Annotated in this window: 58 protein-coding genes and 3 pseudogenes (2 of these 61 only partly in view); 27 read left to right on the forward strand and 34 right to left on the reverse strand. The window is 42.1% G+C overall.

Features of this window, described 5'->3' with window-relative positions; all coding sequences use genetic code 11:
* The 3 genes from RUMAL_RS04000 to tnpA form a co-directional block, all read right to left on the reverse strand.
* Positions 1-589: the 5' portion of an IS256 family transposase gene (locus RUMAL_RS04000; protein ID WP_013497499.1), read on the reverse strand. The gene continues 656 nt to the left of window position 1, outside the view; only the first 589 of its 1,245 coding nucleotides appear in the window; it begins with the start codon at positions 587-589; its stop codon lies beyond the left edge, outside the window.
* 164 nt (positions 590-753) lie between these two features.
* On the reverse strand, positions 754-1,629 hold the full coding sequence (locus RUMAL_RS04005) for an IS1595 family transposase (RefSeq protein WP_013497500.1): 876 nt from the start codon (positions 1,627-1,629) through the stop codon (positions 754-756).
* Positions 1,630-2,035: 406 nt separating this feature from the next.
* Positions 2,036-2,512, reverse strand: a complete 477-nt coding sequence (gene tnpA / locus RUMAL_RS04010; RefSeq protein ID WP_013483574.1) for an IS200/IS605 family transposase — start codon at positions 2,510-2,512, stop codon at positions 2,036-2,038.
* A gap of 528 nt (positions 2,513-3,040) precedes the next feature.
* Between tnpA and RUMAL_RS20560 the strand changes: the two genes are divergently transcribed.
* Positions 3,041-6,976: a vWA domain-containing protein gene (locus RUMAL_RS20560; protein WP_013497501.1), complete on the forward strand. Its 3,936-nt coding sequence runs from the start codon at positions 3,041-3,043 to the stop codon at positions 6,974-6,976.
* A 14-nt stretch (positions 6,977-6,990) separates the two neighbouring features.
* Complete coding sequence (locus tag RUMAL_RS04025; RefSeq protein ID WP_013497502.1) at positions 6,991-8,025, forward strand: hypothetical protein; 1,035 nt, start codon at positions 6,991-6,993, stop codon at positions 8,023-8,025.
* A gap of 366 nt (positions 8,026-8,391) precedes the next feature.
* On the opposite strand, the pseudogene RUMAL_RS22915 reads toward RUMAL_RS04025, so the two are convergent.
* From RUMAL_RS22915 to RUMAL_RS04125, 19 genes and pseudogenes are all read right to left on the reverse strand, one after another.
* A pseudogene (locus RUMAL_RS22915) lies at positions 8,392-9,269 on the reverse strand (IS1595 family transposase).
* A 359-nt stretch (positions 9,270-9,628) separates the two neighbouring features.
* Positions 9,629-10,582: a hypothetical protein gene (locus tag RUMAL_RS04040; RefSeq protein ID WP_013497503.1), complete on the reverse strand. Its 954-nt coding sequence runs from the start codon at positions 10,580-10,582 to the stop codon at positions 9,629-9,631.
* Positions 10,583-10,610: 28 nt separating this feature from the next.
* The gene (locus RUMAL_RS04045) at positions 10,611-11,555 is read right to left on the reverse strand and encodes a DUF4405 domain-containing protein (protein WP_013497504.1); all 945 of its coding nucleotides are present in this window, start codon (positions 11,553-11,555) and stop codon (positions 10,611-10,613) included.
* 16 nt (positions 11,556-11,571) lie between these two features.
* Positions 11,572-12,261, reverse strand: coding sequence for a flavodoxin (locus RUMAL_RS04050; RefSeq protein ID WP_013497505.1), 690 nt, complete (start codon positions 12,259-12,261; stop codon positions 11,572-11,574).
* Between the two features lie 16 nt (positions 12,262-12,277).
* Positions 12,278-13,360 (reverse strand): MBL fold metallo-hydrolase, encoded by a 1,083-nt coding sequence (locus tag RUMAL_RS04055; RefSeq protein WP_013497506.1) that lies wholly within the window; start codon positions 13,358-13,360, stop codon positions 12,278-12,280.
* A gap of 40 nt (positions 13,361-13,400) precedes the next feature.
* Entirely contained in the window at positions 13,401-14,336 is a 936-nt protein-coding gene (locus RUMAL_RS04060; protein ID WP_013497507.1) for an aldo/keto reductase, read from the reverse strand.
* A gap of 13 nt (positions 14,337-14,349) precedes the next feature.
* Positions 14,350-15,387: an aldo/keto reductase gene (locus RUMAL_RS04065; protein ID WP_013497508.1), complete on the reverse strand. Its 1,038-nt coding sequence runs from the start codon at positions 15,385-15,387 to the stop codon at positions 14,350-14,352.
* Positions 15,384-16,004 (reverse strand): TetR/AcrR family transcriptional regulator, encoded by a 621-nt coding sequence (locus RUMAL_RS04070; protein ID WP_013497509.1) that lies wholly within the window; start codon positions 16,002-16,004, stop codon positions 15,384-15,386. The genes RUMAL_RS04065 and RUMAL_RS04070 overlap by 4 nt, the downstream gene beginning before the upstream one ends.
* Positions 16,004-16,555, reverse strand: a complete 552-nt coding sequence (locus tag RUMAL_RS04075) for a flavin reductase family protein (RefSeq protein ID WP_013497510.1) — start codon at positions 16,553-16,555, stop codon at positions 16,004-16,006. Before RUMAL_RS04075 ends, RUMAL_RS04070 begins: the two co-directional genes overlap by 1 nt.
* 411 nt (positions 16,556-16,966) lie before the next feature.
* Complete coding sequence (locus RUMAL_RS04080) at positions 16,967-17,551, reverse strand: hypothetical protein (protein ID WP_013497511.1); 585 nt, start codon at positions 17,549-17,551, stop codon at positions 16,967-16,969.
* A 1-nt stretch (position 17,552) separates the two neighbouring features.
* Positions 17,553-18,413, reverse strand: a complete 861-nt coding sequence (locus RUMAL_RS04085) for a hypothetical protein (RefSeq protein ID WP_013497512.1) — start codon at positions 18,411-18,413, stop codon at positions 17,553-17,555.
* A complete protein-coding gene (locus tag RUMAL_RS04090) occupies positions 18,406-19,263 on the reverse strand; it encodes an ATP-binding cassette domain-containing protein (RefSeq protein ID WP_013497513.1) in 858 nt (285 codons plus the stop codon). Before RUMAL_RS04090 ends, RUMAL_RS04085 begins: the two co-directional genes overlap by 8 nt.
* Entirely contained in the window at positions 19,263-19,637 is a 375-nt protein-coding gene (locus RUMAL_RS04095; protein ID WP_013497514.1) for a GntR family transcriptional regulator, read from the reverse strand. The genes RUMAL_RS04090 and RUMAL_RS04095 overlap by 1 nt, the downstream gene beginning before the upstream one ends.
* A gap of 666 nt (positions 19,638-20,303) precedes the next feature.
* Positions 20,304-21,032 (reverse strand): flavodoxin, encoded by a 729-nt coding sequence (locus RUMAL_RS04100; protein ID WP_013497515.1) that lies wholly within the window; start codon positions 21,030-21,032, stop codon positions 20,304-20,306.
* 12 nt (positions 21,033-21,044) lie between these two features.
* Positions 21,045-21,629: a DapH/DapD/GlmU-related protein gene (locus RUMAL_RS04105; protein ID WP_013497516.1), complete on the reverse strand. Its 585-nt coding sequence runs from the start codon at positions 21,627-21,629 to the stop codon at positions 21,045-21,047.
* 11 nt (positions 21,630-21,640) lie between these two features.
* Positions 21,641-22,216: a TetR/AcrR family transcriptional regulator gene (locus tag RUMAL_RS04110; protein WP_013497517.1), complete on the reverse strand. Its 576-nt coding sequence runs from the start codon at positions 22,214-22,216 to the stop codon at positions 21,641-21,643.
* 74 nt (positions 22,217-22,290) lie between these two features.
* Positions 22,291-23,142 carry an aldo/keto reductase gene (locus tag RUMAL_RS04115; protein WP_013497518.1) on the reverse strand — a complete coding sequence of 284 codons (852 nt, stop codon included), beginning with the start codon at positions 23,140-23,142 and terminating at the stop codon, positions 22,291-22,293.
* Between the two features lie 12 nt (positions 23,143-23,154).
* Complete coding sequence (locus RUMAL_RS04120) at positions 23,155-23,661, reverse strand: flavodoxin (RefSeq protein ID WP_013497519.1); 507 nt, start codon at positions 23,659-23,661, stop codon at positions 23,155-23,157.
* 216 nt (positions 23,662-23,877) lie between these two features.
* A complete protein-coding gene (locus RUMAL_RS04125) occupies positions 23,878-24,753 on the reverse strand; it encodes a DMT family transporter (RefSeq protein ID WP_013497520.1) in 876 nt (291 codons plus the stop codon).
* A 167-nt stretch (positions 24,754-24,920) separates the two neighbouring features.
* Here RUMAL_RS04125 and RUMAL_RS04130 point away from each other — a divergent pair, with 167 nt between their 5' ends.
* A complete protein-coding gene (locus RUMAL_RS04130; RefSeq protein WP_013497521.1) occupies positions 24,921-25,463 on the forward strand; it encodes a TetR/AcrR family transcriptional regulator in 543 nt (180 codons plus the stop codon).
* 207 nt (positions 25,464-25,670) lie between these two features.
* On the opposite strand, the gene RUMAL_RS04135 is transcribed toward RUMAL_RS04130, so the two are convergent.
* Both RUMAL_RS04135 and RUMAL_RS04140 read right to left on the reverse strand, forming a co-directional pair.
* Positions 25,671-26,300, reverse strand: a complete 630-nt coding sequence (locus tag RUMAL_RS04135; protein WP_013497522.1) for a response regulator transcription factor — start codon at positions 26,298-26,300, stop codon at positions 25,671-25,673.
* A gap of 2 nt (positions 26,301-26,302) precedes the next feature.
* Positions 26,303-27,379 (reverse strand): sensor histidine kinase, encoded by a 1,077-nt coding sequence (locus RUMAL_RS04140; protein ID WP_013497523.1) that lies wholly within the window; start codon positions 27,377-27,379, stop codon positions 26,303-26,305.
* 181 nt (positions 27,380-27,560) lie between these two features.
* Here RUMAL_RS04140 and RUMAL_RS04145 point away from each other — a divergent pair, with 181 nt between their 5' ends.
* Genes RUMAL_RS04145 through RUMAL_RS04155 form a run of 3 tightly spaced genes read left to right on the forward strand, consistent with a single transcriptional unit; the run spans position 27,561 to position 30,838 of the window.
* On the forward strand, positions 27,561-28,511 hold the full coding sequence (locus RUMAL_RS04145) for an ABC transporter ATP-binding protein (RefSeq protein WP_013497524.1): 951 nt from the start codon (positions 27,561-27,563) through the stop codon (positions 28,509-28,511).
* A gap of 1 nt (position 28,512) precedes the next feature.
* Positions 28,513-29,643, forward strand: coding sequence for an ABC transporter permease (locus tag RUMAL_RS04150; protein WP_013497525.1), 1,131 nt, complete (start codon positions 28,513-28,515; stop codon positions 29,641-29,643).
* Positions 29,630-30,838: an ABC transporter permease gene (locus tag RUMAL_RS04155; protein ID WP_013497526.1), complete on the forward strand. Its 1,209-nt coding sequence runs from the start codon at positions 29,630-29,632 to the stop codon at positions 30,836-30,838. The genes RUMAL_RS04150 and RUMAL_RS04155 overlap by 14 nt, the downstream gene beginning before the upstream one ends.
* A 134-nt stretch (positions 30,839-30,972) precedes the next feature.
* On the opposite strand, the pseudogene RUMAL_RS04160 reads toward RUMAL_RS04155, so the two are convergent.
* From RUMAL_RS04160 to RUMAL_RS04165, 3 genes and pseudogenes are all read right to left on the reverse strand, one after another.
* Positions 30,973-31,467: pseudogene (locus RUMAL_RS04160) on the reverse strand (IS3 family transposase); the annotation flags it as partial.
* Positions 31,460-31,588 (reverse strand): helix-turn-helix domain-containing protein, encoded by a 129-nt coding sequence (locus RUMAL_RS21215; protein ID WP_080557250.1) that lies wholly within the window; start codon positions 31,586-31,588, stop codon positions 31,460-31,462. The gene RUMAL_RS21215 and the pseudogene RUMAL_RS04160, both read right to left, overlap by 8 nt.
* Positions 31,589-31,722: 134 nt before the next feature.
* Complete coding sequence (locus RUMAL_RS04165) at positions 31,723-33,540, reverse strand: leucine-rich repeat protein (protein ID WP_013497527.1); 1,818 nt, start codon at positions 33,538-33,540, stop codon at positions 31,723-31,725.
* A 422-nt stretch (positions 33,541-33,962) separates the two neighbouring features.
* On the opposite strand from RUMAL_RS04165, the gene RUMAL_RS04170 reads away from it, so the two are divergent.
* The 6 genes from RUMAL_RS04170 to RUMAL_RS04195 all read left to right on the forward strand — a co-directional run bounded on the left by RUMAL_RS04170 (position 33,963) and on the right by RUMAL_RS04195 (position 38,035).
* Entirely contained in the window at positions 33,963-34,592 is a 630-nt protein-coding gene (locus tag RUMAL_RS04170) for a GNAT family N-acetyltransferase (RefSeq protein WP_013497528.1), read from the forward strand.
* Between the two features lie 85 nt (positions 34,593-34,677).
* Positions 34,678-35,175 (forward strand): hypothetical protein, encoded by a 498-nt coding sequence (locus RUMAL_RS04175; RefSeq protein WP_013497529.1) that lies wholly within the window; start codon positions 34,678-34,680, stop codon positions 35,173-35,175.
* Between the two features lie 37 nt (positions 35,176-35,212).
* Entirely contained in the window at positions 35,213-35,905 is a 693-nt protein-coding gene (locus RUMAL_RS04180) for a DUF6796 family protein (protein ID WP_013497530.1), read from the forward strand.
* Between the two features lie 20 nt (positions 35,906-35,925).
* Positions 35,926-36,711: a class I SAM-dependent methyltransferase gene (locus tag RUMAL_RS04185; RefSeq protein WP_013497531.1), complete on the forward strand. Its 786-nt coding sequence runs from the start codon at positions 35,926-35,928 to the stop codon at positions 36,709-36,711.
* A gap of 421 nt (positions 36,712-37,132) precedes the next feature.
* The gene (locus tag RUMAL_RS04190; RefSeq protein ID WP_013497532.1) at positions 37,133-37,639 is read left to right on the forward strand and encodes a hypothetical protein; all 507 of its coding nucleotides are present in this window, start codon (positions 37,133-37,135) and stop codon (positions 37,637-37,639) included.
* Between the two features lie 9 nt (positions 37,640-37,648).
* A complete protein-coding gene (locus tag RUMAL_RS04195) occupies positions 37,649-38,035 on the forward strand; it encodes a hypothetical protein (RefSeq protein WP_013497533.1) in 387 nt (128 codons plus the stop codon).
* Positions 38,036-38,441: 406 nt separating this feature from the next.
* Here RUMAL_RS04195 and RUMAL_RS04200 read toward each other — a convergent pair whose 3' ends face one another.
* Positions 38,442-38,804, reverse strand: coding sequence for an SH3 domain-containing protein (locus tag RUMAL_RS04200; protein WP_013497534.1), 363 nt, complete (start codon positions 38,802-38,804; stop codon positions 38,442-38,444).
* Positions 38,805-39,742: 938 nt separating this feature from the next.
* Between RUMAL_RS04200 and RUMAL_RS04205 the strand changes: the two are divergent.
* The 10 genes and pseudogenes from RUMAL_RS04205 to RUMAL_RS04250 all read left to right on the forward strand — a co-directional run bounded on the left by RUMAL_RS04205 (position 39,743) and on the right by RUMAL_RS04250 (position 48,615).
* Positions 39,743-40,982: pseudogene (locus tag RUMAL_RS04205) on the forward strand (DegT/DnrJ/EryC1/StrS family aminotransferase).
* On the forward strand, positions 40,979-41,821 hold the full coding sequence (locus RUMAL_RS04210) for a sugar transferase (RefSeq protein WP_013497535.1): 843 nt from the start codon (positions 40,979-40,981) through the stop codon (positions 41,819-41,821). Before RUMAL_RS04205 ends, RUMAL_RS04210 begins: the two are co-directional and overlap by 4 nt.
* A gap of 164 nt (positions 41,822-41,985) precedes the next feature.
* Complete coding sequence (locus RUMAL_RS04215; RefSeq protein ID WP_013497536.1) at positions 41,986-42,405, forward strand: FAD synthase family protein; 420 nt, start codon at positions 41,986-41,988, stop codon at positions 42,403-42,405.
* A 10-nt stretch (positions 42,406-42,415) separates the two neighbouring features.
* On the forward strand, positions 42,416-43,762 hold the full coding sequence (locus tag RUMAL_RS04220; protein ID WP_013497537.1) for a diguanylate cyclase: 1,347 nt from the start codon (positions 42,416-42,418) through the stop codon (positions 43,760-43,762).
* Between the two features lie 324 nt (positions 43,763-44,086).
* Positions 44,087-44,746, forward strand: coding sequence for a response regulator transcription factor (locus RUMAL_RS04225; protein ID WP_013497538.1), 660 nt, complete (start codon positions 44,087-44,089; stop codon positions 44,744-44,746).
* A gap of 113 nt (positions 44,747-44,859) precedes the next feature.
* The gene (locus tag RUMAL_RS04230) at positions 44,860-45,234 is read left to right on the forward strand and encodes a hypothetical protein (protein WP_013497539.1); all 375 of its coding nucleotides are present in this window, start codon (positions 44,860-44,862) and stop codon (positions 45,232-45,234) included.
* Between the two features lie 28 nt (positions 45,235-45,262).
* Positions 45,263-46,174, forward strand: coding sequence for an ABC transporter ATP-binding protein (locus RUMAL_RS04235; protein ID WP_013497540.1), 912 nt, complete (start codon positions 45,263-45,265; stop codon positions 46,172-46,174).
* Positions 46,171-46,977: an ABC-2 transporter permease gene (locus RUMAL_RS04240; RefSeq protein ID WP_013497541.1), complete on the forward strand. Its 807-nt coding sequence runs from the start codon at positions 46,171-46,173 to the stop codon at positions 46,975-46,977. Before RUMAL_RS04235 ends, RUMAL_RS04240 begins: the two co-directional genes overlap by 4 nt.
* Positions 46,978-46,987: 10 nt before the next feature.
* Positions 46,988-47,734, forward strand: coding sequence for a membrane protein (locus tag RUMAL_RS04245; RefSeq protein ID WP_013497542.1), 747 nt, complete (start codon positions 46,988-46,990; stop codon positions 47,732-47,734).
* 14 nt (positions 47,735-47,748) lie between these two features.
* A complete protein-coding gene (locus RUMAL_RS04250; RefSeq protein ID WP_013497543.1) occupies positions 47,749-48,615 on the forward strand; it encodes a sensor histidine kinase in 867 nt (288 codons plus the stop codon).
* 156 nt (positions 48,616-48,771) lie between these two features.
* Here the strand turns inward: RUMAL_RS04250 and RUMAL_RS04255 are convergent, their stop codons facing one another.
* Positions 48,772-49,467, reverse strand: a complete 696-nt coding sequence (locus RUMAL_RS04255) for a phosphohydrolase (RefSeq protein ID WP_013497544.1) — start codon at positions 49,465-49,467, stop codon at positions 48,772-48,774.
* A 378-nt stretch (positions 49,468-49,845) separates the two neighbouring features.
* The gene (locus RUMAL_RS04260; RefSeq protein ID WP_080557252.1) at positions 49,846-50,268 is read right to left on the reverse strand and encodes an AAA family ATPase; all 423 of its coding nucleotides are present in this window, start codon (positions 50,266-50,268) and stop codon (positions 49,846-49,848) included.
* A gap of 161 nt (positions 50,269-50,429) precedes the next feature.
* Between RUMAL_RS04260 and RUMAL_RS04265 the strand changes: the two genes are divergently transcribed.
* A complete protein-coding gene (locus RUMAL_RS04265) occupies positions 50,430-50,633 on the forward strand; it encodes a hypothetical protein (protein ID WP_013497545.1) in 204 nt (67 codons plus the stop codon).
* A 552-nt stretch (positions 50,634-51,185) separates the two neighbouring features.
* Here RUMAL_RS04265 and RUMAL_RS04275 read toward each other — a convergent pair.
* Genes RUMAL_RS04275 through RUMAL_RS04285 form a run of 3 tightly spaced genes read right to left on the reverse strand, consistent with a single transcriptional unit; the run spans position 51,186 to position 53,049 of the window.
* A complete protein-coding gene (locus tag RUMAL_RS04275; protein WP_013497546.1) occupies positions 51,186-51,383 on the reverse strand; it encodes a mobility-associated LCxxNW protein in 198 nt (65 codons plus the stop codon).
* The gene (locus tag RUMAL_RS04280; RefSeq protein ID WP_013497547.1) at positions 51,380-52,147 is read right to left on the reverse strand and encodes an ATP-binding protein; all 768 of its coding nucleotides are present in this window, start codon (positions 52,145-52,147) and stop codon (positions 51,380-51,382) included. Before RUMAL_RS04280 ends, RUMAL_RS04275 begins: the two co-directional genes overlap by 4 nt.
* Positions 52,144-53,049 (reverse strand): Mu transposase domain-containing protein, encoded by a 906-nt coding sequence (locus RUMAL_RS04285; protein ID WP_193384650.1) that lies wholly within the window; start codon positions 53,047-53,049, stop codon positions 52,144-52,146. Before RUMAL_RS04285 ends, RUMAL_RS04280 begins: the two co-directional genes overlap by 4 nt.
* A gap of 161 nt (positions 53,050-53,210) precedes the next feature.
* On the opposite strand from RUMAL_RS04285, the gene RUMAL_RS04290 reads away from it, so the two are divergent.
* The 3 genes from RUMAL_RS04290 to RUMAL_RS04300 are packed head-to-tail and all read left to right on the forward strand — an operon-like array spanning position 53,211 to position 56,396.
* A complete protein-coding gene (locus RUMAL_RS04290) occupies positions 53,211-54,422 on the forward strand; it encodes a tyrosine-type recombinase/integrase (protein WP_242843401.1) in 1,212 nt (403 codons plus the stop codon).
* Positions 54,419-55,399 (forward strand): tyrosine-type recombinase/integrase, encoded by a 981-nt coding sequence (locus RUMAL_RS04295; RefSeq protein ID WP_013483768.1) that lies wholly within the window; start codon positions 54,419-54,421, stop codon positions 55,397-55,399. The genes RUMAL_RS04290 and RUMAL_RS04295 overlap by 4 nt, the downstream gene beginning before the upstream one ends.
* Positions 55,392-56,396, forward strand: a complete 1,005-nt coding sequence (locus tag RUMAL_RS04300; RefSeq protein WP_013483433.1) for a tyrosine-type recombinase/integrase — start codon at positions 55,392-55,394, stop codon at positions 56,394-56,396. The genes RUMAL_RS04295 and RUMAL_RS04300 overlap by 8 nt, the downstream gene beginning before the upstream one ends.
* A gap of 116 nt (positions 56,397-56,512) precedes the next feature.
* Here the strand turns inward: RUMAL_RS04300 and RUMAL_RS04305 are convergent, their stop codons facing one another.
* Positions 56,513-57,145: a DDE-type integrase/transposase/recombinase gene (locus RUMAL_RS04305; protein WP_043550888.1), complete on the reverse strand. Its 633-nt coding sequence runs from the start codon at positions 57,143-57,145 to the stop codon at positions 56,513-56,515.
* 202 nt (positions 57,146-57,347) lie between these two features.
* Here RUMAL_RS04305 and RUMAL_RS04310 point away from each other — a divergent pair, with 202 nt between their 5' ends.
* A protein-coding gene (locus RUMAL_RS04310) for an AraC family transcriptional regulator (protein WP_013497548.1) crosses the window boundary here: on the forward strand, positions 57,348-57,671 show its 5' portion. The gene runs 462 nt beyond the window's last position; 324 of the gene's 786 nt are visible here — the first part of the coding sequence; it begins with the start codon at positions 57,348-57,350; the stop codon falls past the right edge of the window.

A 57,671-nucleotide genomic window follows, 5' to 3' on the forward strand; every position in this document is an offset into this window, starting at 1 on the left:
CAGCCTTTTTGATGATCTGTCCCTCGCTGCGAACGTGGTAGTGGATAGCATCAAGAAATACGACTGCATAGATGCTTTCAAGTGGTCTTTGCTGCCATTCCTTGGCTGCGGGAAGCACTTTATCGGTTATGCGGCTGACAGTAGTATCGGATATCTCAAGACCGTAAATGTCACGAATATGATCCTCAATATCAGACGTTGACATACCTTTGGCATACATTGAGATGATCTTGTTCTCCATATCCTGAGATATGCTTGTCTGATTCTTGGGCAGTATCTTAGGCTCGAATTCGCCGTTTCTGTCACGAGGAACTTCAATATCAACCTTACCCATACTGGTACGAAGAGTTTTCTTGCTGTGACCGTTACGACTGTTGTCGGTAGCCTTGTTCTTAACGTCATACGGCTCGTATCCAAGCTCGGAATCAAGCTCTGATTCAAGGCTACCTTCCATAAATCCGGCAAGTGCCTCCTTGAAAAGTTCCTGAATATCGTCCATGCTCTGAATATTCGCTGCCGAAAGAAAATCACTTATTAGCTCTCTTCTTGCTCGCTGCTCTTCTGTTTCATTTCTTCGTCTTCTGCTCATAATTAAAACCTCCAAAGTAGTGTCTCTTCTATTATACACTACTTCAGAGGTTTACACAAATTTTAGGATAGACTCGATTATCCCGTTTACACACCAATTAATTTGGTGTAATATCAGAACTAGAAATACTTGGCGGTTATCCCCTTAACACACCACAAGTAAGATCACTGCACCAAAGCAGCCAAAAGCCTTAAATACGCACTGTTTCCCAGCTTACGACGGTTGAATTTGTAACAGTATTCGGCAGCATATAACGCTGTGTGGATCTTTTCGTTTCCGTGGTAAGTTCCCATGATCATTGCTTTGAAGTTTGAAATAACTTTATGCATCCAGTTCAGCTGACCGCTTGTCGGATCATATGTCTCAAAAACATGGAAGTATTTCTGTGCCAGCGGTTTCTTGTAACTTCGAGCATTATCACTCTCGATCTTCGAGCCTGCGCGGATATTATCCCTGGCAAATCTACCAACAGTTATACCCTTTAAATTCGGCACATCGCTCATTTTAACGTACTCGGGATTTCCTGCTGCGTTCTTCGATAAAGCTACGATCATCTTGACTTTTTCAGTACCTCTGCCGCGCTTTTTACCGTGAGTCGGAGCACCGAGATACGTGTCATCAAGTTCAACGATCCCGTCGAGCAAATAGCGTTCTTCACGACATTTCATAGCTTTTCTGATGCGATGAAGGATGTACCAGGCTGTCTTGTAGGTCACTCCCAAAGACCTCATCAGCGTAACAGCAGAAACGCTGCATTTGTTGCTCATAATGAGGAATGCGGTGACTATCCACAGTCTGAGCGGAATATGTGTTCTGTGCATAAAAGTTCCGTTTGTGGCGGATATATCAGCTTTACAGAACTTGCAGCGCAGCATATGGCGTGACCTTATCCTGCGGTACTCAGAGCCACCGCAAAACGGGCAGGCAAAGCCCTTTTCAAAGCGGATATCAAGCAAAAAATCTTTGCAAAAGCTTTCATCTGCGAACTTTGAGTATATTCCATCAAGTGTGATCTCAGGTTTCGGAAATCTTTTTGACATAGCGACAGCTCCTTTCGGTTTCTGTCACTATTATACTATATTTCCCGGTTTTTGAGATCTGTTTATTTGGACAGCATTGTAAATTATCTGTGGTGTGTTAAAGGGATAACCATGTATAGTAATTCTTGAAGCTTATTTCTTGATGTTCATCTTAATCATAAAATTTGATTACTCCGGTTATCAACAAATAAACTCTGTAAATATTATAGATGAATATTTAGAATGATATCAGACGTTATAATTTCATGAAAAAGGCCCGAATAATCAAAACCACCCGTTAAACGGGTGGTTTGCACTAGCCCTATAAGGGCATGATACTGACACTACCCCTTAAGGGGTCGGGAAAGGTCTGTCAACCGCATTTCATTCCCGTGCAACCCCTCAAGGGGTATTTTGTATTCGTTTTCTACTTTTTCTTGTATTTTTCTCCTGTAAATGGGTCTACTGTCTCAAACAGGCTGATCTGGTCGCACACTATATCTTCCTGCAACTGATTCCTGATGTACTCTGCTATCTTTTTCTTGTTCTTTCCTACTGTATCAACATAGTATCCTCTGCACCAGAAGTGCCTGTTGCCATACTTATATTTCAGATTTGCGTGTCTGTCAAATATCATCAAACTACTCTTGCCTTTCAAATATCCCATTATCTCTGCTACACTGTATTTGGGCGGAATAGACAACAGCATATGTATATGATCAGGACACGCCTCTGCTTCGATTATTTTAACTCCTTTTTGATCACACAACTTTCTTAGTATCTTTCCGATATCCACTTTGATTTTATTATAAATCACCATTCTTCGATATTTCGGGGCAAATACTACATGGTACTTGCAATTCCACTTGGAATGTGCTAAACTATTTATATCGTCTCTTGTCATTGACGATACCTCCTTGTTATTCTAAGTTTCGGTTGCCAGACCTATTCTTAGTTTATCACAGGAGGTTTTATTTTTCTACTCATAGCTAAAGCTTTTTAGAACCCCCGGCATAGCCGGGGGTTTTCGGTTACAAAAAAACGCCTCACATAAAAGTGAGACGCTTATGTTGTTGATCAAACACATTCAAGAACGTGCTTATGCCATCTTTCTATGAATTCAGTCTGTGCTTTATTTCTTATCGGGCAATTATAAGCCAGACACTTCTGTCGTATTTTATGAGTTTTTGGGGTAAGTTCAATTGTAATAAGGCTTTTTTCGGGTTCTTCCTTTTCTCTCAACATGACAATTGTCTTAATTGTCAAATTATAGTTTAGTATTTTCTGATTTAAGTAAAACTGAACGATTTGATTATTTTTATATTGACATAGGAATAACATTCGTGATATAATCATCTGGTAAAAAAACGCATGACAAATTAAACGCTGATTATTGAGCTATCAGCAAAATGGTAAAATAGGAGGAAATAGAATGAAGGACAAAAATCGGTCGAAGCTTAAGCGGATTATTTCAGGCTTATTGGCTTTGACTATGACAGGCGCACTTTCTGCTGTTATGCCAGCATCCGCTGACAACATTATCGTTTCAAATGATAATTATAGTATACTGGCAGAAAAAGTTAAACTAAATGGCACTCATGTTAATGTTAACGGAGATATTCATGGTGATGATAGCCTTGAATTTGGAGGATATCAGGTCACTGTCAATGGTGGTTGTTATTATACCAATGAAATAAAGAATTACTGTGGTGAGCTTACATATTCAACAGGGGTATGTACTGAAAATCATATGGATATACCTCAATTGGGTGATTGTCTATATTATCTGGCCGGGTTGACAGGAGCAAATGAATATCATGATGGTATAGTATTTAACTGGCAGGAAGAATTGGAACTTAGCTCTACTATTTCATATGACTTTTTTAATGCATATGGAAGAAATATTTGGGTTCAGGACATCATTGCTTCTAAAAATGATTTATCGTTTAATTCAACTGATTTATCTACTCATCAATACAAAGAAGCATTTGTTTATTCTGCTAATGGAGATATTTCAATACAGGCAAACAATGTTGATCTGGATGGACTAATTTATGCACCTAACGGAAAAGTTATTATAAATGCTACCAGTATTGATTTCAGCGGTGTTATTATAGCAGAAGAGGTTGAGATCAATGGTAATGATGTTAATATTTCAACATCAGAATCAAATGCTTACCTTATTGAACTGGCATCTAGTATTTACGGAAAACGTGAAATAATAGCTGTCGGAGATTATGATTCGGATAATTCTTTAGTTAAGTTGGCTTGGAACTCAAATATGATAGGAGATGCTTTCTCAGTATGGGCATCTTACGATGGAACTGACTATACTAAAGTAACAGATATTAATGATCTCAGCTATGATTATCAAGTCGAAAATGGGCATAATTCTGTTGATATTTATATTGAACAGGAACTGCTTTCAGGCACAAAGCTAGGTTCTAACGTAGTATCGCTTATTGCTGATGAAAATGGTAATTATTCTGTAGTAATGGATGATTCCGATAAAGATGGTCTTGTTGATCCGCTGGAGAAGATACTGGGAACTAACGTAAATGATCCCGACACTGACAGTGACGGTCTTACCGATTACGAAGAAGCATATTTTACACATACCGATCCTATTCAATATGATTCGGATCAGAATGATATCTGCGATGCCGATGAAGATCCTGACAGAGATGGTCTGAATTTCAGAGAAGAACTTGATCTCGGTACTGATCTTTTTGAAGAGGACACCGATAACGATCATCTTAATGACGGAGATGAAGTAAAAGTTCATTTCACAGATCCTCTTGTAAAGGATACTGACGGAGATGATTTTGTTGATGGTTATGAAGTGAACTATAACAGGGATCCTTTAAATCCTGATTCGGATGGAGATGGCATTTCTGACGGCGATGACATCTATACGATCACTAAGAGTTCAAAGGAAAGTGATTCAAAGGTATCAGTCGAACTAACGATCGATATACCCGGTAAGAGTGTTGACAGTCTGAGTATTGATAAAGTGCCTGAAGATGATGTGTTCCTGCCTTCTGAAATGCCCGGATTTATTGGCAATGGATTTGATTTTTATGTTGACTGCGAGTTTGATACAGCAACAATGAAGTATACTTTCGATGAAAGTCTGCTTGACACACCTGATTTTGAACCTGCTGTTTATTACTGCGATATTGTAAATCAAAAAATGGTGTTGCTTGACGATCAGGTCTATGATCCCGTAACTTGCACAGTAACAGCAAAAACCACACATTTTTCGAGGTATATTCTACTGAACAAAACAGCGTTTGAAAAGATCTGGGACAAGGATTTTGCAGGAACTTCTGTTGATAACTCCGGAAAAACTGTTGCTATGGATATAGCACTTGTAATAGATTCTTCCGGTAGTATGACCTGGAATGACCCAAAAAATCTAAGAAAAGATGCTGCAAAAGAATTTGTAGATAAGCTTAGCAGCATAGATGAGGCAGCTATAATTGATTTTGACTCTTCGTCTAAGATAAACCGTAATCTGACAAGTAATAGAACATTATTGTATAGTGCAATAGACGATATTGACAGTTCCGGCGGAACATCTCTTACTGCAGGTGTAAGCAAAGGTCTGGAAGCATTGTCAAAATCTAACGACAAGAAGATCATGATTCTTCTGACTGATGGTAAAGGTCCTTATGACAAATCCCTTACAACGCAAGCAATTAACGCAGGAGTAACAATTTATACGATCGGTCTTGGAACTAATAATGATATCGACCAGCCTCTGCTTAATTCGATAGCAACTGAAACAGGTGGAAAGTATTATCATGCTAAAAAAGATATCGATATTCAGGGTAGCTTTGATAATGTAAGTGGTGATCTTGGCAACAAAGATAGTGATGAAGATGGTCTGCCGGACATAGTGGAAAAGAATCTTTATTGGTTTAATGGTGTTTCTTTATCTAAAGCAGCGAAAGAACATAAACCATCTGATATAGATCTTTATCTCGGCTTTGATCATAATAATAAAAATACGTTTTACAAATACCTTTCTGATGGTGATATAGTAGTTGAATATAAACAGATAAGCAAAGATCGTTATGAAGCAAAACTATTAGATGGTGTAATTTGGGATATCCCAAATTTTAACAAAAAGCGAGTAGAGAACTTCAGAGAGGATGTCTGTGATCAACTCGGAAATATGTTAGCAAGTAATAATACCGATTCGGCAATTTATGGTGATAATGTCGCACATCATATATTAGCTTATCATTCTGACGCAGGTGTGTATAAATGCGAATATTGTGATTATACTGTTGTAGATCCTAAAATTGAAGATGAAGATTTACTATCAGAAGCAGATAAGTATCTTATGTTTTCTGTTGATTCAATGGCGGATCATGCTAAATCACTTGGCGAAAGAAAAATGTTTCAAACAACTGAATTTGCCATCAGAGCTCATACTGCAAAGAATTATGGTGTGACTGCAAAAAATTATAGTACTTTTGATAATTATGGACACTATGTAGCACCAGAAATATGCACTTCAAGTTTCAACAACATGAGACTTGACAACTATTATCTTTCAATACATTTAAAAGAAGAAGGATTATCAGATACAATAAATAGCATAGGGGAATACTATTTATTTGATCACATGGGTGATCTTTTGGATGACGCTATAAAACCAATACTATCTACTGCAATATACGATGGTTTTTTATACGGACAGTACACAGTTCTTGGAGAACAGTTTAAAGTAGATTATAAAAGTGCATTGCCAGAAGAAACAGTAAAGGAATTTGTATCTGCGTTTTTAGCAGAATTAGGCACTCTCTTTATTGATGATCAAATGAAAAACGAACGTAAAACCAATTACGAGTGCAAGCAATTGTATAAAAAAATGATAGAAGACATTGCAGTTACTGCTTTTGCCGATTATATATCAAATGGATCATATACCCTGGCTATAATAACCTATGATGTTCTTAATATAATCTTGAATGTAACTTATAAAATCGGTGGAAGAGCAACGGTTATGCCAGGAAATTATACTACTAATATTGTTTATATACTAAAGGACGGATCTTCTGAAGGGTATCCATACAATGAATATCAGTTTATAGCTCAAATTGCAGATATTTTTGGAAAAAAATATCTGGATAAACTTAATAAAGTAAATAATGAGGATAACAGCTATTTCATTAATAATAATATAACAATATCACCAGCACATAAATTAGACCATTCAGGTAAATTCAAGATAGTTGTTAATGTTTTAGAAGAGAAATATAATAATTATTCATATACATTGGAGGATCCAAATATATATCGTTTCAACAATTTTACTGATTTGAATATGATAGTAACAAGGAACTCAAACATATGAAAGGTTAAGAAAAAATGAAATTATCAAGAATTAAGTTAGGTATAGTTTTAATTGTATCTATTATGTCCGCTTTTAGTAGTTGTGGAAAAACAGAAAACAACAAATCAAAAGACGGTTCAGCGGCAGCAACATCTCAGACAGAAGTGCATTCTTCAAAAGAGACATCTGAAGTAAATTATACATTCAAATCTACTGAGGAACTGCTTGCCAACGAGAAAAACGTTGATAAAACCGATAAGGGATACATAATAGTCAATGATATCAATGATGTACCCGAACCGCTTAAAAATATGCTTTTCCCTTATCGTGACCCTGAAACAAAATTGTATGGGTATAAAGATCTGACCGGTGATATCATTATTGAACCACAGTTTTATCTTGCGTATTGTTTTTCAGCAGAAGGAATAGGATATGCCGTAACTACAGAAGAATCATCAGAACTTGGATTCAACCCCGGAGTTGCAATAAGAACAGATGGTAGCTTGATAACAGACCCCAATACTTCAAATGTAGTGTGGGTCGATGATGATTACATCAAATATTATGACAAGGATTTTGTTCCGCATATAGTTGACAAAGATCTGAATGAAATTGATCTTGAAGACTATTATTCAGAACTGCCCGAATATGAAAAATATGATATCAGCTACTATAATTTCGGATACGATCAGGCTATGTCCGGTTATGATGGTAAAGCATACCTGAAATATAAGAACGGATTCCTGCCTGTAGCAAAATATGATGAGCAGTCAGAAAAGTATACGGTATCATTGTTGAATGACAAAGGTGAGAAAATTGCAGAATACGAAGACTATTATAGTTCCAAGTATATTTCCTGCGTTTCAAATGACTGCTACGTAGTTGTTGATGAAAGATTTATGGGCAGTATCTATGACACAGACGGCCATCGTGTTGACGAGATATTTGAATTTGGTAAGTACAGACCTATGGAAAGCATAGTTTTCCCGGGAGGGTATACTTATGTTTTCGGACTTGCTGATAATGACTATCTTGACGAAATACCTACTGTCATAAAAATTGTTGAATAGCAAGGGAACAGTATAATATTTGTTTTTTCAAAAACAACTTTTATAATCGAACAAATTCTCGAAAAAGCATTGACGATTTAGCCGCCGCACGCTCGTGACTTTAGTCATGAGCGTGCGGCGGCATTTCTTGACATTCTGTTGTGCATGGTCGAGGGTATGTATATTCATTGTAATACCATATCGTAAGAACTACCAAATACAGGAAGTCCTGATCATATACTTCGTCTTGTAAACTGTAAGCCTCAATTAAGAATGTCAGATACTATAATTCTTAAGTGAAAGACAGCTAAGTGTGTAAGCTTAGCTGTCTTTCTGCTTCTTAGATCTAAAAAAAATGGTTATCCCTTTAACACACCACAAGTAAGATCACTGCACCAAAGCAGCCCAAAGCCTTAAATACGCACTGTTTCCCAGCTTGCGGCGGTTGAATTTGTAACAGTATTCGGCAGCATACAACGCTGTGTGGATCTTTTCGTTTCCGTGGTAAGTTCCCATGATCATTGCTTTGAAGTTTGAAATAACTTTATGCATCCAGTTCAGCTGACCGCTTGTCGGATCATATGTCTCAAAAACATGGAAGTATTTCTGTGCCAGCGGTTTCTTGTAACTTCGAGCATTATCACTCTCGATCTTCGAGCCTGCGCGGATATTATCCCTGGCAAATCTACCCACAGTTATGCCCTTTAAATTCGGCACATCGCTCATTTTAACGTACTCGGGATTTCCTGCAGCGTTCTTTGATAAAGCTACGATCATTTTGACTTTTTCAGTACCTCTGCCGCGCTTTTTACCGTGAGTCGGAGCACCGAGATACGTGTCATCAAGTTCAACGATCCCGTCGCGCAAATAGCGTTCTTCACGGCATTCCATAGCTCTTTTCTGATGCGATGAAGGATGTACCAGGCTGTCTTGTAGGTCACTCCCAAAGACCTCATCAGCGTAACAGCAGAAACGCTGCATTTGTTGCTCATAATGAGGAATGCGGTGACTATCCACAGTCTGAGCGGAATATGTGTTCTGTGCATAAAAGTTCCGTTTGTGGCGGATATATCTGCTTTACAGAACTTGCATCGCAGCAGATGGCGTGACCTTATCCTGCGGTACTCAGAGCCACCGCAAAACGGGCAGGCAAAGCCCTTTTCAAAGCGGATATCAAGCAGAAAATCCTTGCAAAAGCTTTCATCTGCGAACTTTGAGTATATCCCATCAAGTGTTATCTCAGGTTTCGGAAATCTTTTTGACATAGCGACAGCTCCTTTCGGTTTCTGTCACTATTATACTATATTTTCCGGTTTTTGAGGTCTGTTTATTTGGACAGCATTGTATATTATCTGTGGTGTGTTAAAGGGATAACCATGTTATTCTATGATATCGTGTAGTGTAAAAGGTGTTGCTGCCGTTGCACTGCACGATCTGTTTGCTTTTGAACTGTATAATAATTATACATTAAAAACTCACCCGTTAACAGTTCAAACTGTTTACGGGTGAGTTTTTTTGTATGAAAATGAATCACAGTTGGTCATGCATAGGTCGTGTTTTAACCGCTGTATTTGTTCCGAAAATGGCTTTTTCCGAACTTAGCGCATCAGATGAAAAAGCAGTTTTAATCATCCGCCCAGACATCGCGTACGCATTTTTCGTTTATTGTCGGTCTTAACTGCTGGTCGATACCTCTATTTTCGCAAAGTGTGAGCCTTTTTTTATTCCCGGTCACAGCAATGACTTTATAGGTGTAGTATTTTTTTCGTGTACGTTTAAAAGGACGCTTTCTGAATTTATTGGATTCAGTATGTCTTTTTTTCTTAACATAGATCTTTTCGATATCGGAATACTCCACAGCTGTTAGACCTCGGTTGAGACCTATAACTATTTTGGGAGTGATATACACATCATTTGACGATATCCATTTTGAGTTTGGAAGATTAGCTTGATCATCGATCTCCTGATGGGTAAATCTGATACTTCCGCAATTCGGTCTCAGATGTTTGATGGCATTAATTGATCTTGATACGGACTCCCACATTGCCCAAAATACCAGCAAGGTTATTCCGAAAACCATCCCGACTGGATGTTCATCTGTTAGCCTATCCGTGAAACCTATTTTATCGCAGTCCATGAAAAAGCTTGAATGCTTTTTCATGTTTTCGGAAGAATATATATTGTTATCAATAAAGTACTTTTCGGCAGATGCCTTGGCTTTGCTGAGAGTATTCTTTAGTATTCCTTTTACTTTGACATATCCGACTACCTGCTGTTCCTTTATCGCCTCGTTGATGCCTCTCATAAGTATCACATCTTTATCTGTTCTGACGGCATAATAATGTGGATAGACCTCCACAGGGGTTTCGGTTATTTCGGCAGAGTAGATAGTTTCATCTTCGATATGCAAATTGTCAGGATCTATTTTTCTGTCAGTGGAAAGATCTTTATAAGTACTTAATAAGCTTATAAAAATCAGAAATACCGCCAATGATATCATAGCGATGCTGATATAAAAACTCTTCTCATCGTCCTTTATCTTTTTTCTTATATTTTCATTGGTATACTTATATTTCAATCTTATTCTCTTTTCATGATGTGGATTTTCAGCAGACCATTTCCTGCCGAGAACATCTATGAAAAATATTATAACCGATTTTGGTAATATAGTCAACATTGGATATCGCTGTTAGAACTGTAGTGTTATTCTCCGCTGTTGTGACCTGCTCTGTTGGATCTGCGTTCATATGTACTCCGGTTTGAACGGTAGTATTCTGCGAAGTCTGCCAACCCGAATCACCAAAGCTGCTTTCTGAACTGTCCTTATTCAGTGTGAGATTCAGCACGATACCTATGATAATAGCACAGCTCACCCATACAAGAGGTTTTAGTGAATATTTTTTATCTTTATCCTTTTGGGTAATTTCTGACAGCACATATCCGGCAAGTGCAAAAAACATAAGCATTGCAAGGTTTTGCAGGATAATGATCCACTTTGCCGTTGTATAGTCGAGAAAAGCAAAGTGCGTCCGGAACGTGATATAATTTACGATCCCGTTTTTCAGAAACAGCCATAGTCCCATGCCTGAAATACCTGTCAGTATCACCTTGAATATCATTTTGCCCTTTTCAGGCAGCTTTGCGGTCATAGCTTTCATGTGCAGACCGATATGTATACCCATAAGAATAAATGACCAATAGGACGTCGCAAGGTGCAGTTTTCTTGCGGTCATTACATTGATAAGTCCATACATAAAGGGTACAGCGTGTCCGCTCATGGACATCCCGCTTAGTGCGGTCAAAGCTATCGAGACAAGCAGCAGCGTGTTCACAGAAGTCATTGAGATACGGTAGGGCGAATATTTCCCCTTGAAAATGGACTTATACCATTTGTGGTTGAGTATATGGTGTAGTATCAGCGTTACAGTCATGCCTATACCAAGCCACTCGTGAAGCACATCGCCAGTCACTTGAAAAGCCATTAAAAATAACAAAAGGACTGTCAGCACCACATCGACTATCCTTTTGATGATACCTGTCTTTGTCTGCATAACAGTCCCTCCCTGTTTAATTCATATCATTTACCCAGTCCTGTATCTCGTTTTCGGAAATATCAGCATCGAGCCTGTCGCCTGCGAGCCAGTTTCCGCTTCCAGCCTGCGAAGCGAGGTTACTTCCGCTTCTGCCAATACCGCTGCCGCCCGAAGTGCAGAACGGAATGACCGTCTTGCCGTCAAAGTCATGTGCCTCAACGAATGTACTCATCATTCTCGGAGCATCGCCCCACCATATCGGATAGCCGATATAAACGATGCTGTAGCCGTTCAGATCGACCGTATCATTAGCGATCGCAGGGCGCACATCGGGATCGTTCATCTCAATGGTAGTGCGGCTGTTTTTGTCATTCCAGTCTAGGTCTGCATCAGAGTATGGCTCGTCAGGGATAAGCTCGAAAATATCGGCATTTGTGACACTTGCGATACGTTCAGCCACACCCTTTGTCGTGCCTGTTGCGGAGAAATACACTACTATTGTGTCCTTGTTGCTGCTTTCGTTCGTATTGTCGGTTTCTGTCTGTCCGGGCACTGCTTTATCTTCATCAGATCTTTTATCTTCGTTTTGCTCGTCTGATCGTTCAGTATGAGTATCCTGCTTAACGGTTTCATTTTTTGCAGAACTGCTTTTGCCAGCATTACCGCAGGCAGTGAAGCTGAACATACAGAATACGGCAGCTAGTGAAATAATGACCTTTTTCATTTAATGATCTCCTTTATCACTCATAGTCTCTCCACCAGCGTTCATGGAAACTTTCCGAATCATTCAGAGACATGGTTTCACAGAGCTTTGGTGTTATAACTTCAATATTCTTTTTTTCGCAGGCGGCAGTCAGCCTTTCGGGAGAGTCATCCCAGCCATGATCGGAAAGTACGAAAGCTCCCCAGTGGATAGGCATAACAGACTTTGTGTGAAGTGTTTCGGCAGCAAGTGCGCTCTCTTCGGGAAACATATGCCAGTAGTGCCAGTTGATGCTGTACTGTCCGCAATCGGGCATGAACAGATCAAAATCCCCGAAGCGTTTGTGTATCTCTTCAAAGTGTGCGCCGTAGCCAGTGTCACTGCTTTCGAGTATCTGATGATATTTGTCCTTTAATACCCACGAACAGAAAAGAGTTGTCTGCTGATTATCAAGTGCCCTGCCGGATTTGTGGTTAGCAGGGGTGCAGTGTATCTCCAAGCCGTCAAGGGCGAAGCTCTCCCACCATGCAAGGTTCGTTACCTTGATGTCATCGTCTATCCAGCGTGTGATATGCTTGTCGATACCGAGGGGAACTATGTAGTGTGCTGTCTTGCATTCAAGTGCTTTTATGGTATCCATATCAAGGTGATCGTAATGGTCATGGGTGATAAGTACAGCGTCAATATCCGGGAGATCATCAATGGTTACCGAAGGCTCGGTGAACCGAGCGGGTCCTGTCCATTGTACAGGTGATGAGCGCTTGCTGAACACGGGGTCAACGAGGATATTTTTTCCATTCATCTGTATAAGCGATGAGGAATGACCCAGCCATGTGATGACCATATCGCCCTCGCTTTCCTTTGCAAAGTCGGGAGTCATCACAGGCAGTTCGTCTTTTGGTGAGATTTCCTTTGATGATACTCTGTTGTCGGCAGAGACTCCTTTAAGCACCCACTCGGAGGGGTAGTTGAAATGCTTGCCGTCAAAATATCCCTCAGATCTTTCGGCATAGTCCTCACGGTCTGCTTGGGTTGGTCTGCCGCCGAAAACGGGATATGCCCGCATGAAAATGAGAGCAAATACTATTATCGAAAGTATGATAATTACTGTCCAAAGCATAACTCTCACTGCCTTATATTTTTTGATAAACTTCACCCGATCACTTCATTTCTTTTTCCCAGAAGCGTATCACATTCAATCCGAGACCGTCGGCAACGCTTTCAAGCTCCTTTACCTCATCGGAGGTCAGCGTGATATTTGACGCCTTCACAGCATCCTCAACGTGGCTGACCTTTGTTACACCGATTATCGGAAGCGTTCCCTTAGCAATAGCCCACGCAACCGGGATCTGTGCGATTCCTACTCCGCATTTATCAGCGATCTTGCCGAGAGCCTTGTTCATGACCTCCAGCTTGTCGAGAATGGGGTTATAGCTGTCTGCTCTTGCCGAGCCAGCCGGCATGGGGTGAGTTGTGTCGTACTTGCCCGAAAGTGCGCCCTGCTCCAGTACCATATACGAGAAGAATGTTATATCGTTCTCTTTACAGTAGTCCAAAATGCCGGACTCCTCAGAAAAACGGTTGATTAGGCTGTAATGATTCTGCACTGCCGAGAGTTTCAGACCGTGTGCTTTGAGTATCTCTGCAGCTTCCTTTATCTCTGCAAGGTTGTGGTTGGAAACACCGATCATAGGAACGTCATCCCTGCCCTCGAAGTATTTTGCAAGTTCCTCGGTCCATTTTGGAGCATTCCAGACATTGTGAATCCAGTAAATGTCAAAACGATCAAGTGCCATAAGTTCAAGCTGCATCTCGATCATGTCCTTCATTGCCGTCGGAGAAGATGCATCTGCACACTGAGGTGTGAACTTATCGGAGATAAGATAGCTTTCTCTTGGCAGATCTTTCACAAAGTCAGCCAGAACTTTTTCAGATGTACCCATACCGTAAGCATAAGCGGTATCCCACAGGTTCAAACCATTTTCCATAGCCTTGTTGAAGATCGGGCGGAGGGTATCTGCTGTCAGATTTCCGCCGAATGTTCCGTCATTTCCCCAAGCCCATGCACCGAGGGCGATCTTTGGTAAGTTAGTCATAGTATTATCCTCCTTAAATTTTCTGACTGCCTGTTGACCAGACGTGCTTTTCATTTTTGTTTGCAGGCTTGTTCTGCGCCATTACACCTGCAAGTGAATGAGGAACATATGGTTCTTCGAGATATTTTATCTCGTCGGCAGACAGCTCCAGATCGACCGCCTTTGCAGCACCTTCAATATGGTGCAGCTTTGTTGCACCGACAACGGGAGAAGTCACCTTTGTCAGCAGCCACGCAAGGGATACTTCTGTCATGGAAACACCGTGCTTTTCAGCAAGCTCTGCAACACGCCTGATGATAACCTCGTCTTGTTCTTTTGTTGCATCATATTTGAATTTAGCGTAAGTGTCTTCTTCGGCTCGCTTTGAAGTTTCTCCTGGAAGACGTGCGAGCCTGCCGCTTGCAAGAGCGCTGTAAGGTGTCATGGCGATATTGTCCTCAGCGCAGAGCATAGCCATTTCACGCTCCTCCTCACGGAAGATCAGATTGTAATGTCCCTGAACACTGACGAACTTTGCAAAGCCTTCTTTCTCAGCCAGTGCATTTGCTTTTGCAAGCTGCCAAGCATAGCAATTTGAAATACCGATATATCTTGCTTTTCCTGCCTTGACGATACGGTTCAGACCGTCCAGTATATCATAGATCGGCGTATTCCAGTCCCACATATGATAAATGTACAGGTCAACATAGTCCATTCCGAGGTTTTCAAGACTCTTGTTTATCATTCGCTCGATATGCTGCTGTCCGCTGATACCTGCTTCTATATCCGCAGGTGTTCTCGGCAGGAACTTTGTTGCAACCACTACGTCATCACGCTTTGCAAAGTCACGAAGCGCCCTGCCCACATACTGCTCACTGGTTCCGGACTGGTAACCTATTGCTGTATCAAAGAAATTCACGCCGAGTTCAAGTCCTCTTTTAATTATCTGACGGCTATGTTCCTCGTCTATCGTCCACGAATGCTGACCGTTTGAAGCATCTCCGAAGCCCATACAGCCCATACATATCCTTGAAACATTCAGATCTGAATTACCAAGTTTTGTGTATTTCATTTTGCACCTCCCAAAAGTTGTATCACGCAGGAATAAATTATTTCATATATGCTGTGCATCTTAAAGTCCATATTTGCATCACGCATGGCATCAAGCTGTTTTTGTGTTGCCACCGAATAGGGATATACTCCGAAAAGGAAAGGGAAGAAAACGAATATAAAGCGTTCACAGTCGATATCAGGAAAGAATTTTCTTACACAAGCTCTAACTGCATCCAGGGAAGCTCCATAAGCAACTTTGAACTCCGTCAGCCGTTCGGGCCGTGAGTTTTCCTCCATATCGTAGTGATTCATAGCAAGGAGCTTCAAAAGCTGTTCATGGTTTTCGAGTGAGTGTGCAAGTGATGATGCAAAGCTGTCAGCGGACATCGTTTCATTTTTCTTTGCAAGCTCGTTCATTTCCTCTGCCCACAGTTCATACTCACGCTGCATCAGTGCAAGGAATATTTCCTCTTTCGTCTGAAAATAGTTGTAGATAGACGGTCTGGAAAAGCTTGTTTCTACACTTATTTCTTTCAAAGTTATCTCCTTGAAGCTCATGGTCTGATAGAGCTTTTCACAGGCACTAACGATCTCGCTTTTTCGTGAAGCTGTCAGTTCAGGTGAACCCTTTGGCATTAATTTTCCTCCTTCTTAAAGCTCAGGCATTTCCCGATCACATTGCCTGTTTGAAGATACTGATAATTCGGGAACTCAAACAACACAGGTCTGACCTTCGTGTAGTCGGGCTTGCCCTTATCATTCAGGCAGTCCTCCTCAACGTAGGTATTGTCTATCGTGCAGATGAAGCTCTCGAAATTTGGTGTTTTGTAGATGTCATCGACTTTACATTCAATGGTGAGATTTGCCGCTTTGATGATCGGCATACCGCATTTGCCGATCTCATATTCAAACAGATCGGATTTGTCAGCCTTAGCCCCTGTAACAGAACCTGAAACATCAACAGCAGGGAGCATTTCCTCTGTCACAAGATTAACGGAAAGTCTGCCGTTCTCTTTTATCAGATTATTGATAAAATGGGGCTCTGCAAGGCTCACAAGGATACGGTCATGACCGATTATACCGATATGCGCAACAAGAGTCCATGTTGGCTTATCGCCGTTCATTGTACTGATCACGGTCACAGGTGTGGGGTAGAGTGCCAGTTTTGTATCAATGCTTTTTTTCATAAGTATCACTCCTTGATTGCATTCTGACATCGTGTCACTATAGATATTATAACACTATTCTGACACAATGTCAATATGAGTTCTGGATATTTTTGTTTTTCAGCGTTATCAACAAAGTATAACAGTTCGCATAGGGTATTTTAAACAGAAGGGTATACCTTCCATTTTCTGAAGGCATACCCTTTATTGTTGATTATATTATAGTTATTATTCCAGAACTTCAAGCATTATTGCTGCACCGTCTTTGAAGGCAGCTTTCGTTTCAGCAGCAGCGGTATTGCTCACATAGTTCTAGTATATCGATCTGCTCCGTACTTAGGGGAATCTTCAAACGGTATCTCATTACTGGCAAGGGGCTGTTGCGTAGTTGCAACAGCCCCAAACAATAATGATAACATCTATCATACTTTCTTATATCGTATCGGCACGGGAACGGGATACAAAAATTATTGCAGCATACATAAAAAGAATTGCTGCTGCAAAGTAAACCGCAGCCCCTGCGAGTTCGGAAATGAATGATGGTCGGTCGGCAAAAATGTCGTAAGCACCTCTGCCGAAGATCAAACTTTTGAGTGATCTCGAATTAATGAAGATCGTGTTTCTTACAAGACACAGCCGCATCAGCAGATCTTCAGCGGTGAGAATCAGCGAAGTTATGGGTACGTAGGTGTACAGTGCTTTTGTCGATGTCCTGCGGCTTACTCCGTTTGCACTGAAAAATCCCGAAGCAGTTTTGGCAAGAAGTGCCGCGCATATTGCGGCAGCTATCACCGATACTATCTCGAATTTAGCGGTGCTGCTGCGCTCAAAGTTCAGGCGGAGGATGTCTGCTGCTTCAAATTTCGTAGTTTCAGGTTCTCCCGCTGCATATCTGTACATATTCATCAGCGGAAGAGCGAAGATCCCTGCCGTCAGAAGCATGGTAACAGCACCCGTTACCGCTGTGAATAATATACCGAATCTGGCTTTGATAATATATCTTAGACTCTCTTTCATATTATTCACGACCTCTCTTTTGCTTTGCGGCGGGTACCCTTAGTATGAAAAGGGCATATACCAGATAGCCTATCATGAATACCATCAGGGCAGTTGAAAGAAATGCCATGACCGCTCCGATGCAGCCGCCGTACTGACCCGGTGCCGTGGGATCAGGATGAAGTATCTCTCCTATATATATCATTTTATCTCTGAGCCCTGACATAATTTCTCCGCGCAGTGTTACCGAACCGCCGTAGTCTATAAAGACCATAAAGTAGCAGTATGCAGTTAACGCAGATGACGTCAATACTCCGAAAAGATTTGTTCTATGCTTTACCGCTAAGAATACCATCACTGCTGTATAGGCAAGCATTACAAGCAGGAATATCTCGCTGATGCTGAAAAATATAAACCTCGGATCGTGGACAATGAGATCGTTCATACCCTGCATAGACAGCTGTTCACCGCCTGCCCAGTTATGACGTTCATCGCACATTATGATGCAGTCAAGTCTCATTCCTGCAAGTCTGAAAATACCATCGGTCAAAAGGTAGACAGCTTCGATAATCACTGAAGTAAGTGCGCCGAATGTCAGGGCTGCTGTACCGCTTCCAACAAGAATACTTGCTCTTGAAGTTCCGTTGTGCAGCGATATCTTTATAAGATCATGCAGAACTATCCCGAAAATGATACCTGCCGCAGCAGTACCTGCGCTTTCGTAGAAATTTTTCCAGTCATTCCTGATATTTACGCTGATAATACCCATAATGAGCAGAATGATATGTAGCAGGAACAATACTCCAAGACTATGCCCGAAATATTTAAGGTATCTTCTTAGTCCCTCTTTACCGCGAAAGGCGTAACCGAGAAATTCACGCATTTTGTACACCTCCTGTCATAGCTATCAGAAGCTGCTGCAAAGAAGGGCGTGAAACTTCCAGTCCTTCAGGGACATCTTTTGATTCGCCTGTGACACAGGCACAGCACAGCGTACCTATTATTGTTTTGGTCAGATATTCTTTATCTTTGAGATATGAAGTCACGTCTGTGGTTTTTCCCTCGATGAGGTAAGCCTTCGCCTGAAGATCTTCACAGTCATCATCTGCGATAAGTCTTCCGTCCTCCAGTACAAAACAATGCTCGAACAATCCTGCACATTCATCGATAATATGTGTGGAAATAACGAATGCAGCTTCGGTCTTTTCAAAGCGTTCGATGATCTGCTTATATAGTTTTTCGCGGCAGTTGGCATCAACTCCAAGGACAGGTTCATCAAGGAAGATGAAATCAGCTCCGCTGGATAGTGCCAGTATCACCTTAGCGAGAGTATGCTGACCTGTCGAAAGCTGAGAAAGACGTCTTTTCGTATCAATGCCAAAAATATCACAGAGTTTCAGTGCATAGTCTTCATCGGTATCCTTATAAAAATACTTCTGCGCCTTAATGGTGTCTTTCACTTTCATGTGCTTGGGAAGAAGATCCTCGGCACTCATGCAATATATGTGACGAAGCAGCTTATCGTTCTCGGTGACTGTTTCGCCGTCAAGTGTGATCTCACCCGAATCAGGGAAAATACGTCCGCCTACCAGGTCAACAAGTGTTGATTTTCCCGAACCGTTTCGTCCTAAAAGCCCGTAGATCATACCCTTTTCGATACTTAGCGAAACACCGTCAAGAGCGGTCTTTTTATTATATCTTTTTGTAAGTGTCTTTATCTCTATCCTGCTCATCAGTCCTCATCTCCTTTCAGCATACCGATGATATCTTCGCGGGTAAGTCCCAGTCTGTCCGCTTCGTTCAGCAGTGGAGCTACAAAATCATCATAAAATTTGACTCGTCTGTCATCTCTTACATTTTCATTTGCATTTTCAGCTACGAACATACCCATACCTCTCTTTTTATATACCAGTCCTTTTTCCACAAGAATGTTGACACCTTTACGTACTGTTGCAGGGTTGATCTTCAAACTGTGGGAAAGCTCTGTGGTACTGGGTATCTGCTCGCCCTCGCCCAGCTGACCTGTGACTATCTTGTTTTCAAGCCACTGGGCTATCTGTATAAACAGCGGTTCGATATCGTTGAAATGCGGATAATTTACGCTCATACCGTTCAGTTCTCCTTTCTTTGATCTCTACACATATGTTATTTTATTTTCCGCGAATAGCTATTCAGAAGTACATCACATGGCTGGTTGGTTACTTCTGTAACTAACCATATCACATAAAGTATTATTTGTCAATAGGGCCATAATATTTTTGGCAAAGTTGAATAAGATCAAATCTATATTTTTAGCAGAGCTAAACAAACTCGGTAATGAACATACTGATTTACGGATCAATAAAATGAGTCGATCCCGATGGCTCAGACATAAAAAGCGACTGTTGCAGCCCTAACAAAGAAAAAGAGCCTGGCACAGACCTGAAAGGTAGTGCCAGCTCTTCTTTTTGTGGTATAATATAATTGCAAAAAACCATTAAACCACCGAAAGGATTGTACCACAAAAATGAGAAATTGTCTAGTGCGTCTTAACATGAATTATGAGATCTAAGATCTCAGAAAACCGACTTGGAATTTCTCTTTTTGAACTGAAAACGGCATAAAAACCAGCAGAAAATAACACCCCCGAGTCCTCTTTTTTGAAGAGGGCTTGGGGGTGTGCGCACTGAAACAGCTTATTTCACCAGTTAATATGTTTTTTTACTCTGATGTTCGGATATGGTTAGAGGGTGCTGCGGTTGCAACAGCCTCGATTTTTATCTTCATTTTCATATCAGAATCCCAAACCGTCAAGCCAGTCACGGACAGACTGTTGTGTATCAGAGCTGAACTCCTGCGCAGTCTTGCCCTGTATATCCATACCGTCGAGCACCTGTGCATTCGGCAGATAGCTTCTGATCGCAGAGTATGTTCCCGATTCACCGCTGCCTTCGTGGGTGTTGAACGGGATAACCACCTTGTCGGAGAAATCGTAGCTGTCCATAAAGGTATAGACCGCCATCGGCATATCGCCCCACCATATCGGGTAGCCGAGGGAAACAATATCATACTGCTCCATATTCTCAACACCGCCCTGAATTTCAGGACGGGCTTTGTCGGCAAGCTCCTGCTTTGCCACATCACAGCATTCGTCATAGTCCGCGGGATAAGGCGTAACAGTTTCGATATGAAAGCTGTCCGCACCGACTTCATCTGCAATATACTCTGCAACTATCTGTGTGTTGCCCTTATCTATCGTGCCGACATTGTAATTCTCGTCCGCGCGTGAGAAGTACGCAACAAGGATATTCGTGCCGTCACTGTCTGTCGGAGTTTCTGCATCAGCCTGAGTTGTAACAGTGCTGTCATCGGACTTACTGTCCTGCTTGTTCAGCTTTTCCTTAACGGCCGCCTTGTCTGTTTCAGCTACGCTCGGTGCAGAGACAGGCTCACCGCTTCCGCAGACAGTCATGGTCAGAGCCATGAACAGTGCAGATACAATAACAGCTATCTTATGATTCATACATATCACTCCTCAGTCTTTCATCTGCTCAGGATCAAGCATCTTGATGACCTTAGCCGGAACACCGCCGACCACCGCATAATCGGGAACATCCTTTGTGACAACTGCTCCCGCCGCAACAACGGCGTATTTTCCGATGGTAACACCCGGGCAGATCGTACAGCCCATACCGAGCCACGCATTTTTCCCGATCGTTACCTTGCCGTAGGTGTATGTAGTGTGGCGGTCGTACATATCGTGGTTGATCGTTGCGATGCGAAGCCCCGGCGCAGCCATAACGCCGTCCTCAAACTCGATACCGCCCGATGCGGAAAGAATAGCCGAATGATTGATAAATACGCCCTTTCCGAACTTCACACGGTTTCCGAAATCGCAGGTGAAGGGTGTGAGTATCCTGACATCATCGAGCTTGCGCCCGAACAACTCCTCAAGATAGCCCACATATGACGGATCATCGGGAAGTACCGCATTTGCCTTTGCACACAGCGTTCTTGCTCTCATCATTTCATCAACCGCTTCTTTGAAATAAGGCTCGGTCACTTTTGTCGGACCTCCTTTATCCATCAGGTCATATACATAGCCGTTTTTGTATTCCATATTTCTTGCTCCTATCTGAAAAATTCTCTTACTCCACCAAGCACAAGCCTGTTTGTGATCCGGGTGATCTCCTCCACAGACTGCTGCTTGCCTTCCTCGATCCACTGCCTGTAAATGCCGAGAACAGCGTTATTGACGAAGTTCATAAGCATGGTCTGCTGATATTCCGGCAGTGAACCGTATTTCTTTGAACTGCTCCAGCCTGCGGTGGTGACCTTTTTTATCATACCGCTGCGGATATAGTGGTAAGACTCATTGCCCGCACAGGTGATCTTCTCATAGGCAAGCCCCTTTTCTTCCGAAAAAAGAAAGAATTCGCGGTTCACCTTGTCAAGCTCATCAGGCAGCTTGTAGTCCTTGATGCGCTCGATATATTCCGCAGAATACTCCGTCTGTATCTCCGCAAGCAGATCGTCAAGGGTAGGATAGTAGACGTAGAATGTCTTTTTATTTATCATGGCGCGGTTGCAAAGCTCCGTAACCCTGATCTTGCCGTAATCCATTTCGCATATCATCTGCTCAAATACGCTCTTGATCGAATCTATCGTCCTGCGTACTCTTAAATCTTCACTGCCTGTAAGTATCATAATAGTCCTCCTGATATTCTATGGTAAAGTAACTGTGGTTACATTATACCATAGAGTGTATTATTTTTCAAGTATCAGTCAGCAGGGTGCCATGCTCCGAGACTTGCTTCCTGCTCAGCAAGCGTCATATTGAAGAAACGCTTTCCGCAGTCCAGTGCTCTTATCTCAGCCATTTCATCTGCGGTCAGCTCAAAGTCGAAAATCTCAAAGTTTTCCTTCATGTGCTGAGGATTTGTGGTTCTCGGGAATACGATCGTTCCTTCCTGGATGTGCCAGCGTAAGATTATCTGCACGTTGCTCTTGTCGTATTTTTGAGCGAGTTTCGTGAATACTGCTTCACCTATAAGCCCCTTGTCACCGTGACCGATGGGATACCAGCTCTCGATGACTGTGCCGTACTTTTCGATACGCTTTTTTAGCTCATTCTGCTGATAGTAAGGGTGGCACTCCACTTGCAGAACAGACGGCTTGATCGTTGCAGCTTCACACAGTTCCTCAAGGCGTTCACTTTCAAAATTGCTGATTCCGATAGACTTCACCTTGCCTGCTTTCACAGCCTTCTCCATGTCCTTCCATGCACCGAGATAATCACCGAACTGCTGATGCAGGAGAAGAAGGTCAATGTAGTCAGTTCCGAGTCTTTCAAGCATCTTGTCGATAGCTTCAGCGGTCTTGCCCTCGCCGTACTCGTGCGGCCAGAGCTTTGTGGTTATCCACACTTCTTCACGTGGAACACCGCTGTCCTTTACAGCCTTTCCGACACTTCTCTCGTTCTGATAAGCGTGGGCCGTGTCGATGTGGCGCACACCCATTTTCAGTGCATCAAGCACTGCGTTATATGTTGCTTCACCCTCCGGGACCTGATAAACGCCAAGTCCGAACTGGGGGATCTTTGTACCGTCATTCAAAGTGATGTAAGTCTGCATAGTAATACCTCCTCAGATAAGTCCGTTATTTTTCAGCCACTTTTCGATCATGGGCTTTGCATTTTTAACTCCGCTTCCGGAAAGGGAAAGTCCCTCACCGACATTTGCGTACTTCTTTATATCAGAAACGCTCTTTCCGAGTCCGCTGCCCTCGTTGGTGCAAAGCGGATAGATCGTTTTGCCCGAAAGATCAGCGCTTTCAAGGAACGTGAACACCGCCATCGGAGCAGTTCCCCAGTAGTTCGGATAGGCAAGAATGATGTTATCATAACCTGAAATATCGGGTATATCTTTTAGTTCGGGACGTGCATTTCCTCTGAGATGCGCCTTTGCTTCGTCAATACAGGTCATGTAGTCTGCGGAATATGGCTGCACCATTTCAAGCTTGAAGCTGTCAAAGCCTGTCAGTTCTGTGATATGTCCGACTGCGATCTCGGTGTTGCCGACCTCCACATACTTCATCGAACCGCCGAAATAGTTCTCATCGGCTCTTGAAAAGAAAATAACGATAGTGTTCATAGTAGTTCCTGCTTGCGTTTTAGGTAACTGTCGTTCCGTTAATTCTATTTTAGCAGATAATTCCTAAAATTACAACGGGCAGTTTCTTATGAGTGGTTACTTAGGTAACGATTTCTGTAAAATGGTTACTTATCTTGAAAAAAACAAGAGCTGTTGCGTAAAGCAACAGCCCCTTGTTTGAAACTTTTACTCCGGTAGTATCGGGTTCAAAGTCCACTATTCCTGTATTAAAGTATCCGACACAACAAATGCGGTGCCTGCTATCATCACAGCCAGAGCGATCAAATACACAATGGTAAGGCTTTCGTGAAGAAGAATAAACGATAGAAAAGCTCCTATGAACGGTGACAATGCGTAATATGCACTTGTTTTTGCAGCGCCGAGTGTCTTCTGTGCTCTTATATAGGTGAAGATGCTTAGTCCGTATGCAACAAAGCCCAGCACCACCGCAGGAAGGATATATTTTATTTCGGGCAGCTTTTCACCGATGATGATCGCAACGATCAGCGAACCTGTTCCCGAACCGAAGCCTTTTATAGTTACGATCTGATAGGTGCTTTTATCCGAAATGCTCCTTGTACAGTTGTTTTCAAGTCCCCAGCAAGCAGTTGCTCCGAGAACAAGCAGAGAGCCGACAGAGAATGTAAAACTGTCCTCACCACCAAGAGAAAGAATGATGCTCGACAGCGTGATAAGACCGATTGCCGCCCACAGCCTTCTGATGACCTTCTCTTTGAAGATAAACAGGGCTATGAGCGTTGTCGCAACGATCTCAAAGTTTCCGAGCAGTGAAGCATTTGCGGAAGTACCGAGCTTCACACCGAGCATAAGAAGTATCGGTGCTATGATGTCAAGCAGAACCATTCCCACTGTATATGGCATATCCTTCTTTTCAAGACGTTCTGTCTGCGCTTCGTGTTTGTGATGAAACAGGTACATGATGCCGACACCTGCCCCTGCACCAAGATAGAGGAACGCTGCCATGTATGTAGGAGCTATCCTTTCAAGCAGAAGCTTTGAGCATGGAACATTCAAAGCATAGAACACCGCCGCCGCTATTGCATAGAATACGGCTTTTAATTTTCCGGTCACGCTTATCCTCCTTGACAAACCGTCGATGCTATGATATGATATATTCGATAATGAACATTATGTTCTGTAATTATGATAACACATCATATCTGCATTTTCAATAATCGATTTTGACGGTTTGTACGTTACCGAACAAAAACGAGATATTGTACGGAAAGGAGCATATCTTGGACAGACGGCAGCGCAGGACACGAAGCCTGATATTCAAGGCTTTCTCAGCTTTGCTGGAACGAAAGAGCTATTCCTCTATGACCGTTCAGGACATCATAGATGAAGCCGACATCGGCAGAAGCACATTCTATGCCCATTTTGAAACAAAGGACGAGCTGCTGAAAGCTCTGTGTACGGATATATTCGAGCACGTTTTTTCAGAGGAGATCATGTCGGAGGAGCATCACGACTTTTCTATGCACTCCACTTTCAAAGACAGGCTCACGCACATACTGTATCACTTGCAGGAAAAGCAGCAGAGCATCAAAGGGCTTTTCTCCGGTGAGTGCGGCGAAGTGTTTCTGAGATACCTGAAAGAATATCTCTATCTGGTTTTTGATAAACATATCGTCGTAAATAAATGTATCCCCCATGACTATGCAATGGATATAGCTGTCGGCAGCTTTGCTGATACGATCCGCTGGTGGCTGAAAGGCCACAGCGACTATACTCCGGAGCAGATGACAGACTATTTATTTGACTGTATCAGTATACTATAAAAGCAAAACCGCTGCTGCATTTGACGCAACAGCGGTTTTTTAAGGCAACACCGCACAACTTGCGCAGTTACCAGAAATATGCTATAAGTGACGCTATTCGGCATTAGTATCCCTTAGTGGTCATTAAGAGGTTTTTCAGGATGTTATCGATACAACAGGTTTCACGGCTATGGCAGACAAGTTCCGAAACACGCTCACGGTAAGCGATCAGGCATTTTTTATATTGGTATAGTAGAACACGGCTAACTGTGTTCGGTCACGGAGAGAGAGTTTATCCAGAAGGGAACTTATATAATTGCGGACCGTTCCTTCGCTGAGGAAAAGTTCGGCGGAGATCTCCTTATTGCTTTTGCCTTCTGCTACAAGTTCGAGGATCTCCTTTTCTTTTTCGCTGATACCATATGAGTCGTAGTTGAAATCTGACTTCGGCTTCATCAACTCAGGCAGTTTTGTTACTATCTTGTCGCCGAAAACGCTTTGTCCGCCCATTACAGCTTCAAGGGCAGGAGCGATGCCTTCAAAGTCCTGTTTGAGGATGTAACCCTTTGCACCGATATTCAACGCCTTGACAATATATTCATCGTCTGAGAAAGTGGTGAGGTACAGTATCTTTGCGTCGGGAAAGTCACGGAGTATCTGTTCTCCTGCTTCAAGTCCCGTCATACCTTCCATGCGTATATCCATCAGCATAACATCGGGGCGGATGTTCTTATAAATATCAATGGCATCACTTCCGCTTGAACCCATAGCCGCAACTTTTATTTTGCCTGTGCTTTCAAGAATAGTTTTCAGCGAAAGCGCTACCAGGTTGTCATCATCAATTACTGCGATATTCATATTTATCTTTCCTTTCTGTCATCTTTCGGCACTGACATAAAAATGCGGAATCCCTTATCTGAGGGAGTGAAACTTATATTTCCGTTTACGGAAGCGGCACGGTCCTCCATATTCCTCAGGCCGATGCCGCTTTCTTTTATTTTTCCGCAGCTGCCGTTATCCTCGATAAGGAGCTGATAGAATGCGGGGTGTTCACGGAGTATAACATGAAGCCTGTCGCCGTTAGAATGTTTCAGCGCATTTGATACTCCTTCCTTGACTATACCTGCAAAGCAGAATTTCAGCTTTCCGGGGATATCATTTTGTACGTCAAAGTCAAGGTCTGTACGGAATTTATCATTTGCGCTGCTGAGGCAGTCATCAAGAATTTTTTTCAGGTCAACGGATTCGTCATGCAAACCGTGTACGCTTTCACGGATGCTTGTCATAGCGCTGTCGAGGGTATCTTTAAGGCTTGATAACGGCTCTTTCATGTTCTCGTCCTTGTTGACTATCATGAGTGCACCTGCCTGAAGCAGAGAGCGTGTCAGCATATGTCCCACGTTATCGTGAATCTCTCTTGCTATCCTGTTTCGCTCGCTGATGGTAGCCATTCGTATCTCGTTATCCTGAGCCTCTGTAAGGCGCTTGTTTCGCTCGGAGAGCAGCACGTTCTGTTCTTTCACCTTGTCACGCAGCTCTGTGACTTTCTGAAGATTCTGCTCGAAGCCCGATATCCTGCGGTATATTATAACAGCTATGAGTATCCCTGCGGCAGTTATCATGTACTGATATGGAGTCAGGCTTGCTGAAGAAGTGAGTACAAGGGAAGCAGGGAGGACAGCCCACCATTTTTTCTCATAAAGCGCATCGTAGAGCATAAGGGGAACAGTGCAGAATACGGATGGGATGAAGCCGCACATTGCTGTGAAGATGAGAATGACAGCCACCGCTTTTTTAGTCCCGGAGAACAGCTGTACCAGTGAAGAACCTGCTGTAGCGATAAGCAGAGCCGCAACTGGAGCGGCGATATTCCCGGAAAGTCCCAGTGCCAGCAGGCAGAGAAGGAGTATCACGCTTTTGTCTATAAGTCTGCTCATACTTTATACCTCCTGAATAAAATGAATAATAACATTATATCACATGACGCTGATTCTTTCAAGTGCAGGTACCGTGATGTTGTTCATGACAAATGTCATATGAAAATACTGACTGCCGACACTACCGCATTTTTATTACATGGTGTATAATGGATACATAAACCAAAGGAGGTACAACAATATGGCAAACACAGTTGTAAAGATAAATAACCTTGTAAAAAGATACGGCGAGCTTATTGCTCTCGACCATTTCAGCCTTGATATAAAAGAGGGGGAGATATTCGGCCTTCTCGGCCCTAATGGCTCAGGCAAGACCACTACCATAAACTGTCTGCTTTCGCTTCTTGCATTTGACAAAGGCGATATTGAAGTTTTCGGCAAGGAGATGACTCCCACTGCCTATGACATAAAAAAGGATATAGGCGTTATCATGCAGAATGTTGCAGTATATGAGGAACTGACAGTCAGCGAGAATATCGATTACTTCTGCGGCCTTTATATCAAAGACAAGGAAGAGCGAAGAAAATGCGTTGAGGATGCTGTAAAATTCGTAGGACTTGAGGATTTCAGAAAGTTCTATCCGAAAAAGCTTTCGGGAGGTCTTCTCAGACGTTTGAATATAGCCTGCGGTATAGCTCACAAACCTAAGCTTATAATACTTGACGAGCCTACGGTAGCCGTTGACCCGCAGAGCAGAAACAACATCCTCGAAGGCATACAGAAGCTCAATAAGCAGGGTGCAACTATCATATACACCTCTCACTACATGGAGGAGGTAGAGCAGATATGCACACGCATAGCTATCATGGACAAGGGACGAAAAATTGCTGAAGGCACTAAGGACGAGCTGAAGCGCATGATACGCAATACCGAGACTGTCAATATAGAAATAATCGAGATATCCGAGGATATTATCAAAGCGATAGCGGCTCTTCCTCACGTATATCAGGCAGACCACGACGGCGAAAAGCTGACAGTGTACTGCTCGGGGGGGAAGCATAATCTCATACGCATCCTCGATGTGCTTCAGAAGCACGATATCGCTTTCGGAAGAGTTTACAGCGAGCTTCCCACGCTTAATGATGTATTCCTTGAAATAACAGGTAAGGCCCTCAGAGACAAGGAGGATTAATATGTTTTTACATAATCTCAGATACTATCTGCTATCGGGCTTCAGGGTAAAGAGTTTTCTTTTCTGGCTGATGCTTTTCCCAATGCTGCTGGGAACTCTTTTCAAAGTGGCATTCGGCAATGTTTATGAGAATGATGTGCTTTTCAAGTCTATCCCCACAGCAGTAGTTGAAACATCGGAAAATCCAGTCTTCCGTCAGGTCATAGATTCACTTGGAGAAGATGACGAGCCGCTTCTGGATGTCGAGTATACTGACAAGGACAGTGCGATGAAGCTTCTGAAAGACGGCAAGGTGAGCGGTATAATCTTTGTGGACGATAAGCTTTCGCTATCAGTGACCGAGCAGAAAATGGATCAGGTGATACTGAAAACTTTTGTTGAGCAGTACAGTATCAACGAGAAGATAATTAAGGATACCGCTGAAAAAGATCCTTCAAAGATACAGTCGGTCGTTGATAAGCTTTCAGAGGAAGTCTCAGCCTGCAAGGATATCCCCATGTCACACGGCGACCCTGATATCTATGTGCAGTATTTCTACAATCTTATCGCAATGGTAGCTATGTACGGTTCTCTAACAGGACTTAATGTATCACTGAAAAATCAGGCTAATCTCTCAGCATTCGGTGCAAGAAAGAACTGTTCATCCACACCTAAATCCGTGTCACTGCTTGCTGACCTTACAGGAAGTATTATAATGCAGTCGGCTTGTATGATACTTTGCGTTACGTTCACGCATTTCGTGCTGAAGATAGATTTCGGCGACAGACTGCCCCTGGTGTACGTGGCGGCGATACTGGGAGGAATTCTGGGTGTTTCGTTCGGCTTCTTCTTCGGAGCAGTGAACCGTTTCAGCTTTGAGGCTAAAACGGGTATAGTCATGGCAGTATCGATGTTCTCATGCTTCCTCAGCGGCCTTATGATGGGACAGATGAAAGGAATAATCGCAGAACATATGCCATGGTTCAACAAGATAAATCCTGCAACTGTAGTAGCTGATTCGCTGTTCAGCCTGAATATGTACAGCGATTACTCACGCTTCATTTCAAGGATAACAACAATGCTTATAATAACCGCTGTTTGCACAGCCGCAGGCATTATCGTTACAAGGAGGAAGAAGTATGCAGATCTTTAAGGTTTTCATGAAGGTGCTGAAAAAGAGAATAAGATATGCAATGCTCTATGTGGGAATATTCCTCGGTATAGCGGTCCCTATGGCACTGAATGCATCAAATTCGGGCTCAACAAAGGAAATGTTCATCAAGGAAAGCCGATCAAACATCGCAATATGCATATTTGATGAGGACTCTACTCCAGAAAGCCGTGAATTTGCGGATTACCTCGCCGGAAAGTACACCATCAAGGAACTGAAAAACGACGAGGAAGTCATAATGGATTCCCTGTTTTATATGACAGTTGACCGTGTTATCAGCATCAACAAGGGCTTTGCTGACCGACTTGCAAAAGGCGAGACGGAAGGCATCATAGATTCAAGGCATATGCATGAGAGCTCTAATTCTATGCTTCTCGAACAGGATATCAACAGCTACTTTTCGTCCGTTTCAGCTTACGTTGCAGGCGGCGAGGATGCTCTGAACGCATCTGAGAAAGCGAAGGAGGCGCTTGCAGCGGAGGCGGATGTGAAAGTTATAAGCTTCACAGGCGAGGAGAATGAAGACTATCCCCGTAATTTTGCAAGCTATTACCGTTATATGCCGTATGTTCTCATTGCGGCAGTTATCGGCACTCTCTGCCCCGTGCTCATGGCAATGAACAGGAAGGAGATACGTTTCCGTACAAACTGTTCAAGTCTTGATTCATCATCCTACACAAAGCAGGTGCTACTCGGAAGTGCAGTATTCGTTATCGGTGTATGGCTCGTCTTTGTCATAGCAGGAATGATACTCTACGGAGGTGTGTACAAGGGAAGAGCGTGGTTTGCAGTGCTCAACAGCTTTATCTATGCAATGGTGTCAGGCTCGATAACAGTATTCCTTTCGGCATTTGTGAGCAACATTGATATAGTAAACTTCATAAATCAGGCTATCAGTCTCGGCACGAGCTTCATGTGCGGAGTTTTCGTGGAGCAGGAGCTTCTCGGAGCAGGCGTACTGTCAGTGGCACGCTTTATGCCTGCCTTTTGGTATATCAAAGCTAATATGATACTGGACGGCACAGAGGCTTTTGACAGCGCTAAGTTGATGCAGTATATGCTCATAGAAGCCGCATTTGCAGTTGTCATGGCACTTCTCACGATAGTCGTAAGCAAGGCACGATATAACAGCACAGCACTGCAGAAAAGAACATCACCGGCAGTAACTAACGGATAATTGATTGTAAGAGGCTGTTGCAACTGTAGCACCCTCTGTCAAGTAGACAGTGTAAAAAACAAAAGTATTCTATGTATTAACCAATAGCAGTCTGTACTAATTGTGCAGGCTGCTGTTTGTTTTGTATGACTGAATTATGCTGCATATGCCTCATGGTATTCCATCGGTGTCATGCAGTTTAGTTTTATCTGATAACGCTTTGTGTTGTAGTATGTTATGTATTCTTCGATCGCTTTTATCAGTTCTTCTCTGGATGTGAACTTCCGCAGATAGTACATCTCTGATTTCAGCATGCCCCACCAGCCTTCCATCGGTCCGTTATCAATGCATCTTCCAACTCTGGACATACTTTGTATCATTCCGGCATCAATGAGTTTCTGATGAAATGCTTTGCTGGTATATTGAAAACCTCTGTCACTGTGGAATATCGGATGAGCATCCGGATTAAGTGCTACAGCTTCATCAAATGTTGAGAATACAAGGTCATTGTTGTTGCTGTCACATATTTTGTATGACACTATACGTCTGTCATAAAGATCGATAATAGCACTGAGATAGATCTTTTTGATTATCGGACCAACGTAGTATTTGAACTCAGTTACATCTGTAAGCCACTTTTGGTTAGGCTTGTCTAAACGTTTCTTTTGTAACCCCATATTTCTTGGCTATTGATGCATAGCTCCCTTTTCCTGAAAGATATTCTTGCACTGCTTGAATTCTTTCTTCATCTGTCAGTTTTCTTCGTGACATAAAATAACCCCCTAGAGTTTTTCACGATTTTTGTTTTTTCGTGTGTCTACTCTAAGGGGATTATATCATTCAGGTCTGTGCCAGGCTCTTTTTCTTTGTTTGGGGCTGCAACAGCCCCTATATTGGATTTATCGTCAACTCAGTAATTTTTCCCCTTTTATATGAGCTACTATTTTTGAAATATCAGTAATATTTATAATTCCATCGCCGTTAACATCAACACGTAACTTTTCATCATCGCTCAGTAGCTTCTTGCCTTTAATATGAGCTGCAACCTTAGTAAGGTCGGTAACAGTTATCTCTCCGTCACCGTTAACATCACCTTTTAATAACGTCGTTCCCTTTACTATAGTAACTGTTACAGCTCTGCTGTTGATCTTGTCGGTTTGCCAATTGCCGTTAACCTTGGCGCAGACTGCTACCTTGTATTGGTGTCCCGGTGTGAGTTTGGGCGAGGTGTATGAGGTCTTTGTTGCGGGGATATTCTGATCTGCGATCTTCCACTTGCCTTTGATGTATACGGCAACGCCGTACTTTTCCGCATCCTCGACCTCCGACCAGTGGATTCTGAACTGGTTATATTTTTCGTTGTATTCGGTGTTGGTAACGATCGGGTACACGGGTGTTTTCTCATACGGTGTGACGGTTATCATGTTCGAGTAATTGACGTACCACTCGCTGTCAAACATTGATAACACGGCAACACTGTAATTCACGCCCGGTTTCAGATTTCTAAGCACAAAGGAAGTATCGGAAGTATTTTCAACAATAGTCCATTCGCCATCGACCTCGACTGCGACAGCGTATTTTTCAGCGTCTTTTACAGCTTTCCACTTGAGTGTGACACAGCCGTCGCCCGGGGTGTATGTAACAACGGGATTGGCAGGTCCGATATCTTCGCGCAGTTCATAGGCGATCTTGTTATTTTTCGCGTACTGTTCGCCGCTTGTGCCTTCATAGCAGTATATCTTGAAGTTTTGGTTCACACGAGGACCGTCAGGTGGGTCAGGGGACCACCAGTTCCATTCATCGGGCATATAATAGTAGTAACCGATAGCGTATTCGCCAATTTTTATATTACTCTTCGGCAGAGTCGCGCTTGTCATAGCGGTGCAGTCATAAAACGCATTCTTTCCAATGCTCTCAACGCTTTCCGGGATTGTTATGCTTTTGAGCTTTCTGCAGCCCTCAAAAGCGGATTCACCTATACTTTTAACGCCGTTCGGGATAATTACGCTTTCAAGCTTTTCAAATTCGTAAAATGCATTTTCATCTATACTCGTGAGAGTGTCAGGCAACGTTACGCTTGTTTTGCCGCACGGGAAAGCCACGAGTTTTGTCATGTCCTTATTATACATAACACCGTCTACCGAGGAATAATAACTGTTGTCGGGATCAACATTTATGCTTTCAAGAGCGGAATCAAACCACGACTTGAATACATTCTTACCAATGCTCGAAACATTGCGGGGAATAGTTACGCTTTTAAGCTTAGTGCAGTCTGCAAACGCAAAATCTCCGATGCTTGTGACACTGTCGGGGAGGTTTATGCTTGTCAGACCGCAGCCGTCAAACGCATTAGCTCCAATGCTTGTGACACCCTCCGGGATGGTTACATCTGTAATGCCGTTACAATAGGTAGTAAATGCGTTGTTTCCGATGCTTGTAACACCTTCTTCAATAACAATTCTTTTTATGGAGCTTGAATAACCTTTTCCGATATCTGAATCATAAGAATGGGCATAATTATTCATTTTTCCCGTACCGCGGATCGTAAGTGTGCCTTCGTTATCGAGGCTCCATGTCAGATTTTCACCGCAGGTGCCGCTTGCTACGCTCTCCGCGCTTGCCGCAATATCAAACTGCAAATCGACCACGTTCCCAACGACCGCGCCACTGCCCGAAAGCACAATTGCAAGTGCCGCCAGTCCGCTTATAATTCTTTTTTTCATAATCGTATCAGTCCTTTTATTTGTAAATAATGCATTAACAGTATTATACTTCAACCGTAACAGTTTTTCAAGAGCAAATAATTTGAATTTTTCGGATGAATTTTGTGAATGTGGTACATACTCTTAAATAAACACACTAATTCAAAATTTCAAAGATAAAAAGGGGCTGCAACAGCCCCTTTAGTTTGTCAATAAAACTGGTAGATTTCTGAAATGTGCGGACGTGCGGAATCTGCCCCTGAAAATACTGGTAGAAGTCAATTATATGATCTCACGGGAGTTTCGCAAAAAACGTAATACCGAAAGAAAAACATATAAAACGAAAAAGTTAATATAATTCGCTGGACATTGAGCCCATTATATGTTATAATAAAAATGCAAGTTTGTCATAACTAACCGTTTCTTGAATGGAGGTCAAAGTATTGAAAAAGGTACGCTCATTATCAAAAGAGAAAATAGATGAAATATCTGCCCAGATCGGTGCATCGTTCTGGGATTATCCTTATGAACCCGGAGAAGGCGGATTGAAGCCGTTCTTTCCCTCAAAAGCGGCAATGACCGAATACATGAAATCATTTGTCATTGCAGGCATCGAAAGCGGAACATTTTACAGCACCGACAATGGCGAGGGATATATCCTCATAACCGATACGAAAGGCAATCATCCGGGATTTGGCAGTATCATCAGAATGTCAGTAAGGATGAAAAATGCGCTCGGCGGCTGGGGTAAACTGTTTTCATTTCTTAAACAGGCAAACAGCGGCTGCGATAAAAAGCCGCTTGAAATTCAGATGAAAAAGCAGAAAAAGCCCTATGTTAAAGTTGAAATGCTGATCGTGACAGAGAAGTATCAGGGGCAAGGCTATATGCGAAAGCTGATGGAGTTTGCCTATAAAATTGCGGATAAGAACGGTTGTCCCTGCATACTGGATACCGACGCAAAGGGAAAATGCGACCGTTATGCGCATCTGGGCATGAAGCTGGTGCAGACACGGACGGCAGCAGGCTGCAAGATCTATGATCTGATGTACAGCAAGGTGGGTGTGAACTGATATGAATATCCCTGTTATACTTATTGAAATGGCTGTATTTCGGTGTGGGTTACGGTCATGTGCTTCAAAACTATAGGAGGTCGCTATGAACCTGTCAAGAACGATTCTGGACGGAATTGTCCTGAGTATACTGTTCAATGCGGTAGTCGGACTGTTTTTCTTTGTCGTGCCGCAGGCTTATGCAATGATGTTCCCGAAAGGTATCAAAAAAGCAGCAAAGCCGTATGTTAAAAGAAAAGAACTCCGTGTAATGCACCTGGTCCTGTATCCGCTTTATCTGCTTATGTTTATGTATATGGCGCTCAGCGCACATCTTGTCGGTGTCAGAGATTTTTGTGATCTGTTTTGGACGGGATACATTGAAATGATGTTCGTCAGCATAAGTGATTTCTTTTTGCTAGATGTTCTCGGACGCATCTACGTTAAGGACAAAGGACTGATAAAGGGCGCTGAAAATCATCCCGGATGGGAATGGAAGGAATGGAAAAAGCTCGCAATACCGGAACACGGAATCTTCTGGACGTTCCTGTTCTGTCCGCTGACAGGATTGATCGTTGCGGGAATCGGTGCGCTGCTTGGATAAAAAATGTGCCGAAAAAATGATTGGATGGAGCAGAACTATGAAAACAAAACAAAAAGCCGCATTCCTCTGCGGTATACTCGGCTGTCTGTGCTATGGCAGCGGTGACTGGCTGATGATGTACGGTGATACATCGCATTCCGGAGATATTTTCTGGCTAACGGAAGGCACAGCATTGATCGCACAATGGCGGTATGATCTGGCGATGGCACTGGCTTTTCCTGGAATTATCCTGTATGGGATCGCCTTGTTTTCAGTGCAGTCTTTCATTAAAAATGAGAAAGAAAGGAAAATCTATCACTATCTTAACGCTTTTGGGATGACACCGTGGATCGCTCTGCATCTATTCTATATTATGATTCTGACGCTGTTTTCGTGGATGAATAGAAATGGCTTTGCAGAACTGGCACTCCCGGTCTGTGAGGGATTGTTTTCACAGCTTTCCTGGCTGATCCCGGTTACAGAGGGTATAATGCTGCCGGTTTTTATCTATTGGTTTTATCTCCAGATCACAGGAAAAACTGTATTTCCAAAATGGATGGCTTTCACCAATGTGCTGCTGATCTTTGCTGCGTTGAAATGTGTTACGCTGTTCATGTCGGATAGTGCATTCCGGCTTGGATTTACAAATGGTCTGATGAGCGAGAGTATGCTGATATGGCTTGGAATTATGATGTATCATACGATATATCGTGAAATATATAACAAAAATGATCATAGTAATAAAATATAAATGGTAAAGGAGTGCAATCAATGAGTGCAAATTACAAGAATTGGGTACCAAACGTAATGATAACGGCATTTACCGCAGGAACAGCGATTTTAGGTGCAGGAACAGCAGCACTGATGTGTACAGATCTGAATACGGATCTTAAAAAGGCGCTTGTCGGAACAGCTGGTGCAGGCACACTTATCTGCGGTGCGATGACAGCCTGGAGTGTTTATGCACACGGAAAGTTTTCTTATGACGGCAAACGGCAGCTTTCAAAGGATATCGTTGAGGGAACTGCTGAATATTTCACTTTGCCCGAAGGCGGTATCGGACTGGATGTCGGCTGCGGAAGCGGTGCGCTTACTATTGCGTGTGCTAAGCGGAACCCACAGGGCAGAATGGTAGGAATTGACCGCTGGGGCAAGGAATATGCGTCGTTCAGTAAACATCTCTGTGAGGAAAATTCAGATGCAGAGGGCGTTCAGAATACGGAATTTCATCAGGGCGATGCCTGCAAACTGGATTATCCCGATGAATATTTTGATGCAGTTACAAGCAATTATGTTTATCATAACATCTCAGGTGTAAATAAGCAGGAACTTCTGCGAGAAACTCTTCGTGTGCTGAAAAAAGGCGGCACATTTGCTATTCACGATATTATGACAAAGGCTCGTTACGGCAATATGCAGCAGTTTATCAGCGAACTGTATGACGAGGGCTATGATAAAGTGACGCTGATCGACACTACAAACGGTATGTTCATGACAAAAGCTGAAGCAGTTCTGCTCGGACTGAGCGGTTCATCATTGCTTGTAGGCAGAAAATGAAAACAGAAATAATATCATTACTTTGTCAGGCAAACTTAATGTTCAAATTATCAGAGTAATTATACCACAATACATCCGAAAAAGAACCACATTTTGAGATATCCACCATCAACTATCCGGAAATCATCCTCACAAAATCCCGGATTTCACTTGATTTAACCAATGAAATATGCTATAATGCAATAAATCATAAGTTTTGAAAATATCTATAGTGCGTTTGATTTGAGAGCAAAAATGAGTAAGATATCATTTATACTGAAGAATGATATTGATCTGCTTGAAGATGTGCTTTACAGTAAGCTATATTTTTGATAAAACGCAAATTCGGAAAGAAAGTCGTTCTGAAAGGAACGAACTTTACGGAAGGTAAAACGGCGAAGGAACGCAACTTGCAGATCGTTGGCATAACAGGAGAATTACTATGCTATTCATACAGATGATAACGATAAAATATGATAAAGACAGTCGATCAGGCGAAAAAATGCGAAAGATAAACGAAGTGTGTTTTAAAAACATACCTGATAACGATGATATAGTCCTTGACGGAAATGAGTATTATCTTCACGATAACCGTATCAGGAAAGTAAAAGTGTTCCCGTATTCAAGTCATTTCAAAGTAAGTGAAAGAGTGTACATTGATAAAGATGGCGAAAACTATATCATCTTCTATTCTCCTTATACAACACATACCGGTGACAGGCATTTCAAATCTGTTATGACACTTAAAGACGGTGAATACGGAAGGATCGTATATAATGAGCGATCAGTCACTTTTGATAGTGAATGGTACTATATCAGAATAACTATAAATCTTTACAATGCAGACATATCGAAGCACCGTACAAAGATGTTTTTCCGCAAAGAAGCAGATCATCTGTTTGAGGATATAACATACTTGCGATACTGCGGCGATTATCATAAAGTATGAGGTGATAATATGTTTGATTTAGTAACAAGACTGAATGAAGAATGCGGCGTGAGACTCCCTGAAAAAGACGATCAGGATTGGGAGTTCTGTGCAGGTGATTATACAAGAACAGAGGATTATATTGAGTTTTATAAGAAATACTCTGATGAAATGGATTCCAACAGATGGGGAGATAAGGAATTACTGAGTAATATGATCATTCAGGGACTTGATGATATGCTCAGATTTACCAATGATAAAGATTATATAGATAAACTATGGCTTGAAACCAGAAAGATACTGTTAGATGATGAACTGTATAATGTTATCGTTTATTGGTCATGCGTAGGACAGCCCGCGGAATATTGTTTTTTAATTACACCAAGAATGCGAGAACTGTTGAGGAAACTGATATGAATTTGTATAAGGCAAAGGCATTATAAGCTTCCGGATATTTGTTTTCAGTCACGAAGAATCGAACTTCAAGCCAATTAATACCGATATGATTATCACGGAATGTGCGTGGAAGGTACATGACGGACGGCATCCGGATAAAAATATTGGGGAATAATATTATATCGGTGAAAATGACGAGTTAACTGCTACGAATTAGGATATGAGCATCTGCCTTTGAAAATCTTTTGAAGAAGGAATAAAACGAATATAAAGAATACGACTACCCGATCGAGTATGAAGCAAATATTTAATTATTCGGTCAGTTTGTGCATTTAAGTGCATAAACTGACCGATTTCATCAAACAGCCGCTCTTTACAGCGCAATAAAGGGGCTGTTGCAGAAACAGCCCCTTGTGGATCAAATTATTCAATCAAAGTCAAGATAAACTTCAGCGTATTGACCATTGTTGAGGAATATCCATCCTTTATATGTTTTATTCTTGGTTTTGTAGGTTACGTAAGCCCAGCCATTGTCTGAAAGCTTAGTGGTAGTTACCCATGTTCCGTATGGGATAGCGGTGATCTTCGCGTAATTAGTACCTGCACCCTTACGCATGTTCAAGCCGCTCTTAGCCTTGATATAGGTAGGTGAATTGTAACCGTCCCATACTGTATAGGCAGATGCGGTGATCGGTTCAGAAACAACAAAAGCTGTACCTGTGCCTGCAGCTGTTCCGATCATAAGTGCGGCAACTGCTAAACTTACAATTTTTTTCTTGAAATTAACCATGAAAATACCTCCTCTTTTTTATATAAGATTTTACAATTTTATAAAATCTTATATTTTTAGTTACAATCTTATTATAAACTATACTCGGGCAGATGTCAAGAGATAATGTCAATTTTTTAAATCATTTATTGCGGTCTTTCAATGAAGATGAGCGCAATAAATGATTTGTTTTATGCATCATAGACAGCCTGCTATAAGCACAGCTTACCGGGTATAAACTCTGAAAACGTGCATGATAGTGTGACTTTTGATAGACTATATTACAGATTCTATTCTATTTCTGTAGGTTTCATTTCAGCAAATGTACTTCTATTTTGTCATTCTTTGGCATGGTCAAGTACGTGAGTAATTGTTTGTTCTGAGACTCTTATTTGTTTTTTTCATAGAACAATTTTGGTTGACGTTTTATGTTAATTCTTTCCAACCCAAGTCTTGTTTTTCATTGTTCTTCCTTGTGTAAGTATGTGGGTCTCATCCTCATATGTACTTCTTCAATTTAAATTATGTCAAAATTGCACTTATTTATTGCGCTTTTTATGTTATATTCACAAAACAGTACATAATTAACTTGACATTATCTTTTTATGATGATATACTATTGTATTGTAATGGTGTGTTTATTGTTATTTCTTAATTATACTACACTGTTACATTAAATGATGTATTTTACGAAAAATGGTAATTATATAAAATTTAGTATTAAATACTTTGTAAAAATTCAGTTCATAGGTTATTATTAGCTTTTGTGATAACTAGTTAAGTTTCATTAACTAGCAATACTTTAAAGATGATTATGAACTGCTGCTATAACAGTAATTTTTTCGTATAATTCGGATAATGGCATGATAATCATTATTCCTGAAAAGCAATAAACTACTGAGCCTTTGAACTATATTGGTGAAGAAACATTGAAATAATACTATAGGGGAAGTATGTAAATGGATTTAAAAGCTTTTGAAAAAAAGATCTGGCTCTCGTCTCCTACCATGCATGGTGATGAGCAAAAATGGGTCGATGATGCGATAGAGTCCAACTGGGTAAGTACAGTAGGCGCGAACATAAACGAGATTGAAAAGCAGATTGCAGAGTATGTCGGCTGTAAATATGCTGTTGGCCTTTCCTGCGGAACTGCTTCGCTGCATTTAGCAGTAAAACTTGCAGGTGAAAAGCTCTATGGAATGCCTAAGCCTAATTGCGGAACTCTTCAAGGACATAAAGTATTTTGCTCTGATATGACTTTTGATGCTACTGTCAATCCTGTCGCTTACGAGGATGGCGAAGCTGTTTTCATCGATACTGAAGCTGACACATGGAACATGGACCCCATTGCCCTTGAAAAGGCATTTGAAATCTATCCTGATGTAAAGCTGGTAGTCGTTGCTCACCTTTATGGTACTCCGGGAAAGATCGATGAGATAAAGGCTGTTTGCGATAAGTACGGTGCGCTGATAGTTGAGGATGCAGCAGAGAGTTTGGGTGCCACTTATAAGGGCAAGCAGACAGGTACTTTTGGTGATTACGGTTGTATCTCGTTCAACGGAAATAAGATAATTACAGGTTCTGCAGGCGGAATGTTCCTGACCGACAGCAGAGAAGACGCTGATAAAGTCCGAAAGTGGAGCACTCAGAGTCGCGAGGACGCTGCCTGGTATCAGCAATATCGTTGCGGGTATTGTCCGTGGTCAGATACCGTATCTTGATGAGCATATAGCTCAGAAAAAAGCTATCTACAAACGTTACAAGGAAGGTTTCAAAGGCCTGCCTGTCAGCATGAATCCTTATGACGAAAAGAATAGCGAGCCTAACTTCTGGTTGAGTTGTCTGCTTATCGACAAAGATGCGATGTGCAAGCAGGTACGTGGTGAACAGAATGTGTTGTATATTCACGAACAAGGCAAGACCTGCCCTACAGAAATTCTTGAAAATTTGGCGAATTACAACGCAGAGGGACGTCCAATTTGGAAACCCATGCATATGCAGCCTATCTATCGCAGCAATGCTTTCATTACGGCAAACGGTAATGGCAGAGCGAGAAGTAATGCCTACATCAAGGAGAATGGTATGTTAGATGTAGGTGCAGATATTTTTGAACGGGGGCTATGTCTGCCGTCCGATAACAAGATGACTGCGGAGGAGCAGGGCATTATTATTCAGATCATCAGGAGTTGTTTTGAATGAACAAGTTTTTGAAGCCTTTTTTCAAAATCGCTGGTTGCATTACAGTTTTATCTACAATGGTTGCTGGAGTTGCATTTATAGAAGAGCGAATTGAAGAACTAAAAAACTATGGTAAAGAACTCAAGCACAAGACTTACGGAGTTTACGAAAAATTTATAAAACGTCCGCTAGATTGCTTTTTGAGTACTGGTGCGCTGATCGTTTTTAGTCCGATACTTGCTGTAATAGCATTTCTAGTAAAAACCAAGCTTGGTTCACCTGTATTATTCACTCAAGAACGTCCAGGCAAAGATGAGAAAATCTTTAAGCTATATAAGTTCAGAACGATGACTGATGCTCGTGATGAAAACGGCGAGCTGCTTCCTGATGACATAAGGCTTACAAAGTTTGGAAAGGCGCTTAGGGCAACAAGTCTAGATGAACTTCCTGAGCTTATCAATATTGTTAAGGGCGATATGGCGGTCGTCGGTCCGAGACCGTTACTTGTCAGAGATATGGTGTTTATGACGCTTGAACAGAGAAAGCGTCATAATGTAACTCCAGGGCTTACAGGACTAGCACAGGTCAACGGTAGGAATGACATCCTGTGGGAAGATAAGCTTGTGTATGATGTCAAGTACATAGATGACGGTATTACATTCAAAGGTGATGTCAAAATCGTTCTTGATACAGTAATGAAGGTATTTAAGAGTGAGGGAATTACCGAAAGGGATATGGTTACTGCTATGGATTTGGGTGATTATTTGTTACATTCAGGTGTAATTAAACAAAATGAATATGAAAAAAAACAGTTGGAAGCAAAAGAACTTATTGGTAAATGTCAAATAGGAGATTTTTGATGGATAATAATACAAAATTTTCCGTATCAATGTGTGTTTATGCGGGTGATAATGCTGAATATTTTGATATTGCACTAGTGAAAGATTAATATTGCAGATTATAATGCCAAACAAAATAAGAGGTTGGTTTTTCCAAAGATTTGCAAGAAATTAAGGTGGATATGATGAAAAAATATAAAATCGGATATACTACAGGAGTTTTTGATATGTTTCATATCGGACATTTAAATATATTAAAAAGAGCTAAAGAACAATGTGAATATTTGATTGTGGGAGTATCAACGGATGAATTGGTTGCTGAGTATAAACATAAAAAACCGATTATTCCGTATGAAGAAAGAAGCGAGATTGTTAATGCAATTAAGTATGTTGACAAGGTGATTCCTCAGACCAGTATGGATAAACTTATTGCATGGGAAGAATTGCATTTTGATGCTTTGTTTCATGGAAGTGATTGGAAAGGCTCCAATATGTATGATGAAATTGAAGCGAAATTAAAAACAGTTGGCTCTGAGATGGTATTTTTACCTCATACAGATGGAACTTCCTCAACTTTACTTTCAGAGAAACTCAATAAAATTTGAAGGAGTTAATATGACAATAGTTGAGAAAGATAGATGCTGTGGTTGTAGAGCTTGCTTACAAATCTGTCCTAAGAAAGCTATTTCGACGTATGATGACAATTATGGTTTTGAACAAATTGTTATCGATGAACAAAAATGTGTTCATTATATTCTTGAAAAGCCTGTCGAACATTATAATGATTCAGAATACCCGGATGAAGTAAAATGGCTTTTTAAATCATTCAGCTATGGAACTGAGTGTATTAATATCCCCGAGAAAGAACAGTCAATAAGCACCTATGAGGTATTTAACAATCCCAGGCTCGTATCAGACCGTACAAGGATACTGATAGCAGCAGATCTGTTCTCTGCGCAGACACAGTACGGATTGGCACTTCTTGAACCGGAAAGCTCTGAATTTATAGATGAACTTGAGCTTGTGACCTATCAGCTCAGCTCAGCCGTCAGAACGCTTGATATACTTAAAAACCTGAATGCTATCCTTACCGAAACGAGGCTTGCCCTTGCTATGGCTAATGACTATCAGTATATATACTGCATTGATACAAAGAACGGCAGTTACATAGAATATCAGCGTGAAAGTGCAGACAAGGATTTTTCGATAAAGAACAAGGGCACAAACTTTTTCAACGACTGCCAAAAAGCCTGCAGCAGAATAATATACGAAGAAGACCGTGTGCTTTTTCGTGATATGTTCAGTAAAGAGTCATTCATGAAAAAGCTTGATGAGGGCGAACTTTTCGGCTTTGATTACAGATACGAAAAGGGAGATGTTCTAAGATTTCATCGTCTTAAAACAATAATTGGCACAGATGAAAACGAAGGAACTGTGTTTATAGGTGTTACGGATATAGATACTCAAAAGCGCCGAGAGATCGAAATGAAAGAAGCACTATTCAAAGATTCGCTTACAGGTGTAAAGAACAAATCTGCATATAGTAATACAGAAAAGAAAATGAATGCTCTTATTAAAGAAAATATATGTGAGGATTTTTCTGTATTCGTTTTTGACCTAAATGATCTGAAAAAGATAAACGACAATTTCGGGCATGACGAAGGTGATAAATATATACGCTCAGGCTCATCGCTGATATGCAAAACATTCAAACATTCACCCGTTTTCAGGATAGGCGGAGATGAATTTGCCTGCATTCTGAAAGACAGCGACTACGAAAACAGAGTACAGCTCAAAAAACAAATAAGAGAGCAAATTGAATACAATAAGCTGCACGGCTGTGTAGTTATTGCTGTCGGCAGTGCAGATTATATACCCAATAAAGACAACTGCCTGCTCGATGTATTCAAAAGAGCAGATAAAGAAATGTATGAGGATAAGAGTCGTCTAAAAAACAGTTGATGAGATAATCAAGGATGTCGATGTGCTGCAACACTTTCTCCGCAATCCCTGCGAGGACTATTATTATTTTTACAGCAGGATGAAAGGCCTGATAAATGAAATAATCTCATGATCTCAGGTTGCCAGAGTGATCCTGCCAATAAAACCAAACTAATATGGCGTGTTGACTGAGCATTTGAATAAGTAATAACGTTATATAATTTTCTCTTTTCCCCTGCGGCTGTAAGGCTGCGGGGGTTTATACGCTTACCAAAAACTTTACTTTTTAAGGATAATGTGATATAATTTTTTCGTGTTGAGATTTAATAAACAGGAGGAAAGTTCATGCAGGATATTCTGGTCATCGATGATGATATATATATCGGCGATATGCTGGAGGAAGCACTGCGTAAGGAGGGTTACGGGGTTTCAAGGGCTTATTCTGGTACCGAGGCTCTGCTGTTGGTCGGTCAGAAAAAGCCTGACCTGATACTGCTTGACCTGATGCTTCCGGGACTGAGCGGAGAAGAACTTCTGCCAAAAATAAAGGGCATACCCGTGATAGTAGTGAGTGCAAAGGCTGATGTTGCCGATAAGGTTGGGCTGCTTATGGCAGGGGCTTCTGACTATGTTACAAAGCCGTTCAATATAGCCGAACTTATTGCAAGGATAGCCGTTCAGCTGAGAATGGCGCAGTCAAAAGGTGATACCAATGCGCTGACATTCGGTGATCTGACGCTGTACTGCGATACGCTGACCGCCGTGATTGACGGTGAAGAGATCAGGCTGACGAGGACTGAGTGTGCGATACTGAAACTGCTGATGCAAAGCCCGAACACCCCTGTTGGCAGAACGACGATACTCGATAAGATAAGCATAGATACCCCCGATTGCACCGAGAGGTCTTTAAAACAGCATATAAGCAATATGCGCAAAAAACTGGAAGCTGTGAACGGTCATGATTATATTGAAGCTGTGTACGGGATCGGCTTCAAGATGCGCTGATGATATCTTGACCAAATCTTGACTTTTTCTTTGCCGCTATCTTGACAATTGTGTGTTATACTGATATCAGAAAAGGGGAACAGCCCATCAGTAAAAACACGGAGGTAATCAAAATGGCAAACATCACATCTGAAAAGGGTTTATCTTATCTGTTGACAAAAGCAGTTTCGGCAGTCATATCGACGGCGACAGCAGTAGGATTCTTAATGTCGGCGGAATATGACAGCAGACTTGCAGTGCCCGCACTGCTGATATTCATAGCATTTATGGATAAGGATATGCTGAATGAGAAGCATCAGAAGATCGTGTGTCGCCTGACATCCGTCGCAGCGGTTATGGCGGCGCTTATGGTAACGGCTTCTGTGGGGCTATGGATATTCAATGCAAGATATCTTGCGGCAGTGATGTTCACTTCGCTGGCAGTTATGGCATTTGCGGAAGCTGTGTTCTTCGCATCGGAGAATATGAGAAACAGAAAAAATGTGTGAGGAGCAAAGTAAAAAAGAGGAGACAAAAATGGAATACGTACTCAGAACAAAAGAACTCGGGAAAAAATACAAAAACTTTACCGCCCTTGACGGAGTGACCATGAATATCCCCAAAGGCGCGATTTACGGTTTTGTCGGCAGGAACGGTGCAGGCAAGACCACGCTGATACGTCTTATAACAGGTCTTCAGAGACCTACTGAGGGCGGTTTTGAGATATTCGGCATAAAGAATAACGACAGGGATATCGTAAAGTCAAGAAGGCGAATGGGAGCAGTGGTAGAAACTCCTGCAATATACCTTGACCTGACAGCAAGGGAAAATCTCATACAGCAGTACAGGGTACTCGGTCTTCCAAATACTGACGGCATAGACGAACTGCTCGATCTTGTTGGGCTTGTCGATACAGGCAGAAAAAAAGCAAAGAACTTTTCTCTGGGCATGAAGCAAAGACTGGGAATAGCAATAGCGCTGTGTGGTGATCCTGACCTTGTTGTACTGGATGAGCCTATAAACGGTCTTGATCCGCAGGGAATAATCGAGATACGTGAACTGATACTGAAACTAAACCGTGAAAGAAACATGACTATACTGATATCCAGCCATATCCTTGATGAACTGGCAAAGCTGGCGACACACTACGGATTCATTGATCACGGCAGGATAGTGCGTGAGATGAGCGCGGAGGAACTTGATTCGGCTTGCAGGAAATGCGTGAGAATGACAGTGACAGATACGGGCATACTCTCACGAGTGCTGGACGAAATGGGCATCGACTACAAGATACTTGACGATAAAACTGCAGATGTCTTTGCAAAGCTGAATTTCTCGCAGACCGCAGGAAGGCTCAGTGAACAGGGCTGTGAAGTAGTTTCGATGACAGAAAAGGACGAGAGCCTTGAAAGTTTCTATATATCTCTGGTTGGAGGCGAGGAGAAGTGACGAGTCTGATAGTTATGGGGTTAAGCAGAATGTTCAGGTCGCTGGTATTCAAAATAGGCATGGGCTTAATGGTCATATACCCACTGTTCATAGTACTTGTCTCATTAAAGAACAGGACTCCCGACTCAGAACCCCTCAACGGCGTATATAATTCGGGACTGGTATTTATAGGACTTCTGATAGGGGCTTTCGTGTCGGTGCTGATAGGTCAGGATTATATTGAAAAGACCATAAACAATAAAATAATGGCAGGGCATTCGAGAACGGCAATATATCTTTCGGACTTCATCGTCGCATTTATCGGTGCTGTCATCATGCAGCTGGGCTGTATGGCTGCCGCATCAGCCGTGGCGATACCTCTGTATGGTATGTATTCCACACCACTCAGCGAGATACTGCGTATGCAGCCGATAATACTGTGCATTATAGCTGTGTATACTGCGCTGGCGCTTTTCGTGACCACGATAGTTAATTCAAAATCCTACGCGGTGGCAGCTTCGATGTTCCTGACCATGGCAGTGTTCGCGGCAGGTATGATGTCATATCAGGTGATAACAGAAGACAAGGCGGAAAAAGCACTTGCGGCAGAACAAGGCAAAGTCATCGAAATGACAAAAGATGATACACTTGCATTGAAGATATTCGGCGTGATATACGATACCGACCCACAGAGTCAGGTGTGCATCCTGTCTGAGGACAGATATCCCGAAAACGGGACAAAAATGATAATTACAGATATAGCGGCTATAGCAGTGATAACATCGGCAGGTCTGCTTAATTTCTGCCGTAAGGACATAAAGTGAGGAAAGTGCGATGACAGAACTTTTCAGGTCATATTGTGCCAGGATGTTCAGGCATAAATTATATATATTCGGTCTGGCGGCGGCATTTTTCATAACATACTATATCTCGGCAAACGGTGCTGAGATTCTTCCGCTGCACAATATCCATAATGATTTTGAATGTGCCAAGCTGGCAAGTCTTGGCATACCTGCGTTTTTCTCGCTGTTTACGGCGATATTTCTCGGCGCTGAATACTTTGGCGGGGCTATCCGCAACAAATTGATATGCGGCAAAACAAGGCATGAGATATACTATGCATCTTTCGGTGCGGTGGCGCTGGGAATGCTTATAATGACAGCAGTTTGGGCAACAGCAGCACTGCTGGGGGCACATATTCTTCCTGATGCAGGGGAGATCGCTTTGTGCATCGTCAGGATGATTTTCTACAATATGGCTAATCTTTCGCTGCTGGTGCTTATCAGCATGAATATTGACAAGGAAGGTCTTGTGACCGCTATCGGAATAACGTCATTTCAGGCATCGTTCATGGCAGCTATATTAATGCAGGCGATCATGGGCATAACAGGCGATGGCACAAGTGCGGTGCTGAGGGCTTTGATAAATGTTATCCCGTATGGTCAGTGGCTGTCGGTGTCGCTCATTGGTGACCAGAGTATAGCTCTGCCGGCACCTGTACAGATAGTTATCTCGGCGGTATCGGTAGTAGTGATCACTTATGCAGGTCTGAGGCTGATGGAGAAAAAGGATATCAGGTAAGGAAGGAAAATCGTATGGTATATGCTCTGTTCGCCGTGATAACTGCGGCACTGGTAATAAAGATAATATCTCTGAGATCTGCCGCAAGATCAATAAGAAAGCAGTTTGATGAAAAGTTGGAAACCGATACTAACACCGGTATATCCATACATTCAGCCGACAGGAACATGAGGGAACTGGCAGGCAGTATAAACAATCAGCTGAAAAAACTGCGTGCGGAGCATAACAGATATGTCAGCGGAGATGCGGAGCTGAAAGCCGCCATAACAAATATCTCTCACGACCTGCGAACACCTCTTACCGCGATATGCGGATATCTGGAAGTGATGAAAAAAGAAGAGAAGTCAGAGCAGATGGAAAAGTATCTGGATATAATCGGGGGCAGGGCGGAGCTTATGAAACAGCTGACAGAAGAGCTTTTCCGCTACTCGGTAATACTTTCTTCGGATGCTTATGCCGATATTGAGGATGTATCGGTAAATCAGGTGCTTGAAGACTGCATAATGGGTTATTACGCAGCGCTTTCCGAAAAAGGCATAGCACCGAAGATAGAACTCTGCGAAGAAAAGGTCATAAGGACAGTAAATAAAAACGCCCTTGCAAGGACATTTAACAACCTTATGAACAATGCTCTGAAATATAGCGATGGAGATCTGTTCATAAGCCTTTCAGCTGAGGGCGAGATAATATTTTCAAATACAGCCGCCGACCTGACGACAGTTCAGGTGGAACGGCTGTTTGATCGTTTCTATACGGTGCAGGCAGCACGAAACTCCACAGGGCTCGGTCTTTCAATAGCGAGAACTTTCATTGAGCAGATGAACGGCAGCATATCCGCTGAACTAGCCGATAACAGGCTTATCATAAGGATAAAGCTATAAGACTGATAACTGTGTGTTGTTTGATTTACAAAAAGTAATAACCGTTATCGAAAAGCGCATTACGGACGTGCTTTTGGCGGTTATATTTAGTATGGCGAATTGCCCCTCAGAAGCGTTAGAACGTGAGGGAGGGTAGAAAACAGGAACTAGCAGTGTCTACATCAATGTCTGCTCGTTTATTATCAGATGAAATTCAAGATCAAGAAAACCGGCAGCTTTGCGGCAGAGCAGCATACGCTCCATGAATATTTCAAAGTATTCGCCTATCTCTCCATATCTTGTATCGATATCGAGTTTCAGCTTTATGGCGGTATGATCCTGGTTGATCTTCAGCTTGGAAGTTTTGACAGAATAGTTCACTCTGTCATGGATATCATAATTCCTTTTGTCATCATCCTGAACACGGCTTCTTCTGACATCCGATTTATCAGCCAGTATAAGTGCCGCGGCGATCTTGCTTACGGGAACTCCGCTGCCTTCATCGTGATTGCCTATAGCCTGTATTATCGGAGCAATATCCTCAGCAGGGATACCCATTTTATCCAGCAGATAGAAAGTCATCATAGCGCCTGACTGACTATGATCCTCGCGGTTTATGACATTACCGAGATCATGCATCCACGCTGACGTCAACGCAAGATCTATTGTGTGATCGTCCAGCCCTAAGGTATCAAGAATGTATCCCACACGATCGGCAACAACACCGATGTGTGCAAAGCTATGTTCAGTATATCCCATAGCATGTAGTGATTCATTTTGTGCTTTTATATATACACTGATATCGTGATCCTGTTTTATCCTGTTGAACAGCGGAAATCTATCCGCATTTTCCTGAGCATTATTTATCCACACGCTTGAAATCAACTCCTCTGAAAGCAATTATATAGTTTCAAATTTATCCTTGTAAGATCATTTGATCCGGTCTTTAGGTTATTTATATTATACTATTTTATGTGAGCATTGTCAATCGGTAGATTAACAGTACAAAAAAGAGGATCGCTATACAGCAACTCCATGATTTCCCGAACTGAGATTCTGCTTAGCACTTGATCTCATTATAATGTTGTAATAAATTTTAAGACTGCCTTCTGTAAATCAGGGGATCTTCTTTTCGGAAAATGATTAAAAATGCGTATAGCATACGGTAATATCCCGAAGCTAATGCGCATTTTTCTTATTTAGGGGTATGATGAAGCTGTTTTATGTATTATAAAACTACTTCATATGTTTTTAGCAGGAACTGACAGTCACTCCGTGGAACTTTTCGTAACCTTCTTTTATTCCTTTGAGGATTTTTATAGTGTCTTCTACTGAAGGCTCGGGAATATCCACAGGCATGAATCTTCTTGCAAGAGCCTTGTCTTTCTCTATAAACTTTCTGTATTCATCTGTAGTCGTTGAGCCGATTATTCTGACAGAACCGTCTGTAAGATAAGGTTTAAGGATATTTGCCGCATCCATAGGATTGTCGGGATTTGCGCCTGCACCCATGATCGTGTGGATCTCATCTATATACAAAATGATCGAACGTTCTGAATCTTTTACTTCTTCCAGAACAGTTTTCAGCTTTTCTTCAAATTCTCCTCTGTATTTTGATCCTGCCAGCAAAGTGGATATTTCTATACTATATATAGATTTTACAGTCTCTTTTATTGCTTGAGGAACATTTCCTTTTTATTCAGTTCTATGACTCCAGCCATCATTATTATTTGAACTTATTCTTATTATAGCTGAAAATTTCATATAATAAAAACGGGAAGAGGCTTGGAAATGTATGATTGTGCTGTATTTAAGGCAAGAGTGGTAAGTGTCTGATGAGCAATTACAAGACGTGTATGGATTGCGGCGCTGCTCTGCTTGCTGATGATATAGCGATATTTCGTAAACTTGTAAACAGAAATGCTGAAGAGTTTTTATGCATCGATTGCCTCTCGAAACGTCTTGGCTGCACAAGAGAGAAGATAGAAAACCTTATAAAGTATTACCGTGAGAGCGGAAATTGTACTCTTTTTGTGTAAGAGCCATGATATGAAGTTCGGCTTTTATAATGAATAAGCGTAATTATAGACCTATGTCCATTCTCTGTATGTAAAAAGATACGAAGTGCGGCGGTGTGAGATGATTGGAACGTTACTGAACAGAACGTCTTTTATCGCACACCGCTATTTTTATGTTTTTGCGCCTGTGATTGGTGTCATCAGGCGATAGTGTCATAAAACCATGCAGCTGTCTTTTATTTGCCGGGTCTATCCGAATGATCTTTCTGATGAATAAATGCAGTGTTATATCATTGAAACTTGATTTTTGCATGAATATCTGCTATAATATAGAAAAGCAGTAAGCATACATCAGTAAGTATTGTGAGATAATAACGATCAATACCGGTTGTATATGCCGACCCAAAACCGCAACTGCACGGGCTTGAAACCGCACGGAGCCGCTCTCTGAACCGCACGCCCGCGGTCGTTGACCGCACCACAAATCCGACGCTGTTTTGGAGCCACTTCCATAGAAAGTAGAGCCGCTAAAAATATGGAGCCCGCCTCAGACAGGCTCCTTGTATAGCTTAATCAGATCTCCGGATAGTCTATCTCATTCTCATCAAGAATAGCTTTGAGTTTATCAATGTATTCATACAGTCTCTGGATCTCGATCCAGTTGCCGTGACACAGATTTTCGGCCTCTTCAAGCTCATGTCTGGTGAGTTCATAATCCTCCCATTTCAAGCACTTGTGATCCTTGCTGAAAGCACAGTAATCATTCATCATGGTTCAGCTCCTTCCGGAAGCCCATGACGTTTTCTCATGGATATTTCACCATCGATCATTACCGGATATGCGGTATTGATTATCCTGTCGATTATCGCATCGGATATCGGACTGTCGTTTTCAGGATCGGGATTTATGCGTTCGTACCAGCCCTCAGCGTGGTACTGTGTGCAGAAAATCATAGACTTTTCGATCCTTGCTTCGATGATCTCCAACAGGTTATAGGCATCATTTGGAGCCAGCTTGCGGATAAGCCACTCGTCGAGGATCAGCAGATCGACTTTCTTGTATGCTTTGATTACCTTAGCAAATTCCCCGTTTGTTCTTGCAATGGAAAGTTCATCAAGCAGCTCCGGAAGTCTTATGTAGCGTACTGTCTTGAACTTGCGGCAGGCAGCATTTCCGAGCGCACAGGCAATATATGTCTTGCCGTTTCCCGAAGCGCCCATAAGGATAATATGTCGTCCTTCGTCAACATAATTGCAAGTCGCAAATCGAAGCATTTTGCTTTTGTCGAGATGCCTGTCCTCGATGTATTCAATGCCTTCAATGGTTGCGTTAGCATCGGAGAAATGAGCGTTCCTGATGTATCTTACGAGCTTGTTGTTCTGCCTGCGATTCCATTCGGCATCAACAAGCAAAGATAGTCTATCCTCGAAACCAAGCTGTTTGTAGCTGTCGGCATCTTCAAGCTGACGTTCAAGCTCGGCAGCCATCGAATTCATCTTCATGGCTCTCAAACGCTCAATGGTGCTGTTGATCATTTGCTACCACCTACCTTTCTCCAGTAGGCGGCACCGCGTGTGATGCCATATTTGTTGCTGTCATCGGTCTTTTCCGTGGGTTTGTCAGGCTCTTTGTTGTTTTTCAGCAGCGTTGTTATCGTGCGTATCGAAGGAGATGACGAGAACGCCAGCATACGCTCACAGGCGGCTTCAAGTTTCTTCTTTCCGTAACGCTTACCGAGCTTCGTTAGGCTTACACAGGCCTTGTACCCCTGTTCGGGAACGCTGCCGGAGGTCAGGAAATGCTTCACGACTTCCTCAACGGATTTGCCAACCGTTGACGCCCATTCCTTGAATTCATCGGCATTGTAGTTTAGATACTCGCGGTGATTCGTCGGCATATGCTCAGGTTTCACGACAGGCTGAACGCTGAACTTTTCAAGACGTTTGTGCGAAGTCATGCGGCTGCCTTTGAAGTACACTTCGATCAAATCTTTTGTTAGCCTGATCTGCACCTGCTCACCGATGAGATCAAAAGGAACGGAATACTTGTTGATTCCATCGCTTATGAGATAGTCATTCCCGACAGTCTGCTGTTTCCACACAGAGGGCTCATATCTGTGCTTCGGCAGCGGCAGCATGAATTCCTTTTCCTCAGATAGATATGCTTCTCTACGGTTGCCGGAACGTTTCTGAAATGGCTTTGTATTGACATATTCGAGGCGCTCGTCAACAGCCTCTCTGACCTCTGCAAAAGAGAAAAACTTACGCTCACGAAGTGCGGCAGTTATCCATGTTGTAGAGAATCCGACCGAGCGTTCAACGAGCCCTTTATCCTGCGGCTTGCGTATACGGGCGGGAACGATGGCTGTTCCGTAGTATTCAGCAAGCTCACGGTAACTTTCGTTCAGCTGGGTCTCATAGCGTGTATTCGCCGTCACTCCGGTTTTGAGATTTAATGTAAAGAGGATGTTAATGTAAAGCTGAATAAAAATAGATCTAAAATCTAATGATTATAGGTATTCGACTTTACATTAATATGATATAATTGGATCAATCATAGAAAGGAGGAATTATCATCATGATTGATTCCAGTTACTCAATGACACTGTATGATGCAATCCAACTGTTTCAAAGACACATCATACAAAACTACGGATCTGAATCCAAAACAGCACAGGCTTACATTCGGATCTCTAATGATTTACAGCGGTATGCTAAAGGAACGGATTTGGAGGTTTCTCCGGAAGATGTGATCCAAGAATACTATCGTATTATCGTCGGGGTCCCTGCATTTGAAGCTGTTCCGTCAAAATCAAAAGAACGTCGAGGAAGAGCTGTTCAGATGATTCTGGATATCCTTAATGGAAAAGAACCTAAGAGAAAGTATACCACCCATAAGCGTGATTGTCCCATTACGTACCTGAATGTCATCAGAAAATATGAAACTTTCATGAGAAATGACCAAAAGAGCGATGGCACAGTACGCACGAGATCCGGACGAATCACTGTGTTTTTTGCTTTTCTTGAGGAGTGTAAATGTACATCATTAGAGGGCATCACGCCGGAGCTGTTTGCAAGATTTGTATCGTCCCTCAATGATAGGTATTCATCACAGGGAAAAGCGTCCATTTTGTATACGTTAAGGAATTTCTTTTCCTATGATGAGTTCTCAGGAGCGCTATCTTTCGATCCGATTCCCTTTTTGACAGGGATTCATTCCGGAAAGCATGAAAGACTCCCATCCTTTTACACGGCAGAAGAAGTAAGGCGTATCCTGAATGCTGTCGACAGGAATACCCCATGGGGAAAAACAGTCTATCTTATGATGCTTTTGGCAAGTGTGTACGGTTTTCGCTCAAGCGATATCAAAGCAATGGTTCTTGACAATATAAACTGGAAAAATCGCACAATAAATATCACGCAGTACAAGACGCACAAAGAGATTTCCCTTCCCATGACAGATGAGATCCTTTTTGCACTCCTTGACTATATTAAGAATGTGCGTCCTGAGTCAGACTGTTCGAATGTGTTCATCCGACTTAGAAAACCGTACATTGCATACTCAATGAATGATCACTTTGGCGACAAGATATTACCGTTTTTTGAAATTGCCGGTGTTGATACAAAAGGTAAACATCATGGTCTGCATTCTTTAAGGCATAGTTTGGCAACAAACCTTTTGGTTTCAGGAACCCCGATAAATGAGATTGCTGTGATACTTGGACACACATCTGCGGCATCCACAAAAACTTATGTATGGTCAGATATAGAGCATCTCCGAGCAGCAGCATTGGAGGTGCCTAAAAAATGATCAATGACAAGGAATTTCTTAAATTTGAAGAAGGTTTTTTCAAACCATATTTTGAAAAATTCATAGAGTTCAAGCGTGGAAAAGGTGAAAAAGTTGCTCATTCAACCATGGTTCGCTTAAGGAAACTGAACAATTCGCTTAATACTTACTATGAACACCATATATCTGACCAGATGGTGGAGGAGTTACTGGCTCCTCGTGATGGATTAAGCGAATTAGAACGCCAATATCTTACAGCGAATCTCCGCCAGTTTTGTTCTTTCTTGGCGCTTCTCGGAATTGATGCGGTCATCGTCCCACGAAAATATATGCGAACGGTAAAGAGTGAATTTCGTCCGTACATTTTCAGCGACGATGAACTGCGCCGTCTGACTATTGCAGCCGACACGCTTCCTGCATCAAGAAAGTCGAGCTCGCATCAGCAGATATACCCAGTGCTCGTCAGATTACTTATAGGTACCGGAATGCGCATAGGCGAAGTCCTTGCACTGAAGCGGGCGAATGTTGACACTTCAAACGGTGTGATCAATGTTATCAACGGTAAAAATGGCGTTTCAAGATTTATTCCTGTATCCGACAGCTTGAAAGAAGTCCTATTTGACTATGCCAAGACTATAGATATGTCTGATGAGAATAGACCGTTTTTCACTTCCTCCTACACCGGTGGTCATCTTACATATGATGCTATGAAATATATGTTTCCAAAGATGTTTAAGACGGCAGGCATACACAAGTCAGATGGTAAGACGCCAAATATCCATTCTATCCGGCATACATTCTGCACCAAAAGTCTGGAAAAAATGTTGGAAAACGGAATGAATGTCTATACTGCTATTCCAATACTGGCGGCATACGTCGGACATGTGAATTACATAGATACAGAAAAATACATTCATTTCACAGAACAGGGACATACGGATTTCTTGCAGAAAGAATCATCCTTGGGGAGTCTATTCCCGGAGGTGGACAATGAGTGATAATTTATTCTTCTATATACAACGATATTTTATGTCTTACCTAATGAAACAGCATAATTACGGCCCTAATACTGTTTCATCATACCGAGACACCTTTAAGCTTTTGCTTAAATTTATGTCAGAATCCGGTAAAAGCATATCAAAGAAAACTGTTGATGAGATTGACTGCGATGTAGTACTCAAGTTTCTCTCTTGGCTTTCGAATGTCAGGAAAAATGGGGTGCCTACCCAAAATGTAAGATTGGCACATATAAAATCATTTTTTCGATATGTAATGATGATCTCACCTGAATACTCCGGGCAATGCAGCGAAATACTCAGTATACCATTTGCAAAGGAAGATAAAAGGCTTCCTGATTGTATGTCTACGGATGCTATAAAGCAAATGCTTTCATCGATCGACTCATCATCTAACGAGGGACTAAGGCATTTGGCAATCTTATCCCTTATGTACGATTCAGCTTGTAGGGTTCAGGAAATCATTTCACTAGATGTCAAAGACTTTCAGCCGGGTCAATGCTGCAGGATATATGTGCATGGTAAGGGAAATAAATATCGCACCATTCCGTTACTGGGAAAAACAGAAAAAATCATCTCAAAATATATCAGGCAATTCGGTCTTATGCAAGAGTCCCCAATGTTTTGCAACAGGAATGGTGACCGGCTAACAAGGCAAGGCATCCGCTACATAATAAGGAAATACTCTAAGTTGGCAAACGATACGGTTCCCGGTATTATAACCGGCTCTGTATACCCACATCGATTACGCCACAGTAAAGCCACACACCTTGTGGACAATGGCGTAAACATTTATAATGTCAGGGATTTCTTGGGACATGAGTCTGTTGCAACAACTCAGATTTACCTGTCAACGAATCCGGAAGTTATCAGAAAGGCTATCGAGACAGTAGCTGAGAAAACAGTATCAGAAAGCCTTGATTTCTTTTCAGACAAAGAAAAGGACGATTTGATTTCCTTCTTGGATTCACTAGGATAACACGCATTTGTTAATGTAAAGTAGGTCATGATGGAATGCCGATCAGACTTTCATTGAAACGGCCGACTTTACATTAACATCCTCTTTACATTAAATCTCTAATGTGAAGCTTTACATTAGAGATTATCCGGAACAAGAACACGAGTCACACCGCCGAAGTATTCATAAGCGTGAACATGGCAAATGAGCCAGTTCTCCTGCTTCATATCTGTGCAGGCTTCGACGTAGAGATAACTGCTGCAAGGAAGAGCCGCGACAAATAAATAAGCTTTGTACTCTTCGCCCGTGATCGGATCGTAATACGGAATAGTTCCGCCTGCCCAATCGACCTGCATGGTGTCCCCGGGCTTGTGGGTTACGCGCATGGTCGCCTTTGTGACACGAGCCCAGCGACGGTATTTGTCACCAAACTGTGTACTCATGTAGGGCGTTTCACCATTGGCATAGGCACGCTCGCAATACTCGTTCCAAAGCAGCGTGAGGGTCACGCCTTTCTTGGACAGCTCGCGGTGGATGTAGTTGTAGTCGATGGCAGCATAGGGTGTGATACCGCTTTTGCGTTCACCGTAGAACAGCTCATCAAGTACCTCATTGGTCACGTTGTTATCTAGCGGCCATGAGATGTTCAGTTCCTTAGCACGGTCAAGAGTTGCTTTGACAGTCTGATGGGAACTGTGGACACTTGACTCGATGCTTCTCTGGCTGAAGCCCTGAGAATGCATCTCCAAGATTTTTCGATAGTTCGTCATATCCGAACCTCCTGTTATTCAAGTCACACATTGCTGTGTGCTATGAATATTATACAGGATTTTTGAAAGTGCGGTCAACGACCGTGGGCGTGCGGTTCAGAGTACGACGAAACGCGGTTTCAAGCCCGTGCAGTTGCGGTTTTTGGGTCGGCATATACACCGGTTATAAGAAATATACACTTTTCCGCCGAGGAGTGATGTTATGAAAGTCGGTGCAGTAGGATATAATTACGTACATGAAGAAGATTTTATTATGGACTGCCCTGAGGGCAGCGGCTGCCCCTTGCTGCTGCTGATAAAAGAGCCGTCTGTATTTGTTATAGGCGATAGAGAATATGATGTCCCGAAGAATTCATTTGTATTATTCACATCAAATATGCCGCATAGTTATCGTGCTAAATATAAAGTCTACACAGATGACTGGGTATATTTCAGTATGAGTGCGGCTGATGAAGACAGACTGAAAAGTTCAGGTGTTCCTTTTAATGAGATAATCACTCTTGGCAATATAGAAGAACTGTCCCAT

Origin of the sequence: Ruminococcus albus 7 = DSM 20455 (genome assembly GCF_000179635.2) — a bacterium.
GTDB lineage: Bacteria > Bacillota > Clostridia > Oscillospirales > Ruminococcaceae > Hominimerdicola > Hominimerdicola alba.

Coding starts and splice junctions, on each gene's coding strand:
- RUMAL_RS04245 (WP_013497542.1), top strand. CDS start 46,988: ATGACAGAACTTTTCAGGTCATATTGTGCCAGGATGTTCAGGCATAAA.
- RUMAL_RS04185 (WP_013497531.1), top strand. CDS start 35,926: ATGAGTGCAAATTACAAGAATTGGGTACCAAACGTAATGATAACGGCA.
- RUMAL_RS04060 (WP_013497507.1), bottom strand. CDS start 14,336: ATGACTAACTTACCAAAGATCGCCCTCGGTGCATGGGCTTGGGGAAAT.
- RUMAL_RS04050 (WP_013497505.1), bottom strand. CDS start 12,261: ATGAAAAAGGTCATTATTTCACTAGCTGCCGTATTCTGTATGTTCAGC.
- RUMAL_RS04095 (WP_013497514.1), bottom strand. CDS start 19,637: ATGAGCGTAAATTATCCGCATTTCAACGATATCGAACCGCTGTTTATA.
- RUMAL_RS04145 (WP_013497524.1), top strand. CDS start 27,561: ATGGCAAACACAGTTGTAAAGATAAATAACCTTGTAAAAAGATACGGC.
- RUMAL_RS04290 (WP_242843401.1), top strand. CDS start 53,211: ATGACACTGTATGATGCAATCCAACTGTTTCAAAGACACATCATACAA.
- RUMAL_RS04195 (WP_013497533.1), top strand. CDS start 37,649: ATGTTTGATTTAGTAACAAGACTGAATGAAGAATGCGGCGTGAGACTC.
- RUMAL_RS04215 (WP_013497536.1), top strand. CDS start 41,986: ATGAAAAAATATAAAATCGGATATACTACAGGAGTTTTTGATATGTTT.
- RUMAL_RS04045 (WP_013497504.1), bottom strand. CDS start 11,555: ATGCAGACAAAGACAGGTATCATCAAAAGGATAGTCGATGTGGTGCTG.
- RUMAL_RS04165 (WP_013497527.1), bottom strand. CDS start 33,540: ATGAAAAAAAGAATTATAAGCGGACTGGCGGCACTTGCAATTGTGCTT.
- RUMAL_RS04225 (WP_013497538.1), top strand. CDS start 44,087: ATGCAGGATATTCTGGTCATCGATGATGATATATATATCGGCGATATG.
- RUMAL_RS04300 (WP_013483433.1), top strand. CDS start 55,392: ATGAGTGATAATTTATTCTTCTATATACAACGATATTTTATGTCTTAC.
- RUMAL_RS04210 (WP_013497535.1), top strand. CDS start 40,979: ATGAACAAGTTTTTGAAGCCTTTTTTCAAAATCGCTGGTTGCATTACA.
- RUMAL_RS04105 (WP_013497516.1), bottom strand. CDS start 21,629: ATGGAATACAAAAACGGCTATGTATATGACCTGATGGATAAAGGAGGT.
- RUMAL_RS04155 (WP_013497526.1), top strand. CDS start 29,630: ATGCAGATCTTTAAGGTTTTCATGAAGGTGCTGAAAAAGAGAATAAGA.
- RUMAL_RS04305 (WP_043550888.1), bottom strand. CDS start 57,145: ATGACGAACTATCGAAAAATCTTGGAGATGCATTCTCAGGGCTTCAGC.
- RUMAL_RS04150 (WP_013497525.1), top strand. CDS start 28,513: ATGTTTTTACATAATCTCAGATACTATCTGCTATCGGGCTTCAGGGTA.
- RUMAL_RS04220 (WP_013497537.1), top strand. CDS start 42,416: ATGACAATAGTTGAGAAAGATAGATGCTGTGGTTGTAGAGCTTGCTTA.
- RUMAL_RS04230 (WP_013497539.1), top strand. CDS start 44,860: ATGGCAAACATCACATCTGAAAAGGGTTTATCTTATCTGTTGACAAAA.
- RUMAL_RS04180 (WP_013497530.1), top strand. CDS start 35,213: ATGAAAACAAAACAAAAAGCCGCATTCCTCTGCGGTATACTCGGCTGT.
- RUMAL_RS04065 (WP_013497508.1), bottom strand. CDS start 15,387: ATGAAATACACAAAACTTGGTAATTCAGATCTGAATGTTTCAAGGATA.
- RUMAL_RS04115 (WP_013497518.1), bottom strand. CDS start 23,142: ATGCAGACTTACATCACTTTGAATGACGGTACAAAGATCCCCCAGTTC.
- RUMAL_RS04120 (WP_013497519.1), bottom strand. CDS start 23,661: ATGAACACTATCGTTATTTTCTTTTCAAGAGCCGATGAGAACTATTTC.
- RUMAL_RS04135 (WP_013497522.1), bottom strand. CDS start 26,300: ATGAATATCGCAGTAATTGATGATGACAACCTGGTAGCGCTTTCGCTG.
- tnpA (WP_013483574.1), bottom strand. CDS start 2,512: ATGACAAGAGACGATATAAATAGTTTAGCACATTCCAAGTGGAATTGC.
- RUMAL_RS04175 (WP_013497529.1), top strand. CDS start 34,678: ATGAACCTGTCAAGAACGATTCTGGACGGAATTGTCCTGAGTATACTG.
- RUMAL_RS04200 (WP_013497534.1), bottom strand. CDS start 38,804: ATGGTTAATTTCAAGAAAAAAATTGTAAGTTTAGCAGTTGCCGCACTT.
- RUMAL_RS04080 (WP_013497511.1), bottom strand. CDS start 17,551: ATGAAAGAGAGTCTAAGATATATTATCAAAGCCAGATTCGGTATATTA.
- RUMAL_RS04090 (WP_013497513.1), bottom strand. CDS start 19,263: ATGAGCAGGATAGAGATAAAGACACTTACAAAAAGATATAATAAAAAG.
- RUMAL_RS04250 (WP_013497543.1), top strand. CDS start 47,749: ATGGTATATGCTCTGTTCGCCGTGATAACTGCGGCACTGGTAATAAAG.
- RUMAL_RS04055 (WP_013497506.1), bottom strand. CDS start 13,360: ATGCTTTGGACAGTAATTATCATACTTTCGATAATAGTATTTGCTCTC.
- RUMAL_RS04280 (WP_013497547.1), bottom strand. CDS start 52,147: ATGATCAACAGCACCATTGAGCGTTTGAGAGCCATGAAGATGAATTCG.
- RUMAL_RS04110 (WP_013497517.1), bottom strand. CDS start 22,216: ATGATACTTACAGGCAGTGAAGATTTAAGAGTACGCAGGACGATAGAT.
- RUMAL_RS21215 (WP_080557250.1), bottom strand. CDS start 31,588: ATGTCACGAAGAAAACTGACAGATGAAGAAAGAATTCAAGCAGTGCAA.
- RUMAL_RS04295 (WP_013483768.1), top strand. CDS start 54,419: ATGATCAATGACAAGGAATTTCTTAAATTTGAAGAAGGTTTTTTCAAA.
- RUMAL_RS04070 (WP_013497509.1), bottom strand. CDS start 16,004: ATGCCAAAGGGTTCACCTGAACTGACAGCTTCACGAAAAAGCGAGATC.
- RUMAL_RS04085 (WP_013497512.1), bottom strand. CDS start 18,413: ATGCGTGAATTTCTCGGTTACGCCTTTCGCGGTAAAGAGGGACTAAGA.
- RUMAL_RS20560 (WP_013497501.1), top strand. CDS start 3,041: ATGAAGGACAAAAATCGGTCGAAGCTTAAGCGGATTATTTCAGGCTTA.
- RUMAL_RS04265 (WP_013497545.1), top strand. CDS start 50,430: ATGAGCAATTACAAGACGTGTATGGATTGCGGCGCTGCTCTGCTTGCT.
- RUMAL_RS04140 (WP_013497523.1), bottom strand. CDS start 27,379: ATGAGCAGACTTATAGACAAAAGCGTGATACTCCTTCTCTGCCTGCTG.
- RUMAL_RS04235 (WP_013497540.1), top strand. CDS start 45,263: ATGGAATACGTACTCAGAACAAAAGAACTCGGGAAAAAATACAAAAAC.
- RUMAL_RS04100 (WP_013497515.1), bottom strand. CDS start 21,032: ATGAATCATAAGATAGCTGTTATTGTATCTGCACTGTTCATGGCTCTG.
- RUMAL_RS04025 (WP_013497502.1), top strand. CDS start 6,991: ATGAAATTATCAAGAATTAAGTTAGGTATAGTTTTAATTGTATCTATT.
- RUMAL_RS04275 (WP_013497546.1), bottom strand. CDS start 51,383: ATGATGAATGATTACTGTGCTTTCAGCAAGGATCACAAGTGCTTGAAA.
- RUMAL_RS04005 (WP_013497500.1), bottom strand. CDS start 1,629: ATGTCAAAAAGATTTCCGAAACCTGAGATCACACTTGATGGAATATAC.
- RUMAL_RS04075 (WP_013497510.1), bottom strand. CDS start 16,555: ATGAAAAAAAGCATTGATACAAAACTGGCACTCTACCCCACACCTGTG.
- RUMAL_RS04190 (WP_013497532.1), top strand. CDS start 37,133: ATGCTATTCATACAGATGATAACGATAAAATATGATAAAGACAGTCGA.